The sequence below is a fragment of the Maridesulfovibrio salinus genome, from assembly GCF_055394525.1.
Genome location: NZ_AP042461.1, coordinates 4,306,886 through 4,363,812, shown reverse-complemented (window position 1 = coordinate 4,363,812; position 56,927 = coordinate 4,306,886). Strand labels below are relative to the sequence as shown.

Here is a 56,927-nt window from a genome sequence, read left to right as displayed (position 1 = left end):
GGGTGGGCGCTTATCAACTCTAGTCTGACCCATCTCTCTCCCTCAGTGGTCAATATTCTTCTGACTACAGAACCCATGATGACAGCTCTGGTCGCAATCCCTACGCTTGGGGAATATCTGACTGTTGAACAGTGGGCAGGGTGCTTCCTGATTGTCGGCGGGGTGATTGTGTTGAAAAAGCGTTAGCTCTCTATAAGAATAAAAGATTGCTGACTTTCAACAAGCCTTGATTACGCACAGCGAATAAAAAAGCCTCAATATCTTTGAAGATATTGAAGCTTTTCCTTTAGCACTCTTTTTAAACCGAAGCGGCGAAGCCCTGATAAAAAGTTTTGGAAGAGTCCAGAGAAACCTTTTTTAAAAGGTTTCTTTGACCCCCGGAGGGACCGTCGGTAGACCCCTCAGAGGTAAACTAAACGTTAAAGAGGAAGTGGATTACATCGCCGTCTTTAACAATGTATTCCTTTCCTTCAGAGCGCAGCACGCCGGCAGAGCGGCAGGCAGCTTCCGAACCGTGGGTGACGTAGTCGTCATAACCGATTACTTCGGCACGGATAAAACCGCGTTCAAAGTCGGTGTGGATTGCAGCCGCAGCACGGGGGGCCTTGTCCCCGTCATGGATGGTCCAGGCGCGTACTTCCTTTACCCCGGCGGTGAAGTAGCTGATCATGCCGAGAGTGTGGAAACCTGTTCGGATAATCTTGGCAAGACCGGATTCTGTCACACCGTAGGATTCCAGAAATTCATTGTATTCTTCTTCATCAAGCCCCACGAGTTCTTCTTCCATCTTGGCGGAAATCTTTACGAACTCGGCCCCGCGTTCTTCGGCAAGGGCTTTGACGCTTTTAACATAGTCGTTGTCTTCGGTCAGGCCGTCTTCATCAACATTGGCACAGTAGATGACGTTCTTGGCGGTGATCAGTCTGAGGTCACGGAGCATTTCGCTCATGTTGTCAGTATCAAGTTCCGCATAGGTGTTGACCGGGTTGCCTTCATTGAGATGCTCAAGGAGTTTTTCCGCTTCGGCAATTTTGGGACCGAGGGTCTTGTCGCCCTTGATTTTTTTCTTCATGCCTTCAATGCGGGTGTCCAGAGCCTGAACATCAGCGAGGATAAGTTCAGTTTCAATGACTTCAATGTCGCGCAGCGGGTCGACAGAGTTGGCCACGTGGATGACATCGTCATTATCAAAGCAGCGCACAACGTGCAGGATGGCCTGAGTCTCGCGGATGTTGCCAAGGAATTTGTTTCCAAGTCCTTCACCCTTGCTTGCTCCCTCAACCAGACCTGCAATATCAATGAAGTCTACAGTGGATTGCTGTACACGCTGCGGTTTGACCAGTTCGGCCAGTTTGTCGATGCGTTCATCGGGAACGGGAACAACAGCCTTGTTTGGTTCGATGGTGCAGAAAGCGTAGTTGGCGCTTTCGGCGTTCTGGGCCTTGGTCAGGGCATTGAAAAGTGTGGATTTGCCGACGTTGGGCAGCCCCACGATTCCGATACTGAGAGCCATAAGAATTTCTCCTTGAAAAATATGGATTCCTCTGCATGCCGCAAAAATACCCTGACATGAGGTGCTGGCCTCATGAAAAAGTTTATGATTCAGGATGATATGTAGCGCAGGTCCTGCGCGGTCCCTTTCAAGGCGGCATGAAAGGTGAATTTATCGTTTTAATTATCTATAAAGATAATATCACGTGTTGCGGCCCCTCAATACCCGTCTTTGCGGGGATGGGCAAGTGTTGATTGGGTGAATGACCTTTTAGCGCTTTACCCAACACTCAAAGCAGCCTACAACCTCCCCCATGAGCAACACCGAAAATACTTATGATGTAATAATTCTCGGCGCCGGGGCTTCCGGCCTTTACTGCGCAATGCATGCCGCGGCACGGGGCCGAAAGGTTCTGGTGCTTGACCACTCTGCAAAAGCCGGGCGCAAGATCCGTGTGGCTGGGGGCGGAAAATGTAATTTCACCAACATGGACTTATCCGCTGCGAATTACATCTCATCTAATCCGCATTTTGTGAAATCAGCCATAGCACGGCATAGCCAGTGGGATTTTATTTCCTTCGTGGCTGAGGCCGGGATTGCCTACGAGGAACGAGAAGACGGTCAGTTGTTCACTATTGATGGAGCCGGTCAGATTTCGGGGCTGCTGGTGAGTAAATGCCATCGTGCCGGAGTGGAGATTCTGCTGAACAGGAAAATAGAGTCCATCGCCGGTGAGGGACCGTTTGAGGTTGTTTCGGGAAATCAGGTCTTTTCATCTGAATCACTGGTTGTTGCTCTCGGATCTCCCGCATGGCCGCAGGTGGGAGCATCTTCCTTCGGGTACAAGGTTGCGGAGCAGTACGGAATTACTGTTATCCCGGCCCGTCCGGCTCTGGTTCCGTTTTCCATTGGCGGAAGGGATGGCAGATTCTGCAAGGAACTAAGTGGCAACGCTCTACCAGTAACGATCGAGTGCGAGGGAAAAGTTTTTGCCGGGGATATGCTGTTTACCCATAAAGGAATTTCCGGTCCCGCAGTGTTGCAGATTTCCAATTACTGGAGGCGCGGTTCCGCTCTGACCATTGATCTGCTGCCGGGTAAGAATATTTCTGACCTGCTTGAAGAAAACCGCGCTGAAAATGTTGCGCTGCGCAATTTTCTGGGACGTTTTTTCACCCGCAAAATGGTCGGGCTGCTGCTTGAAGGACAGGATGAGGATACAGCGGTCAGCCAGTTGACCAAGGTCCGCCGTCTTGAGCTGGCTGAAATAATTCACTCATGGACTGTCAGGCCGCAGGGAACCGAAGGTTTCAGCAAGGCTGAAGTTGCCTCGGGTGGAGTGGATACAAATGAGATTTCTTCGAAGACTATGGAAAGTAAAAAGGTGCCGGGACTTTATTTCATCGGTGAGGTGCTCGATGTCACAGGTTGGCTTGGCGGCTATAACCTGCAATGGGCATGGTCATCCGGATATGCTGCAGCACAGTTCGTCTAACCGTTAGTGGATTTAACTCTGCTTGAAATAACAGGCTCGGAGCATAGCAGTATAATCGATTTTTAAACTCGGTGAACTGTGAAGGGAGCTAATATTTGGCTGGATGTTTTTGAATACTGCTGAAACTATCTTACATAACTGTTCAGGAATGTTTATTTCAGCCCGGTTTCCGGTAACAGGGACAGGCGGAAACGCCGTCTCGGGATAAATTGAAAAGGTGTATGGATTGTTTTAGGTCGTAGCCTCTTCAATCACCCGCAGCAGTATATGCATATCAAACGGCTTTGCTACGTAGAATTCCAATCCGGCCTGTTCAAGGTCTTCTTTGGTGTCTTCATAGCTGTGACCGGTCATGGCTATTATAGGTGTGTCAGCCTTGTCGCCGAAGACTGAGCGGTCCCTTATTTTAGCGGTCGCTTCCAATCCGTCCATTCCGGGCATCATCAGGTCCATGAGAATGCAGTCAAAAGAGTTTTCATGCACCTTTTCAAGAGCCTGTTTTCCATTGGACGCAGTTAGAACTTCATGCCCGAGTTTTTCAAGTATTTTAGCTGCGGACAGTGAGTTTATCCGTTCATCGTCAACAATTAATATTCTCATTCTTACAAAATAATAAAAAAACGCCCCGCCTGTAAAGACGGGGCCTTCATATTATTAGGATTACATCTCATTCGGCAGTTGTTTCAACTGTTCGTAGGTGTAAACCGGACCGTCCTGACAGACGTAGCTGGTTCCTATGTTACAGCGTCCGCAGATGCCGATACCGCATTTCATGCGTTTTTCAAGGGTGGTCACAATCTGGTCGTCCTTGAATCCGAGCTTGGCAAGTGCCTGCACGGTGAACTTGATCATGATCGGCGGACCGCAGGTTACAGCCACTGCATTCTTCGGCTTGGGTGCGATGTCGAGAAGCACGTTGGGGATCAGTCCCACGTTGTGCTCCCAGCCCTCGTATTCCGCATCAATAGTCAGATGGGTGTCGAGGTCGTCGCGTTCAAGCCATTCGGGCAGTTCATACTGGTAAGCCATGTCCACGGGGCTCCTTGCTCCGTAGAGCAGGGTGATCTTTCCGTAGTCCTTGCGGTTATCCAGCATGTAGTAAAGCAGGGTTCTCAAGGGAGCCATGCCGATACCGCCGCCAACGAAGACGATATCTTTGCCCTTCATGTCTTCGTAAGGGAAGCAGTTGCCCAGAGGAGCACGCACGCCAACCTGATCGCCTACACCCAGAGTATGCAGCTTCTCAGTAACTTCCCCGGTGCGCATGACACTGAACTGCAGATAATCCATGCGGGTGGGAGAAGAGTTGATAACGAAGGTGGATTCACCTATGCCGAAGGCGGAAAGCTGTCCGACCTGACCGGGTTCAAAGGTGAATTTCTCTTTTATTTCCGGATTATTCAAGGTGACCCGAAAAGTCATAATATTCGGGGTCTCCTGAATGACCTCCTGAATGGTGGCCATTGCCGGAAGGTAAGGATTGCTAGTCATTTGCCTTCTCCTTTGCTTCATATGCAATAGCGTTCAGGACGATTTCCCTGATATCCACACCCACCGGACAGCTTTTGATACAGCGTCCGCAGCCGCAGCAGGAGATAACTCCGCCGTGCAGATCCGGATAGTAGCTGAACTTGTGGCCGACTCTGTTTTTAAGGCGGTGCGCCTTGGTGGGACGGGGGTTGTGTCCGCTCGCCTCAAGGGTGAACATGTTGGACATGCAGTTATCCCAGCTTCTGATGCGTTCGCCTTTAACACCGTCTGTTTCATCAGTGATGTTGAAGCAGTAGCAGGTGGGGCAGAGATAGGTGCATGCACCACAGCTGAGGCATTTTGCTGACTGCTCTTCCCAGAAGTTCATGTCATCAAATGCGGCAAGCAGCTTTTCAGGAGCCTTGGAAAGATCCTGTGCTTCTCCCATGGACTTGTCGGCTTCAGCGCGGACTTTATCCGCTTCGCCCTGTTTGGAGCCGCCGTCTTCGAGAAGAGAGCTGTCGAGCAGTGCTTCACCGCGATCGCTAACAGCTTCAAGGAAATAGCCGCCTTCAACGGGAACCATCAGCACATCAGAGCCAGCTGGATCGGAAGGACCGGAACCGACCCAGTTACAAAAACAGGTGGTTTCGCCTTTTTCACAGGCCAGAGTGATGAAGAAAGTGTTCTCGCGGCGGGCCTTGTAATATACATCCACGTGTTTGCCGTTCAGGTAGACACGGTCAAACATGGTGAAGCCTCGGGCATCGCAGGGGCGGCTGCCGAATACAACCCATGAAGATGAAGGAATGGTTTCCTCTACATCAAGGATCTGTTTCTCGGGATTATCGAGGTCCTTCAGATGGCTGAATTTCATCAGAGTTTCGCTCTGAGGGAAGATCGCCTTCTTGGGAGGGGCGGTTGCTTCACGCTCAATGTTGAAACCTTTTTTGGCATCATAGGGCTTGAATACTATTGAGTCGCCCTCGTTGCGCGGGGCCAGCACTTCGTGCTTGGAACCCAGTTCTTCCAGCCAATCTGCAACTTTGTCGGATTTTATGAATTTTACCATGGCCATTACCACTCCTTCTCCTTGATAGTAGGTTCATCAATTTTGAAGGTCTGCAGCGGCGGTGTCGCCTGCGGATCAATTCCGGCTTCGTAATCGAAGGTATCCTTGATCTCTTTGTTGAATTTCTTCTTGAAGAGCAGGATGGGAATATCAACCGGGCATGCGCGCTGGCATTCTCCGCACTCGGTGCAGCGTCCGGCCAGATGGTATGCGTGAATAACCTGGAACATCCACTTGTCACGAACGTGGGCCTCCTGGCTGAGCCAGTGAGGATCACGGGACTGGGCTACACAGTGGTCGCGGCATACACACATGGGGCATGCGTTACGGCAGGCGTAGCAGCGGATGCAGCGGTCCATTTCACCGAGCCAGAAGGAAAATTTTTCTTCTTCGGACTTGGCTTCGAACTCTTCCAGATCCTTGTAGCCGTCTTCAAAGGAAGCGGTAGGCTTTACTTCGTCCCCCACGAAGTTGTCGGAAACAACAGCGTTGGGATAGCGGCAGGTTTTGCACTTGTCTGAAAGGACTTCGTCCAGAGACAATTTGTGCTCAGCACCGGAAACGGTGAGCTTAATCTCAGCATCACCAAGTTCACAGGCTTCAACCATGCCTACATCACCAACCGCGCGGCGGATCTTGGTCTGGTCCACAACACCGTTGCAGCCGAAACCGAAGATGGTCACATCGTCACGGTTGATGAGGTTTTCCTGCAGCAGTTCCACAACGGAGCGGCTGTCGCAGCCTTTGACCACGATACCGACCTTCTTTCCCTTAAGCGAGGGCAGGTAGGTGGCGAGGTTGTGAACGCTGAGCGCGTCCACTTTCAATTTATCTATATCTTCTTCCCTGCGTATGAAGTGGGGAGTGGCATGCAGCGGATCGAAACTGTCCGACCAGCCGATGACCACATCCAGCTCAGGCAGGGCATCCCTGATTTGCTTTTTGAGATCTTCGAGATGTTTCACCCTGTTTCTCCTTGCAGAAACTCTCCCTTAAAGGGAGGCTTCCATCAATTTGAGTGTCTCCTCGGCTTCGGGACCCTCGATTTTCTGGGCCGGGCCGAGCTTGTGAACCTGATCGGTAAACTTGGTCACAACTTCCTGCCAACGCTGGCCTTCCGAAGCGGAAACCCAGGTGTAATCAAAGCGGTCCGGGTGTATTCCCAGCATGGGAACGAACCGTTTGAGCATTTCCAAACGACGGCGGGCATAGAAGTTGCCCTCGGCGTAGTGGCAGTCGTTGGGGTGGCAACCGGATACAAGCACTCCGTCCGCTCCGGACATGAGTGTTTTCACAATGAACAGGGGATCTATACGTCCTGAACAGGGGACTTTAATAATTCTCAGGTCGGTGGGCTGGTTGAAGCGTCCTACACCGGCGGTATCAGCTCCGCCGTAGGAGCACCAGTTGCAGAGAAAACCGACGATTCTGAGCTCTTTACCTTCTAGAACCGGCATACTGCGTTAACCTCCGCGAGAATCTGGTTGTCGGTGAAGTGCTGGAGCTGGATTGCACCCTGCGGACAGGTGGATGTGCAGATACCGCAGCCCTGACATACTGTTTCAATAACCTCAGCCTTGGGCATGCCGCGGAAATCAACCTCTTTGATAGCTCCGAACGGGCATGTGCTGATGCATTTACCGCAGCCGATGCAGCGTTTGATATCAACAACGGAAACCGCGGGGTCACTCGCAAGCTGGTCCTTGGAGAACATGGCCAGGACTTTTGCCGCAGCCGCGCTGCCCTGGGCAACCGAGGACGGGATGTCTTTGGGACCCTGGCAGGAACCGGCGAGGAATACCCCGGCAGTGTTGGTTTCAACAGGCTTGAGTTTGGGGTGGCCTTCCATGAAGAAACCGTAGGCGTCATAAGATATGCGCAGTCTCTTTGCGAGGTCGGTGGCGCCGTGGGCGGCTTCAGCACCTACAGCGAGAACCACGAGGTCGGCTTCCACTTCCACCTGATCACCCATCAGGGTGTCGGCGCCGCGGACAATGAGTTTATCATCCTGCGGGTAAACCATGGATACGCGGCCGCGGATGTAGCGTGCTTCGTATTCTTCCATGGCTCGGCGGGTAAACTCGTCATACATTTTACCCGGGGAACGGATATCCATGTAGAAGACATAGGACTGTGAATCCGGGCAGTGATCCTTGGTGAGGATAGCCTGCTTTGCGGTGTACATGCAGCAGAATCCGGAGCAGTAGGGGCGTCCCACTGATTTGTCTCGGGAGCCTACGCACTGGATGAAAACAACATTCTTCGGTTCCTTTCCATCGGAAGGGCGTTTGATGTGTCCTTCAGTGGGGCCGGAAGCGGAGAGCATGCGTTCGTACTGCAGGGAGGTGATTACGTCAGGGTATTTACCGCCGCCGTATTCGCCGTAAACGGTCCAGTCAAAGAGGTCGAAACCGGTGGCGGCAATAACTGCTCCCACTTCTTCGACAACGAACTCGTCAACCTGATCGTAAACAATGGCTTCGGAGGGGCAGACCTTGGCGCACACGCCGCATTTATCGCGTTTGATTTTGATGCAGAAGTTCGGATCGATAACCGCTTTCTTGGGGATTGCCTGCGGAAAGGGGATATTGATCGCTGTGGTTTTACCCAGATCTTCGTCAAAGGGGTTGTCAGCCTTTTTGCTGGGACATTTTTCCATACATATACCGCAGCCGGTACATTTCTCCCAGTCTACATAGGTGGCTTTTCTTTTTACCTTGACGGAGAAGTTGCCCACATAACCGTTCACTTCTTCAACCTCGGAACAGGCGTAAAGAGTGATGTTGGGGTGCTGGGCAACGTCAACCATACGGGGGCCTAGGATACAGCTGGAGCAGTCCACTGTGGGGAAAGTCTTATCCAGCTTGGCCATCTTGCCGCCGATGGAAGAGGTCTTTTCAACCAGAATAACCTCGAGGCCGCCGTCTGCGCAGTCCAGTGCGGCCTGAATTCCGGCTACACCGCCGCCCACAATCATTACCCTTTTGTTCATATCAAAAGATTTTGAGAACAGGGGCTTGTTGTTGAGCAGTTTGGCCGCCGCCATGCGGACGAGGTCTACGGATTTGTTGGTGTTGGCCTCACGGTCCTTACCGATCCAGGAAACATGTTCCCTGATGTTGGCCATCTCGAAGAGGTAGCGGTTCAGACCGGCTCTTTCCAGAGTTCTGCGGAAAGTCGGCTCGTGCATTCTGGGGGTACAGGACGCAACTACCACACCGTCGAGTTTATGTTCTTTAATTGCTTCTATTATTTCATCCTGTCCGGGTTCGGAGCAGGCGTACATTGTATCTGTTGCGAAAACAACACCGGGGAATTCCCGTGCGGCCTCTGCTACTTTGGCAGTGTCCACGGTCCCATCGATGTTTGTCCCGCAGTGGCAGACAAAGACTCCTATCTTCATTTAAGTCTTCTCCTTAGCAGGGTTTCCGCTATTTTTTCTCTTCACTGCCAATGGCATTGATCGCGTTGCGGGGACTTACGCAGAGCTTATCCATTCCCAGAGTCTTCTCATCCAGTCCAAGGGCTAGGCCCATAAGCTGGGTGTAGTAGAAGATAGGCATTTTATGCCTTGCTCCGGTAGCGGAGTTGACCTGGCTCTGACGCAGGTCGAGGTTCATCTGGCAAAGGGGGCAGGCTGTCACCAGCGCATCGACTCCGAGTGAATCGGCAGCGTCGAGCAGTTTGCCGGAAAGCCTCATAACCACATCCTTGCGCGGGATACCGAAGGAAGCACCGCAGCATTCCACCTTGAGGGGGAAAGGCAGTACCGTGGCTCCCATGGCTTTCATGATGTCGTCCATGGCCATGGGATGTTCGGGATCATCAAAGTTCATCACTTCCGGGGGACGGTTCATGATGCAGCCGTAATAGGCGGCAACTTTCAGACCCTTCAGAGGTTTAACGGTTTTGTCTTTGATGGCTTTCAGCCCCAGATCCTCGACCATAACCTGCAGAATGGACTTGGTGGTGACTCCCCCGTTGTAGGGATTGTCCAGAAGCTTGTTGACCTTCTCGCGCATTTCATCTTTCTGCATACGATGTTCTGCGGTCTTGAGGTTGGTCAGACAACTTGGACAGGGAGTAGCCGCTGTGTCCATGCTCATTTTTTCCACCAGCTGCAGATTGCGGGCGGAGAGAGCACTGGAGAGAGAGTGGTCTACCGTATGGGCCGGGGTGGAGCCGCAGCAGCTCCAGTCCGGGATATCCATAAGTGTGATGCCCAGCTCCGAGCAGACAGCACGGGTGGACATGTCATATTCCATGGAGGTTCCGGAACCGGAACATCCGGGATAGTAGGCAATTTTCAAGGAATCACTCATTTTCCGGACTCCTCTTTGAACCGTTTGAATATTTTTGCAATTTCATCTTTGCCCTGAATTTCGTGGGGCTTGAAGTGCATCTTGCCCTTGGGCAGGACTTTCGGTCCAAGATCAAGGTCAGTCCAGAATCTTCCTGTTTTGGCAACATAGGCTGCAAGAAGACCTACTTCAAATACACGGCCGTTGTTTTCAACAGAGTCGAGGAAGCTGTCCCAGAATGTTTTGACGGTCGGCACGGGGGCATAGCCCTCTCTGCGAGCCATATGGCGCAGCACATCCATGATGTGTGCTACATCAATCTCGTTTGGACAACGGGTGGTACAGGATTCACAGGTGGCGCAAAGCCAGAGAGACTTGCACTTCAGTACGGTTTCTTTCTGTCCCGCCTGAACAAGCCGCATGATCCTGCTGACCGGGATGTCGTACGCGAATGTGTACGGACATCCGGCGGTACAGTTGCCGCACTGATAGCACAGCTCCATGTTCTGCCCGCTTTCTTTTTCGACTTGTCTTACAAATTCGGCATCATAAGACTTAGTAATGTTAACTATTCCCATAAATGAGTAGCCGCCTTTCCGCTTTAAAGCCTGGTGGAGCAGGCTTTCGTGTCTAGATTGGCTTAAAGATTATTACAGAGGATGGATTCTTAAGATGCCGTATACTGCCAGAAGATGTATCTCATCTGCAAGCCATATTAATCGATAAAATTGTGCGGTTGGTTTTTGTTGCCCGATATGCATATTATTGTAACCAGTTAAGCAGCTATTTGTGGTCCTTGTACTGAGTTGATTCATTGGCGAGAGGCAGTTTTGATACTGGAAAAAAATAGAAATTCACACTAAAAGTGTGAGCGGTTACTAAAAGTTATACAGGTATTGTTTTAAGATATTTATATGTCTTATTCTGTTTTTATAGGAGATGTATTTAAGGACTGGTAAGTAGTCTCTGATCGAGGTGTTTGGTGTATTTGTTTCAAAATTGTAATAATTCTACTTCACATGCATAGTGAAAGGGGTTAGTTAGGGCTATGTATGGGGATACAGGACTGCTGAGCTTGCAGTGTTTTCGGGTGCAGTACCGGAGACGGTATTGATTTCACTGCGGCATATCAGGCAGTCCATACGAGTTGTTACATTTAGCAACGGGGTTAGTCTTATGCGAGGAAACGGGGTTACCGTTAAAGCTATGCTTTTTCTAGCGGTATTATTAGTGCTCAGCTGTTCTCTGGCTGAATACGGGATTTCAAACTCTGCTACTTATGTCGGTTCCGAGGCCTGTAAAGATTGTCATGAAGAGGAATACGATAATTTCAGCAGGTATTCGAAGAAGGCACACTCAAGCGATAGCGTGAAGATTATGGCTTCGGATCTTGATCCGGATGAGCTGAACGAGTGTTTCGCCTGTCACGCCACCGGTTACGGCAAACCCGGTGGTTTTACTTCTTTTACCGAAACTCCGCATCTGGCCAACGCGGGATGCGAAGTCTGTCATGGTCCGGGCTCGCTCCATGTAGAGGATGGTGATCCTGAGCTGATCAAGAGAAAGATGACAGTTGAAGAATGTGAGACCTGCCACAACGCCGATCGGGTTGAGAATTTCAACTTCAAGCCGCTGATTTTCGGCGGAGCACACTAAGGGGAGTATTATGAAATTTATCAGAAATTCCCTCGGCAACAAGGTTATGGTGCTGACCACATTGCTCACTGCCACAGTTTTTATCCTGCTCTTTCTGGCAAATTCTTTCTGGCAGCGCAATTCAATGATGGAGGAAATCGAAAAGACCGCACACCGTTATGCTGACATGCTTCAGCTTGCCATCAGGGAACCCATGGCTAAAGGTGACAATGACGGGACAACGGATAAATTCGATTCCATCGCAGCAAATTATAAAGATGTTGAAATTCATCTTACCAACTTCAAAGGCAACATTACCTACTCAACTTCTCCCGGTGAAATCCGTTCTGATTTGAAGTCAAAGTTTGATAATCCAGAGATTGTCGGCCTTTTTCAGCAAAGTCTCAAGAATCCCATAAAAAAAGGGATGCTTACGGAGCTCGCAGGGAAGGATGTCTTTGTTGAAGTTGAGACTATCAAGAATGAGAAACGCTGTTACCACTGCCATGGTCGCCGCCAGCCCATTCTCGGATCTTTGATGATGATTCAGGATGTATCGCCTCAGTTTGCCGCCCTGCATGAGTCCCAGTACAAAGGCGCGGCCCTGTCTTTTGCCGGTCTGGTCTCGCTTCTGGCGGCGCTGCTTTTCTTTATGCGCAGATCTATCGTCAACCGTATCAAGGTTATTTCCAATGCGACTGATGAGTTTATCGAGGGCAACCTTGATGCCAGATTTGAGGTGGATAGTTCCGATGAACTGGGCTCTCTGGGTGAGCATCTGGCTGAGATGGCCCGACAGATCAAAGATCAGCTAGTTTACAACAGAGGAGTCCTTAACGGTATTACCGTGCCCATGTTTGTAACCGATAATGACCAGAAAATTGATTTCGCCAATGCGCCCATGATGGAAATCATGGGTAAGAATGAAGCGCAGGTACTAGGAAGGCCGGTCGCTGACTATTTTGTGAAGGACGGTGCTCCGCTGACCTCCCAGGCTGTGAACGCCAATGAATGCCCTGAGGGGCTGCTCCGCTTCAAAAGAGATGACGGTGTTGAATTCCCGCTTCGCTATCAGGTCTGCCCTTTGCTCAATGCGGAAAATGAAACTGTCGGAGCTATTGCGGTTATGGTCGACCTTACTGAAGAGGAGGCGAGCCGCAAGCATATCGAGCAGCAGCAGGAGGCTCTTCTGGAAGTAGCCAACGAGGTTACTGAAGTTTCCAGATCACTTCTGAGTTATTCCGAGGATCTCTCACAGCAGATGAACGAGTTGACTGCCGGTGTTGACACAACCGCAATGCAGACCGGGCAGGTTGCCACTGCCATGGAGCAGATGAATGCGACCGTTCTTGAAGTTGCCCAGAATACCGGAGAAACTGCCGAAGCTTCCGAGCGTGCCAATACTGTCGCCCGCGATGGCGGTGGAGTAGTTTCAAACACGGTTGAAGAGATTCACAAGGTGACTGAGACAACCGATAAACTATCCGATATGCTTGCTGATCTTTCGGTTCGGGCGGAGAATATCGGTGAAGTAATGTCTGTAATCAATGACATTGCCGACCAGACCAACCTGCTGGCGCTGAACGCTGCCATTGAGGCTGCCCGGGCCGGTGAGGCCGGGCGTGGTTTTGCTGTCGTTGCGGATGAAGTTCGCAAACTGGCCGAAAAAACCATGAACGCAACCAATGAGGTTGAAAGCGCTATCAGGCTTATTCAGCAGGGAACTAATGAGGTCGTATCTGAAATGGATGGTGTGCGCGGACGTGTTGATAACACTGTCCAGATGGCTGAAGGAGCCGGCGGCGTTCTTGATGAGATTGTTACCGAGTCTGACAAGATTGCGGATATGGTCCGTGCCATTGCAACTGCGGCCGAAGAGCAGTCTTCAACCAGTGACGAGGTTAATAACAGCGTGACCGAAATCAACAGCCTTTCGCAGGCCCTATCCGAAGGTATTCAGAATGCCAACGCCGGTATTCAGGATGTGGCGGATATGGCCAGAAAGCTGAGTCAGCTTGTTGAACGTTTTAAATAAACAGAATCTCTGAACGAGATAATAATATGTTTTGATGACAGAGTTAAAATCATCAGCAGTCTGAGTCCCCTGCCGCTTAAGCGGCGGGGGACTTTTTCTTATGGCAACCGGATTTTTCTGAGGATCAAAAGAGAAATATTCAGGGCATTCTGACGTTGGTCAGCTTATCAGCAGATTTATTGAAATGCAGTCGTATTTGGAGGCTGGAGATTCTATTGGGGTGAGTTCGTCTGCTGACTTTCTTGATTATACATGTCTTTTTATATCCATGAAGTTGGAAAAGGAATAGGGGAAAGGCTTTTGGTTCTAGCAAAGTTTCCCCTTTTCCGGTGATACAGGAATTGGAGTACGGGGTTAGCGCCAGCCTTTTCCCGAATTACTGAAAATTTCAGTAATGCGAATGCTTTTTACCGGCTTAAAGGGGTTGGCCCGTGCTTGTTGTGGTGTTGCCCCGTCACTTTCATATATTGTCTCGATGTATTTGAGCAGACCTACCATGCCTTTTTTTCTTGAGCTGGTCTTTTTCACCTTGCACTTAATGCTTGCCGGGTCGATGTGATGGTATCTGGCAAGGTATTTTCCATTTGGTTTGAGCAGAATTTCCATGTTGTGAAAGCCTTTAATATGGCTCCGGTTAAGTTTTGTTACCCATGTTGCAGCGAAGGTAACGAACTCGTTCTGCTCATTCTGAGAAGCCGTATTGAGGTTGGCTGCAAACGCCGACCCGCCGAGCAGTATCGTAAGTATCAGCGGTGCAAATATTCTGTATGCTAAATTCATAAGTTTCTCCGTATTAAAAATCGGGTGGAAAGGCACCCTTTCCACCCGATTATTACTCTCGATTGATCTTTTGACAAGACCGCGATTGGAGATTTCAGAGGTTTGTCTTAGCTTAGTCCTGCACGTCTATTTCAACACGGCGGTTAAGTTTGCGTCCTTCCTTGGTATTGTTGTCATACTTGGGATTGGACTCACCGTAACCTTTAACGACGAGACGCTCTTCAGGGACGCCGTTTTCTGCCAGCCAGTCGGCTACAGCCTTGGCGCGACGCTCGGAAAGTCCCTGGTTGTATGCTTCAGGTCCAGTTGAATCAGTGTGGCCGCCTACAAGAACCTTAAGATTGGGGTAATCTTCGAGAAGTGCAGCGGCTTCGGTAAGAGCAGGGATCATTTCGTCAGTAATTTTGTACTTGTCGAAACCGAAGTTGAAGTTACGGAATACGATTTTCTCCTGTACCGGAACCGGTGCGGGAATAATGACTTCTTCAACTTCCTCAACCACTTCAACGATGAGTTCCTCTTCCTGAGTGTAGAATACATCCTGAGCAAATTGCTCAAGTACTGCCTGATCAGCGAGATCGGATGCGTCTACATAAATACCGCAGGGGGTGAGCGCGGCGAGACGCTTGAGGGTGGCAACGCCTTCAGGGGTATCCGCAACACTGATAATGTGCAGGCAGAAACGGTCGCCATATTTCTTAGCCATATCGGAAACGGCTACTGCCGGATTGCGTCCGGAGTTGGAAAGTCCGTCGGAAACAAACAGTACTGCAAATTTTCCGTTCCATGAATTAAGAACGTTGTCCAGGTTGTTGAAACCTCTGGCCATGGGAGTAGCCTGGAAGAAAGCCAGATCGGTAGGCACAGAGGAAATTCCTCTGGCCATATTGCCCCGGTCGAAAGTTGCTTTGGGGGAGTAGGTTGCGAAATCGGGCATCGCGTAAAGAGCGGATTTATAACCCAGTTCAGGCACAACGTTGTTGAGTTTTTTCAGAGCGTTGAGTCCGGAAATAATTTTTGGGTTTCCGGTGGATTTGTAGGACTGCGCCATTGATGGAGAGGTGTCCACAAAATATGCAAAAGCATCAACTTTGGGTTTGAGCACTATTCTGGTTTCAGCGGATGCCATGGAGCCCATAGCCATGAAAGCGACCAGGGTGAGAGCCAGAACAGAAATCATTTTTTTCCGAAACATATGATAATTCCTCCGGTCTGTAAGGTTAGTGGTTACAATAAAAATATTAGCTTCCCATGAAAATAAGGTATTAATACCTTGTTATCAACAATTTTATATTATTTTTTGGTCTCTTCAGCAGTCAACCTTGCCTGCAAAATGCTTTTCCAACATTATTTTTAAAATTGTGCGGTCTGTATCAATCATTCCCTGAGTGCTCAGTGTGCCTATGTTCTGCATGGTTTTTTCCGGCGAGATTCCTATAATTCCATCGGTGGAATGTACATTTACTCCATGCACGGCAAAAAGTGCGGCCTGCACGGCCGTTCCGGCCGCCGTGGCGAGTTTCAGAGCACATCCGGATTTTGCCCCGTCACATATAATTCCTGCCAGATCTTCGGTGAGGTTGGTTATGGCTCCGGCCATCTGGGCGGTAGTACCTCCCATAAGGCAGGTTATTCCTGCTGTAGCTCCTGCTCCGGCGGCTACTGAACAGCCACAGACTGCAGACAGCCGACCGGTCTGGGCTTTTACGTAAGCAGTGACAAGATGGCTTAAAGCAATAGCTTCAAGCAGGTCTTGTTCATTGCAGTCCAGAAATTCATTGACGGCATATATGGGGAGAATTGCCGTTAAGCCATGGTTTCCGGAGCCGCCTGAGCTCATGGCCGGAAGTTTGATCCCGCCCATTCTGGCATCCGAAGCTGCCGAGGTGACAATTCTGGCTGCAAGGATCATGTCTCTGCTGAGGATCTTCATCCGGGCAAGCCTTTCCAGAGTCATTCCTACTCCTAAGCCTGGACCATGTTTCAGTCCGTATTCGGCAAGCCTCATATTGTAGGTTATTCCCTCTTTTAAAAAAGCAAAGTCCTCTTCGTCCAGATCGTCGAGCATTTCAACCAACTGCTCAAGTGATAGTCCTTTAATATACTCTTCAAGCTTTGAAACATCCGCCTGGTGAGCCTGTTCTCTTTTTACCAGAGAAGATTCCACGACGGGCTTCCCGTCCAGAGTGAGGCTGATGATGTTGTCATGGACATTTTCGATTACACATTCAACGTGGTGTTTGCCATAAGTCAGCAGTGCACGGACATAGATTCCATGACGGTTATCGAGCAGGTTAACCTGAACTGGGTGGGCATCTTTATAGTCGCAAGCCTTTTCCACTCCTGTCTGGTCAAGAGGTTCAAGGACTTCAAGTCCAAGTGCAGGGTCCCCGCAAAGTGCTCCTAGCGCGGCTGCTGTATCCAGACCGTTCAGGCCGCCTGTGCCCGGTATTATTACCGCCAGTCCGTTTTTGTAGATGTTAGGGTCGACCCATACTTCTATCCTGTCGGGTTCCTGTCTTTCCATGACTGATGCTGCGGCAGCTGTGGCAAGGGCAATGGCTACAGGTTCAGTGCATCCAAGGGCCGGAGATACTTCCAGGCGGAGGATTTCTTTTACGGAATAACTCATTTTTACTCTCGAGTCCTTTTAAAAAAATGTTTCAAGGAGGGTGCTGCCCCCGGCATAAGCGATTTTTGTAAAAAAAGTCTAGATAAAATCACAACAGGAAATGTCAGGAATAAAATATAGCATGCTGTTAGAATGAAGCAAGGCTAAAAATGAAGAGTTTCTGAGTTTTAAAGCTTGTCTGTACTCTGTTTGGGGTCGCTTTTGTGTATCGAAGTTATTTATTTTGATTTTGTTCTGTTGTTGTAACTAATGTACTGCGTGGTAATTTGAGTCCTGCGGTATGTATGTGTTGTTAAGTGGATGGTTTTTGTTTGCAGTACAATAGTTGAACATGGTTTTATGATGAATCATGAGGATATGCTTCGGGATGTGTCAGATCCACAATTTCAATGTCTGAATTGTTTGAAGTTGTGCTTTTCATGGTAAATAGTTGACCGTGGTATACTAGTCGGACCCTAAGGATGTGTTCTTGTCTGTAGTGTCTTTTGTGAAAAACATCAGTTGAAATATGTTTATGTGGGTAATTGCAGTTGAAAAGTGTCTGAAAAATAAGTAAGATCCGGCAACTTGAATTGTGTGATTGTATAAATAGATTTGTTATCTGCCCAAAAAAGCAGGAGATTTTATATATGTATATCGTGACAGGCGGAGCCGGGTTCATCGGCAGTGCCATGGTCTGGAAGTTGAACCAGATGGGGATCGACAATATCCTGATCGTTGATAATCTTGCTTCCACAGACAAGTGGAAGAATCTGGTCAACCTCCGCTATGAGGATTATGTCCACAGAAACCAGTTTTATAAGCTGATTCTTGAGGGTGACGATCCTTTTGAAACTGACGCAGTCATCCACATGGGTGCATGTTCTTCAACAACCGAGCTTGATGCCGATTTTCTCATGGAGAACAACTACCGTTACACCCAGATGCTGTGCCGCTTTTGTCTGAATCATGATGTCCGCTTTATAAACGCATCCAGTGCGGCTACCTATGGTGACGGTCGGTTCGGTTTTGATGATGACCATGAAGGGATTGACCGTCTCAAACCTATGAATATGTACGGCTACTCCAAACAGCTTTTCGATCTGTGGGCCAAGCGCGGCGGTGTTCTGGACCGTCTGGTCAGCCTTAAGTTCTTCAATGTTTTTGGCCCCAACGAGTACCACAAAGGCGATATGAAGAGCGTTATCTGCAAGGCCTTCAAGCAGATCGGTGAAACCGGGGAAATGAAGCTTTTCAAGTCTTACAAGCCCGAATTCCCCCATGGCGGACAGAAACGTGACTTTGTTTATATCAAGGATTGCGTAGATGTTATGTGGTGGTTCCTTGAAAATCCGGACAAAAACGGCATCTTCAATATTGGAACCGGTCAGGCTCGGGAATGGAACGAACTCGCCCGGGCCGTTTTCGCGGCAATGGGTGTAGAGCCTGATATCAGCTACATTGAAATGCCGGAATCCATTCGTGACAAATATCAGTATTTTACCCAGGCCAACATGGACAAACTTGTTGCCGCGGGATACGACAGGCCGTTCACCTCTCTGGAGGATGCGGCCAAGGATTATGTGCAGAATTATCTGGCTCAGGATGATCCTTTTCTGCAGAGCTAGTTCCTGATTGTAATTTGTTTTGAATTTTAAAAGGCGGGTTGTTTTGAAATCCAGGTTTGCCATATTCGTAGTTTTGCTTTTTCTCTGTCTTCCCTGCATGGCTTTGGCTCAGCAGCAGGTCAGTGTGCCCATGACCAACGGTCAGGGTGAAGAGCAGAAAGGGGAAGAGTGGAAATTTTCCGCAGATAAGCTTGTGGTTGAAAACGACAGTGAATACCTGCAGGCCTACGGCAACGTGACTCTGCGCAGCGGAGACAACTACATCAAGGCGGATTTCGCCCGTTTTTATCAGGCGACCAAATGGATTTACCTGCGCGGAAATGTGAAGGCCCAGATGAAAGGGGACTTCTATGACGCGGCTGAAGCTGAATTCGATCTCAACAACATGGTCGGGTGGCTTAAAAAAGGCCGCGTTTTTGTTGCCAAACCCCATGTCTATTTTGAAAGTGAGTTCATAGAAAAACATAACGGGGCGACCTACAGCTTTAAAGACGCGAAAGTGACTGCCTGCAGCGGCAAAGATCCGCTGTGGTCATTCGAATCCGGAGAAGGGGACATTACCATCAACGGGTATGCCCGTTTGTGGCATTCCAAGTTCAACGTAAAAGGCGTTCCGGTAATGTACACCCCCTACATGGAACTTCCGGTAGCCCGTGAGCGTCAGTCCGGACTGCTGACACCTGAGGTTGGAACTTCGGACCGCCTCGGTGGTAAGATCAACATTCCCTATTACTGGGCCATCAACGATGAGATGGATGTTACTTTCTACGGTCAGTATCTGACTAAGCGCGGTTTCAGGCCCGGAGTTGATTTCAGGCACGCCGAGGACACCAATTCCAAAGGGCAGTGGCGGGCTGACTGGCTTTATGACGGAAAGGCCTATGACAACACCGCTGATGCTGATGATGCATTTCAGGATGACGGGCTGATCCGTCCCAACCATAACAGATGGTGGGTCCGGTCCAAATATAACGGTTATGTTGGAAATCCTGACTGGCAGACCATTTTTGACCTCGACCTTGTCTCGGATCAGGACTACCTGCGCGAGTACAGGACCGGCCTGAACGGTTACGAAAAGACCAGAGATGCTTTCCTTGAAGAGTTCGGACGTGATATTGCGACTGTTGACGCCACTACCCGCACAAGTACAGCCCTCATAGCCCGCAGCTGGGAAAACTACTCTGTATCGGGTCTTGCGGAGTACAATGAGAACCTTCTTTACCGTAACGACAACAAACCATCATCCGAAGATCCTACTCTCCAGAAACTGCCGCAGGTAAACGCCTATGCGTTCAAGAGCAGTTTCTTCGGAACGCCTCTGGAGTGGAAAGGAGAATTTCAGGGTAACTATTTCTGGCGCGAATACGGAACCACGGGCGGACGGTTTGACATCCGTCCCGAACTTTCCATGCCGGTACGGGCCGCGGGAATCACTTTTATTCCGAGGGCCGGATTTCGTGCCACTTCATATCTGGTCGATTCATTCCAGAATGCAAGTGAGGATGTAAGCCGCGATTCAACCCAGGCTCGTTTTCTGGCTGATGCCGGAATAAGCGCTGTGACCGATTTTTACCGTGTTTTCGAGCTCGGTTCCGCGCCTGCGCTGAGCAAGGAGAATGTCGGTGAAAGCAGTTGGACCCGTATGAAGCACAATGTCATACCCCGCCTTGAATATTCATGGGTGCAGGATGATTCAAGTGCTCAGACCAAGCTGCCTTACTTTGACTCAAGGGACCGTATTTCGGAGCAGAATGATATTGTCTTTTCACTGACCAACGTGTTTGACCGCAGTAAAGGAACCGTGGTCATGGGAGATAACGGCAATCCTTATATGGATGAGAGTTATCTTGAATTTCTGCGAGTCCGCCTTGAACAGGGATATGACATTGATGAAGCCAACCGTTCGACAGAGCTGAGCGAGTACGAGCGCAGACCTTTCTCGGATTTCATGGGAGAAGTTCTTATTACCCCCCATGACTATGTTGCCCTTTCTTCAAGAACATGGATTTCCCCATATCTCGGCGATGTGACCGAGCATGAAAATATACTGAAATTTTTCCATGATGATTACGGTGAGATTAAGTTCGGTTATGACTATCTCAGAAAAATAAATGAATACAAGCGTCAGCAGGATTCTGATATGCAGATTCTGGAATATGCCCTAAAGGCAAAACTGCCGTACGGCTTTGAATTGGGCGGCAGATACCGCAATGATATCAATGCTGACAAGGATCTTGAGAAGACCGTTTCTCTCGGATGGAATCACCAGTGCTTCTTCCTTGAATTCGTCGGTTCAAAGACTACAGTTGATGAAAGATACAGTGTAAACTTCAACTTGATCAACATGGGAATGTTTTAGACTCGATTAATAATAAATCTGAAAGAAGCCCCTTTCCGGCATGCCGGGGAGGGGCTTTTGTTATTGTCTGGAAAATAGGATGTTTTTAATGCATAAAGGGAAAGCAATTCCTTCAAATTATGACAATGGAGACTCATGTGCCGTACGTAAATATAAGAATCACTGATGAAAATGTGACAAAAGATCAAAAAGAGCAGTTAATTAAAGGAGCAACACAGCTTCTTGTGGATGTTCTGGGTAAAAATCCGGCCACAACAGTTGTGGTTATAGATGAAGTAGCTACTGACAACTGGGGAATAGGCGGGGAGTGTGTAACTGATATCAGAAAAAAGGCGAAGGTATAGCCCTGTTTTTAGACCGCTGAAACCTTGTGGACGGCATTTCTGGCTTATTGTAGGCTATCTGTAAAGTCAGGTTTAATAAACAGTGCGGAGGCTTCGGTTTATCTGCATGTGAAGAATACAAAGTACGGAAAATCAGTATATAATGAGCATTTCTAAAATTCAGGTTCTCCCTGCCTCATTGCGGAACCAGATTGCAGCTGGTGAGGTTGTGGAGCGTCCTTCGAGCGTGGTCAAGGAGCTGGTGGAGAATTCCATTGATGCCGGAAGCACGCAGGTAGACGTTATTATTGAACGGGGCGGTCAGGGCTTGATTTCTGTGAAGGATAACGGAGCCGGGGTTGCCGCTGAAGAACTAAGGCTGGCGGTGACCAGACACGCGACAAGCAAAATTTCCAATGTTGATGATCTTTCAGCCATCACAAGTTTTGGATTCCGCGGCGAAGCTCTACCCAGTATAGGTTCTGTTTCCCGGTTTAAAATGACTTCATGCAGAAAAGGCAGCCCTGAAGGATGGTTTATTCATGTTGAAGGCGGGCAGGTGGTTGAGGAGGGCCCTGCGGCCATACCCGGCGGTACAGCTGTGGAGGTGAAGGATCTGTTTTACAGTGTCCCCGCGCGGCTCAAGTTTCTGAAAACTGAATCCACTGAGGCCAGACGCTGCCATCAGGTGCTTTTCAAAATCAGTCTGGCTAATCTGGAAACCGGATTTTCACTTACTTCTAATGGCCGGGAACAGTTCCGCCTTCCGCCAGGACAGTCACTTCCGGAGAGGCTTGCCACTTTCTGGCCCCGGAATATAAGTGAATCCCTGCTTGAATTTGAGCACGAGGCCGGAGATTACAAAGTGTATGGTTGCACTGGCATTCCCGGTATGGCTCAGTCGCGGGGAGACCGCATTGTAATGTTTGTAAACGGGCGCCCTGTTCAGGATAAGCTTCTGATCAGCGCCATTCGTGGAGCATACAAGGGCAGGCTCATTTCCCGTGAATATCCGCAGGCGGTATTGTTTCTGGAGCTGGACCCGCATCTGGTGGACGTAAACGTCCACCCTGCCAAAATGGAAGTCCGTTTTCAGGACGAAAGCAGAGTCTTCAGCATTATTCGAAATGGTATCGGGCAGGCTCTTTCCCGTTATGAACTGGGGATCGTCGAGGGGCCTTCCACAGGGGTAGGTTCTTTCAGTTCAGAGCCCAGATCCCTCGCAGAAAAGGCTGTAAAATCCGAGATCAGTTCGCTTCCGATTGAGCCGGCTTCTCCAAATGAGTCGTCCGCGAAATTTTCAAGCTGGAATGAATTTAAAAATACCGATTTCACGGCAATTGATGATATCGGAGAGGATTTGCGAACCGCTTCACAAGAACAGGCGAAGACGGATTTTACTGCTTTTCAGCCTCCGGAATCAAGCTATGGAACTGAAGCCCTGCATGAGGAGTCAAGGTCATACCAGTCCGACTATCCGGCATCACGCCCGGAAGAACAATCTTTCAACTCCGGAAACAGTTCCAGATACATTATTAAAGGTACGTCCATAGAGTACCTGGGGCAGGTGGCGGACACATATCTTGTACTCAAGTTGCCGAACGGTTCGCTGGGGCTGCTGGATCAGCATGCGGCCCATGAGCGGGTGATTTATGAAAATATGCGCAGCCTGCGTACCCGGGGTGAATCCCGTCCCTTGGCGATCCCTGTGGAATTGGCTTTGCACCCCAGTGAAGCGGGGCGGGTTCAGGAAATGTGGGAGGACCTTCAGGCTGCCGGATTTATGCTTGAACTTGATGCCGGACAGAATTTATCCATGCGGGGAATTCCTCCGGGGCTTGAAACCGGCGAAGCAAGAGAGTATCTCAAAGCAGCACTGGACGGTCAGGCCAAGACTCTTGAAGATCTCTGGATAATGCTATCCTGCAAATCAGCTATCAAGGCCAACCAGCCTCTGGCGCTGGATGAAGCTTTGGCCCTTCTTGAAACATGGGTCAAGTGTCCGCAGCGTGAATACTGCCCCCACGGGCGCCCGGTGTTGGTCAGTTGGTCTGCGCTTGAAATGGAGAAACTTTTCAAACGCAAATGATATCAATCTAAAACGGAAGAAGCTGCTTATGTCTATAGGGTACAATGCTGTTGAAGTTGAAGTTGATTTGAATGCCATCCGCCACAACTACCGTGTTTTAAGTTCAAAAGGTTCTAATGTTTACGGTGTGGTAAAAGCTGATGCATACGGGCATGGATTGGTGGAGGTTTCTCGGGCTCTTGAAAAAGAGGGGGCTGATACTTTTGCCGTGGGAACTGTGGGAGAAGCTGTTGATCTGCGTAAGAGCGGTTGTGATAAAAGAATAATCGCGTTGCTGGGACCTCTTAATGAAACTGATTGTTTCAACTCGGTGCAGTACGATGTAATTCCCTTTGTCGGGGAATTTGAACAGCTTGAGATGCTGTCCAGAGTTGTCGGGGCACAGGGAAAGAAGGTCCGTATAAGTCTGAAATTCGATACCGGAATGTCCAGACTTGGCTTCTGCCCGGACGAGTTGGAAGAGCTTATCCGCTGGCTGAAAGCTCACCCGGAAATCGTACCGGAACTGGCCAGTTCACACCTTGCAACCTCGGATGATCCGGCTTACGAAGATTATGTGAACGGGCAGAGTGATAAATTTTCTTACATTCTGGAAACCCTTGCTAAAGCCGGATATGAGCTTGAAGCTTCACTGGCCAACTCAGCCGGAATCCTTGTTCACGACAATGTTCATTTTTCCGCTCAGCGTGGAGGGATAGCCCTCTACGGCGGAAATCCCCTTGAAGGGACCAGATGGGGTGATGCTGGAAGCAGTCTTAAACCCGCAATGCAGGTAAGTACGAAGATTGCTGCCGTGCGTGAGCTTAAAAAGGGTCAGGCTGTAAGTTACGGATGCACATATAAAGCGGAGCGGGATATGACCGTGGCTATTGTCTGCGCAGGTTATGCCGACGGATACAGCAGGCACTTGTCAAGCTCCGGCGAAGTGTGCATCAAAGGGCAGAGGGCTCCGATTCTGGGCCGGGTATGCATGCAGTTGTGTGTGGTCGATATAAGCCACATCCCGGATGTTGGGTTTGCCGATCGCGCGTATCTGCTTGGCGGTGACGGTCCCGGGCGTATCTGTCCTGATGATCTCGCTGGCTGGTGGGGGACCATCACATATGAAGTCTTCTGCCTGCTTGGTCTGAATCCGAGAACGTATATCGGACAGGAGTAAATAATCCCCGGCAACCACCGGAGAAAAATATAAAGGGAGATATAAAACAATGGGTTGGAAAGTAGCAGAAAGTCATCCGCTCAAGGATGTGGACCCCGCTGAGCTCAGAGATAAATGGGCTTGCGTGGCAATGGATATGGCTCTCATTCCTGAAAACAACATTCGGGTGTATATTGAGGACGGCATTGTTCGTATAGAGGTTAGTGAAGAATTGTATGACTGCATGGCAGGCATCTAGTTCTTTCAAGGGCGTTCCTTCAGTGGGAACGCCCTTTGTTTATTTCCTTCCGTTCTTTTCCGCAGTGAGGGGGCTCCCATGAAATTATTAAGCAGAATTGCGATGTGGTGTCTTGTTCTTCCGGGTTTTATCCTGATGGGCTGTACGGGGGGAACGGAGTCTTCAACGGATGAGCTCAGGGTGGGAGTTGTCGCTGTCACCAGTGGAGAACTGTTTCGCAAAGGGAATTATCTCATCACCGCGGCACGTTTTTCAGCTGAACAAGTCAATAAGAATGGCGGTATAAAGTCGAACGGTAAAATATATAAAGTCAAGCTGTTCCCGGCAGATAGCGGAGGCTCAGCTGAGGTGGCCGCAAAAGTTGCGGAGCGTCTTATAAAAAAGGATGATGTCTCAGTAATAGTTGGTGGCGTAAGCAGCGAGGTTGCCCTTGCCGTTGCGGAGGTGTGTGAGCAGTACAGGGTCCCTTTCATAACGCCAATTGCGGGGACGAACAGACTCACAGCCTTGAAATTTTCTTTCCGTGTCTCGTATACAAATAAGGTGCAGGGGCGTGCCCTTGCGAGTTTTGCCGTTAAGGATTTAGGAAGTGCGCCAGTGGGAATCCTTTATTCGGCTGGCAGCCCTTACAGTGCCGAGCTGGCCCGGTATTTCAAACAGTATTATGAGAAAAAAGGCGGAACTGTCTCTGCAATGGAAAGCTATACCCCCGGAGACAGAGAATACAAAAAACAGCTAAAAACAATTGTTGACTCAGGGGCTGATATTTTGTTTCTCCCAAACAATACAAAGAAGATTCAGCTGCAGGCGGCGCAGGCCCGCAAGCTCGGATTTGAAGGAACTTTGCTGGGGGGCGATTCCTGGGATCCTGTTGATCTGGTGCGCAACAAACTTTTTCTGAACAGCTACTATGCTGACCACTGGATTCCCGGTCTGCCGCTCGAGGGAGAGGTTGAGTTTGAGAGGGAGTTCAGGAAACAGACCGGAGCCGAGGCTACGGAGCTTGAAGCTCTGACCCGCGATGCAATGATGAGTTTGTTTGCCGCTGTCAGAATCGGGAATTCAGTTGATCCTCAGAATATTCATGATGTTCTGGTGGATATGCCGCCCTTTCACGGAGTCACCGGGAATTTTGATTACAATAATGACGGGGACCCGGATAAGGACGTAATAATATCCACCATTCGTGACGGGAAGGCGGAAGTTAAGGATATCATCCCTGTTGAATAGCTCTTGCCAGATCGGTTCCCGCTTGCCTGACTTCGTCCATGATTGACTGGTGTTCAGCGATGATGCCTTTGTCGAAAAGACGCAGAACGGGGAGTTCGGCTACTATTTCAAAGCCGAGTGCCTGAAGGGGCATGCGCATGGCTTCAAGAGTGAATCCCATATCTTTTCTGTCATTCTGTTCAGCAATGGCCCCGATCACGGCTTTCCGTCCCTGTCCGGCCAGTCTGCTGGACCAGTTCCGTGGGCGGGTGTCTTCAAAGTCGTAGTAACAGTACATGCGGTCGATAAATGCTTTCATCCATGCTGTTACGTTGTAGTTATGCACTGGGGAAATGAGCACGAGTCCTTTAGATTCTTCAATCAGAGGATAAAGTGTTGTCATATCATCTTCGAACCGCAGGCACGCTTTTTCCTTTCTGCATATTTCGCATCCTACGCAGGGCTTGTACTCCAAGTCCCGCAGGTGTACCGCGTTTGCCTTCAGGTCGTGGTTACGAACCTCATCAAGTATTTCTCCCAGCATTTTATGCGAATTGCCTTTTTTTCTGGGGCTGCCTTCAATTCCAAGTATCATTTTTACTCCTTTGGGGGCGCACAGTTAATCCATAAAATTATCATGGGGCAGATAAGATATGGCTCATAACTTTCAGAAGAGAAATGTGGTTATAAAGCTTAGCGCTCATCAAATAATTAAGTGGCATATCTGTGAAGTAAAAGCAAAATCGCCCGCATAGAAGACATGCGGGCGATTTTGGTAATCGAGGCTATGTAAAGGTAGGTTTACATGTTCAAAATTTAGTGGTCACAGGTATTGGAACCTGTCTGCAGTGTTCCTGCAAGGTAGCTGGAAACTACGTTTTCCGGTGCTTCGGCAGGGGAACCTACGATGACTTTAACTCCCGCATCGGTGAACAGGGACTGTGCACGTGAGCCCATTCCGCCGGCCAGTACGAGCTGTACGCCCTGATCAGCAATCCATTTGGGCAGAACACCCGGTTCGTGGGGCGGAGGTGTTTCCATATTGGTTGCCACAATTCCTTTGGTTGCAACGTCTATGTCCATGAGTGCGAATTGTTCGCAATGGCCGAAATGCATGCAGAGTTTACCTGCCGCAACCGGAACTGCTATTCTTACCATACCGTTCTTTGCGGATAGATCATCAACTTTAACCATTTCGTTGTTCTCCTGAAGAGTATCAGTGAGGTTGAGCATGGGTTTAATGATGGTGTTCAGGGCCTTACCGGTGGGACTGTCGTGGTCGACCCGAACCAGAGGATATCCTTCATCACCGGATCTTCCCACTTCGGGATCAAGGGGAATGCGTCCAAGGAAATTCACCCCGGTTTCACGGGCGAGCTCTTCACCGCCGCCGGAATTGAAAATATTGTGCACGTTACCGCAGTCGGGGCAGACGAAACCGCTCATGTTCTCAACGATTCCGAGAACAGGGTTGCCAACCTGCTTGCAGAAGTTGACGGAACGGCGGACATCGTCAACAGCAACGCCCTGAGGTGTTGTAACGATTACGGCGTGGGCGTCGTTTCCAAGGGTCTGCAGAGCGGAAAGGGGCTCGTCTCCTGTTCCGGGAGGGCAGTCCACAACTAGGAAATCAAGGTCGTTCCAGGCAACATCCTGAACGAACTGTTTGATCATGCCGATTTTAACGGGACCACGCCAGATAACCGGATCATCTTTACTGGGCAGCATGAACCCGAGTGACATAACCCAGAGGTTGCTGGACCAGGAAATCGGCTCAATGATGTCGTGCCCGATATGCGGCTTTTCATCTTCAAGGCTCAGCAGGCGGGGAACGCTGGGGCCGTGGACATCCACATCCAGAAGACCTACCTGCTTGCCTGCAAGTGAAAGGGCTACTGCAATGTTGGTTGCAACGGTACTTTTACCAACTCCACCTTTACCGGAAATAACAACAATTTTATGTTTGATTCTGGAAAGGGCCTTTTTCAGTTTCATATCCTCGGGGCTGCAGCCCTGAGAGGAGCATCCGGAACCGGAAGAAGAACAGCTTCCGCAAGCATGATCACTCATATATAAATCTCCTGCCCCTCTGGATTGTGAGGGGGTTTCGTTTGGTGGGCAGCATTATCGGCGGACCCATAAGAGTCCGCCTTGCTGAAAACATTCAGGATAATCTAAGGACTGACACGTCCTTGTCAATGCCTGAAACACGAACATGGAATGTTCAGTCATGCCCGCACACAAGGGAGAGGAGAAATAGGCATGACTGAACAGAAGTGAAAAGTCTTACCAGTGTCCCGGTTTATCTGCTTCACTGGCAGTTTCCAGCTTGCCCTCACGGAAGGCTGCAACGGCATCACCGACTGTTCCGCCGCTGACGAGATGGACTTTGATTTTGCCTTTTTCGAGAGCGGTGAAAGCCTTGGGGCCGACATGACCGGTAATGACGGCTTTGGCTCCGGTTGCAGCTACATTCTGGGCGGACTGGATTCCGGCTCCCTGTGCAGCGTTCAGGTTCTGGTCATTATCTACAAATTCGTATTCATCCGAATCCGTGTCGCAGATGAGGAATCCTTTTGCGCGACCGAAACGGGGGTCTATTTCACTGTTTAAATCATTTCCCTGACAACTGATTGCGATTTTCATATTAGTATCTCCTTGGTCCGGAACTTAAGGATGGTTCAGCCATTCGGCCTCTTCCCTGTCCGGTTCGCTGGTTCCTGAAAGCACGGCCACCCTGACCGCATCTGCCGGGCCTTCCGACTCTTCCGCCGCAGCCGGGCATGATATAGTTTTCAAGGCGGTTCTGTTGATAAGCTTCCAGAATTTCATCAACCACTCCCCTTATCCAGGGAATGACTCTGACGCCTGACTGTTCCAGTTCATTTACGGTACAGCCGCAGATGGCGCCGCATATTAAAAACGTTGCCCCGCAGGTCATAATGGCGGATGTCCTGTCCTTTGGGTCTTTTGAGGGAAGGGATAGGTAACCTGCGGGGCAAATTTTATTGTCTTCCACACGAAACATTTTCAGTTCCGATGCATTGTCAAAAACTGAGGCAAGCCTGTCTTTGTAACAAGCTAAACAAAGCAGCTTCGAGTTGTTATTGCTTTCTTCGTTTCCTCTCATGGAAAGCAATAGAGCATAGGGCGTGCCTTTTAAACTTTTGTCATTTGTTTCAGTGTCTTATAGGATAGAGAAGGCGGAGGAAGGATGTTCTTTGGGCTTAAAATTAGCCACGCAGGAGCATGTAAGGCGAGTTATGCGCCCTTGTCGGCGCAGCGGGATAAAATGCGGCGAAGAGTATCTTTTGAGATATCCAGCTCGCGGCAGGTGACCATTTTTTTACCGTTATTGCGTTCCAGAGCTCTCTTGGCTGCAAGGCATTTTATTTCTTCCATTGTTCTAGGGATATCGTCAGAACTTGCAGTGGGCTGTTCTTGCGGTTGCAGATATTCAGGAAGATGCTCTACCTGAATAAAACCTGAAGGACAGAGGATAAATGAAAATTCGAGGATGTTCTCCAACTCCCGGACGTTACCGGGGAAGGGGTGGCGCATCAGTATCTGTAATGCATCTTCGGAAACACCATCTATTTCCTTGCCCTGCAGGGCGTTCAAACGGCTGATGAAATGGTTGATCAAAAGCGGGATGTCCTCAACCCGGTCTTTGAGTGGAGGGAGGGTGAGGGTAACAACATTAAGGCGGTAGTACAGGTCTTGTCTGAAGGCGCCCTGTTCAACCAGTTCGGAGAGGTTCTTGTTTGTGGCGGCAACAACCCGGACGTTTGTTTTTACGCTTTCCACGGCCCCAAGTGGTTCGAAAGTCTTTTCCTGTAATACCCGCAGGAGCTTTACTTGGAGTTTGGCTGGCATGTCTCCGATTTCATCAAGGAAGATAGTTCCGCCTGCTGCCAGCTCGAAGCGTCCGGCTTTGTCCTTGCGGGCATCGGTAAAGGCTCCCTCTTTATAGCCGAAAAGCTCGGATTCAAGAAGATTGTCGGGCAGAGCTCCGCAGTTAACGGCCACGAAAGGCCCGTCTTTACGTTCACTCAGGTTGTGGATTGCCCGGGCGAAGAGTTCTTTACCTGTGCCGGATTCACCAAGCAGCAGTACGGTGGCTTCGCTTTTGCTGACCTGCGGGAGGATGGAAAAAACCTTTGCCAGCGGTTCGCTTTTTCCAATGATGTCTTCAAAGCGCCATGATTCCTCGACTTCCCGGCGAATGATCTGGATATCTGTCAGGTCGCGGAAGCTTTCAACACCTCCGAGAAGATTCCCTGTTGCATCAACAAGCGGAGATGCGCTGATGGAAACGGGAACTTTGCGCCCATCTGCGTGGATGAAAAAAATTGATTTATTACTGATGCGCCCGCAGTCTTTCATGCAGGACCGCAGAGCGCAGTCGCCATCGCAGAGGCTGGAGTGAAAAACCTCCCAGCATTTGGAACCCACCGCTTCTTCAGCAGGTATGCCTGTTATGCGGCTGGCTGCTTCATTGAAAAAAGTGATGTTCCAATCCAGGTCAACCGTGAAAACTCCGTCAGCCAAAGAGTCAAGAACTGCGGAACACGGTAGGTTGCTGGGGAATTTCATAATAATATCTCCGAGGCTCAAGCCTTTTTTCTAACCACTTGCGGTTTGGTATTTAATATTCTTCAGCCCGTTTTTAGGTTTTTTCCGGGCGTTGGCGGAGCTGATAGAAGTAACAACCGGAAATAGCTTTCAATACTTGAAATATGGACCGAACGAACAGTCAACAGGATTCCAGTTTTGATGTCTGTCGGAAGCGTTTAATATTAAAAGACTTCAGGTATTGATCTAAGATCAAAAAAGTCTGAGTCAATGAGGAAAGCATCCGCATGTTGATCGCAGACCAAAAGAAAAGGCCTCCGGCACGGCTCACGGAGAGCCGCCGGAAGCCTTGGATGCACTGTAAAGTATGGCTAGGCTTTCTCTGCGCGGGCCTTACGGAGCCATTCGTACCATGATTCAAGGCCTTCCCTTGTACGGCAGGAAAGGGGAAACAGCTCAATGTCCTTGTTGAGCTTGCGGGCATGGTCCTTGGCCTTGTCCAGATCAAAGTCAACGTAAGGAAGAAGGTCCACCTTGTTGAGGATCATTACTGAAGAAATATGGAACATGAGGGGGTATTTTTCCGGCTTGTCGTCTCCTTCGGTGACGGTGAGGAGGGTTATCTTGTGATCCTCGCCCACATTGAATTCGGCGGGACATACAAGGTTACCGACATTCTCCACAAAAAGGATATCAAGACCTTCAAGGTCAAGCAGGGAAAGAGCTTCCTTGACCTGACTGGAGTTGAGATGGCAGCCTCCCTCAGTATTGATCTGAACAGCCTGCGCACCGGTCGCGGCAACTCTGCGGGCATCGTTATCAGTCTGAAGGTCGCCTTCAATAACGGCCATTTTGAACTCGTCCTTAAGGTCGGCGAGAGTTTTTTCCAGAAGGCTGGTTTTGCCGGAACCCGGAGAACTCATAAGATTGAGGCAGAGTATATTGTTTTCGTCAAAGAACTGTTTCAGTTCATCTGCAATTCTGTCATTCGCTTCCAGAATATTGCGTACCACGGGTATTTCGCCCATTTTGATCTCCTTTCCTTAAAGACATGAAAGTTCAGGTTGCTGAAAAATATCACGCAATGAAATGCGGTTACGGGCAGCCTGCTATTCAACCTCAATGCTTTCGATTTGCAGTTCCTTTCCCTGAAGGACCTCATGACCAATTTCCAGACCGCATTCCGGGCAGGCCATATATAGTTTGTCTTCAGGGATGAATTCCTTTTTGCAGCCTCCGCAGCGGACCTTGATGGGAATTTCGTTCACCACCAGCACTGATCCTTCAAGCGGGGTGCCGATAGTGACAGCCTCCCACCCGAAAACCAGCGCGTCGGAAACAACTCCCGCAAGAGCTCCGTTGCCTACAGTGACCTTTTTCAGTTCGGCACCGGGCTGTTTTCCCATTTCCTCTTCGATGATTGCTAATATGCTTTGCGCAATTGACATTTCGTGCATGAATTTGGACTAACTCAAAAAATAAACTGGGGCAAGGTGCATGAGCGTATAATTCCGTAAGGTTTTCCGGGAGAAATTTTATAAGAGTATTTGCCTGTTATCCCGGCAATTTTATGTATGAATAACGATTATGCCACTGGGATTGATTTAATCAGATGTCCTGACGCTATACCTTGCAAGAGTTTTAAAGCTTGAGTATGTGGAGAGAGTGTTTTATCCATGTGCCGTTTTTAGGAGCGGTATTTCAGGAAAAAGGGATTTGATAATGATTCGGTTGCTGACTGTTGTGACCGGATTTTTGTTTGATCCGGCCTGAAGAATAACTTTTTACGCACCCGGTTTTTCCGGACTCTGGAGGACGTGTAGATGTATGTGGGACTGAAAATGCTCAAGGACTTTGTCACCGTTACACCTGATACTCTTGTGAAGGATGCGGACAAAATTCTGGAAGACAATCAGTTGTGGATGCTTCTGGTCAAGGAGGGAGATGAACTCGTTGGCTATGTCACCAAGGAAGATGTCCGGGCTGCACTGCCTTCCGTGATCAATTCTCTGGATAAGCATGAATTGAGCTACCTGCTCAGCAAAATCACTGTCCGGGAGGTTGTACGCAAAAGCATTACGACTATTCCTCCTGAGACCGAGATTGAGGCCGCCGCGGATCTCATGTTTGAAATGAATCTTTCCGGTCTGGCTGTTGTTGACGAGAACAAAAAGCTTATCGGTTATATCAACCGCAACAAGATGCTTGAGCTTCTGGTAGAGGAAATGGGGCTCAAGCAGGGTGGTAGTCGCATCGTAGTTGATGTTGAAGAGCGGACCGGTGTCCTTTATGAAATGGCGGGAATTATTTCGAACATGAAATACAGCATTACCAGTACCGGGGTTTTTCACTACAAGAACCGCAGAATGGTTGTAGTCCGTGTGGCGACCGAGGATGCCCGGCCCATAGTTGATGCTATCCGTGAGCGCGGGTATAAAGTTGTAGGCCCGGAAGATTTTATGGACGAATGGAAGCAGTAACTTTTTTCTGATTGATCATGTCAGCCCCGGAGTCTTTGGCTTCGGGGCTTTTTTTTGAATTGTATTTTTGCTGGCTTTGTTGTTTTTATCTTGTTGAAAGTATATAATGAAGTTCCGAGAATCTTTTTATGGAGTACATCAGATACTTTCCCTGCTGTCTTCTGATTTTGTCAGCAGAACTAATTGAGAACTTATGAAGTATTTATTTGCGAAACTGATGATTTATGCAGTTCTTTTGCTGCTTCCGCTTGATGGACATTCTCATGAGAGCGGAGTCAGAATTTTTACGGAGATTTCTCCCCCGGCAGCCATGTATCTCAGCAACGGCTCACTGGGAGGGTTCGGGGTTGATATTGTCAGAGCTCTTCAAAAGGAAATCGGGGATGAAACAGCCATCGAGGTTGTGCCCTGGGCCAGAGGATACAAATTTTTAAATGAAAAACCGGGGGTGGCTTTGATGCCTACAACCCGTACTCCCGACCGGGAAGCTTTATTCCAGTGGGTGGGCCCTCTGATGACAATAAACTGGACTATGTACGGGCTGTCAGGCAGTGATCTGAATATAGAAAATCTCGATGATGCCAGATCTGCAGCAGGAATAGGGGTTTACCGTGAAGATATAAGAGCCCGTTTCCTCAAAGAAAGTGGATTTACCAATCTTCAGACAGTTGAATCTCAGGATATCAATTTAAAGAAATTGCTGAGGCATCGAATCGCCCTGATAGTATCATCGGATATAGGTATGAAGGCCTATTATGACAGGGATAAAAATTTGCGTGGAAAAATAAAGCCGGTACTGTCTTTTCGCACTGTGGACCTCTATCTTGCCTTTTCAAAAGATACAAACCCTAAGATAGTGGAAAAATGGAATAATGCTTATGAAAAGCTCGCCCGTACCGGAGTTATTTCTGAAATTCAGGGCAGGTGGAAGTAGTTTTTTGAGGCTAGCAGGCTTTTTCTTTCTGCATTTCCAGCAAATCTGCGACAGAACACGCATCCACCAGCCCCCTGCCGTGCAGGAAGTCAAGAAATATACAGGCTTCTTCGAGTCTGTCATTCAGGCAGAGTGCTTTTCTCAGGTAGGCTACACATTTTTTTAGATCACCCATTTCATAATGCACCCTTGCAATGTTCAGGCACAGGTGCTCATCTTCCTCAACGAGTTTCTCTGCTCTTCCGTAGTATTCCAGAGCCTGTTCGTGCATACCGTGCTTGCGTAGCGAAATTCCGAATTCATTGAACAGGTGCTTATGCTGCTGCTCATAGCTTGCTTCAATACATACCAACCTTCTGAAAACATCGTCTGCCCTGCTTATTTCGCCCCGGTCCAGATATATCAGGCCAAGCCCGAAATTGACCCTGACATTGATTTCGTCCAGGCTGAGTGCTTTGGAAAATTCATGTTCAGCGCTGTATAGTTCCTGGTTTCGGCGGTGTCTTTCTCCCAGCATTATGCTTTGCTCAAGCTTGTGCATCTGGGGGATTACCTTTTGTGAAAAAAGTTCAGGTTCCGGGCTGTAATTGTCAAGAAAAGCATCCATTTCAACAGCCACACGTGGTCCTGAGGGAATATATTTATCGTTAATGGGCTGAACCTGGAGAACTCCGTTTTCCTGCTCTTCCGCATACCAGTATGTAGTGTTTTCCGTGCGCCTTTTTGTCGTTCCAGTCCCTATCACCGACAAGGTCTTTGCTGAAAATACGCCCTGTATTCTTTCTTTACCCCTCACCTTAAACTCCATAAAAGAAAATTTGTATCAGAATGAATTATACTCTTTCAGTGAGAGAGGGCAAACATCTTTGTGTAAAAATAATATGTATACAAAAAATAAGGCTGCCCCTATTAATAGAGACAGCCTTAAGCCACTGTAGTGGGCATAGAATACTGGTATGTAAACAACTCCTTAACGGAGTTACACAGCTTCGTAGTACTGCGTTCTAGCCGCAGCTTCCGGAGCAGGAGCCGCACTCTCCGCCACCAAGCTCCAGTTTGGAGTCGATGACAAATCCTGTGTAGCTCAGGTCTACCCTGAATGGGCTTCCCTGTTCGTTGAGTTCTTTGTCGATAAGGAAGGCAAAGCCTTCTGATTCGAGTTTTTCATCAGATTCTTTTGGCTCATCCAGAGCCAATGCCAGCCTGGGGCCAGCTCAACCGCCAGTGGCGAGATAAATACGGATAGGGGTCCTATCTTTATCTGCAAAATAGTTTTCAAGCTGTTTTTTTGCAGCTTCGGTAAGTTCAACCATTTTTTCCTCCTCATAGGATTTGTCTATCCAAAATAAGTTTTATATCAGCTTTTGTCAATTGCAGCGAGTTGACCTAGTCCCTTCCTTCGGGTAGGAAATACAGTTTGGAAAGAGTATTAGATATTCTCAATTTTTTGATTTAAGATATTTCATCAACAGACTGACAACCAGGTGCTTTATGCGCCCATGGGAGACCTCAGCATGAAAACAAAGGATATCATCCTCGCAACCGCCAAGGAAATGATCTCAGAGGTTGGCTTTCACAAAGCCACCACGGCCAACCTAGCTAAAACCGCGAATATTTCTGAAGGAACAATCTACAGACATTTTGAAAGTAAGGAAGATATCCTTCTGCACATTCTGGCTGCTCTTGAAGAGCAGTTCTCCTATTACATTGAAGATATCCGTAAAAAGCTTGATGTAAATGAGTGCTCTCTTGAGCAGATCATGAATGATTATTTTGTCTTTGTTGAAAAGAATGAAATAGACATGAAGATCATGCTTTCCACTTATGGTCTTCTGGATTCTTCAAAGCGTCTTATGGCTGTATTCATGAAGAATCTCGAGCTGGTACTTGAAGAGTGTGTGAGACTTGGAGTGGAAAAAGGTGAACTTAAGCAGGTCAAGGTTGAAGATAATGCAACTGTTGTCATGACCATTATTTTCGGTCTGACCAGAATGCATCTCTACTGGCCTGATGAAAGGGATGTAAGAGCGGAAGCCGTTGAATTCTGTCGCCGCAGTCTCTGTAATTAAAAGTTGCAAGTCATAAATTCAAAAGAGCTGCTCCATAGGGTGCAGCTCTTTTTTTTGATTGGCAAGATTAAAAAATGCGCTGCCTCCGGTTTGGAGACAGCGCATTTCTTCGTTATTGATCATATCCAGGATTAGCTTTCCTGGGTCTGGGCTGAGCTGTCGCCCTTGAGGGCTGCAAAGTGTTTGCGGGTCTCTGCGGCTACTACCGGAGAGAGCATTAACAGCCCGATAAGGTTCGGGATGGCCATAAGTCCGTTAAGGGTGTCGGAGATGTTCCAGACAAGGCTGAGCTTGGCCATTGCGCCGATACCGACGAAGAGAATGAAAACCAAACGGAAAGGTAATATTGCTTTCACGCCCATCAGGTATTCCATGGATTTTTCACCATAGTAGCACCAGCCGAGGATGGTGGAGTAAGCAAAAAGAACCAGACCGATAGTTACGATATGGGCTCCACCGGGCATTCCTGCGGAAAAAGCCATGGTGGTCAGTTCCGCGCCGGTTTCACCGTTGGACCATACTCCGGTAAGGATGAGAACCAGTCCGGTCATGGTGCAGACAACCAGAGTGTCGATGAAAGTCTGGGTCATGGAGACAAGTGCCTGAGTTACAGGGCTCTTTGTCTGTGCGGCTGCAGCTGCGATAGGAGCACTGCCAAGTCCGGATTCGTTGGAGAAAACTCCGCGGGCAACACCCATTCTGATGGCAAGCATAACTGTCGCACCGGCGAATCCGCCTACAGCGGAGGTGGGGTTGAATGCCTGGCTCACGATCAGTTCGAGAGCTGCGGGGACACCTGAGAGGTTGCTCAGGATGATGTAGGTGGCGCCGCCCATGTAGAATACGATCATGATCGGCACGAGCATTCCGGTTACTTTACCGATTTTCTTGATACCGCCGAGAATAACGGCAGCGGTGAGCAGCATAAGGGTCAGCCCGGTAATCATCGGTGAAATTCCGTAGGTTGCCTGAACTGCGTCGGCAACGGAGTTGGACTGTACCATGTTACCGATTCCGAAGGCGGCAAAAGATGCGCAGATTGCGAAGATGGTTCCCAACCAGGGCATATTCAGGCCTTTGGAAATATAGTACATGGGTCCACCGCTCATTTCACCGTTTTCATCTACTTCCCTGTATTTAACGGCGAGAACTGCTTCAGCATATTTGGTGGCCATGCCGACAAGCCCGGTAATCCACATCCAGAACATTGCGCCGGGGCCACCGATAGCAACAGCGGTTGCAACACCTGCGATGTTACCGGTCCCAACGGTAGCTGAAAGCGCTGTCATAAGAGCCTGGAAGTGGGTGATGTCGCCGGGCTCATCTGTGTCTTCTTTTCTTTTGATCAAAGCAAGGTACAGGGCGTACCAGAGTTTTCTGAACTGAAGCCCGCGCAGAGTAAAAGTAAGCCAGAAGCCGGTTCCCACCAGCAGGACCAGCATGGGCGGGCCCCATGCGAAAGCACCGATCTTTCCGACTATTGCATCAAGTGAAGTTAAAAAATCCATAAATCATTCCCTTTGTTTTAGATAGCACCACAAACTCAGGTCGAGACTATTACAGTCTGCAGTCTGAACCCCTTACAAAATATTTGTCTGAGGTTTCTACCTAAGAGTGAAGATATGCGCAAGATTTTTATGTAATATTATTTTTTATTCAAAATAATATCGAGTCTCATGCGGATTGTTCAAATGAAATTGCGTTTGTGTTTTTCCAAAAAATGTAATTGATCATCAAATATGCATTGCTTTCTTTGGTACAACAGTTGCTTTGAAATGAGTGTTAATTTTCATTTTTCATTAGATAGATGGATTTTCATTGCGTTTTAAGTAAAATTACATGGTGTTATTTTGCTTAAAAGCAAAGAATTACACTTTTGTTGTGCGAAGGGTGCATGAAATTGCACTTTTGTGAATCTGCGCTCTGCACATAAATTCAAAGGAGAAGATAAAGTTGGCTAAAAAAAAGAGTAAGTCTGCAAAAAAAGCAGGGGCAGTAAACAGGAGCGGAAAGGGCGGAATGGTTGCAGCCGTAGTGGGTGCTTTACTGGTCGGGATTTATCTCGGTGGGGTTGTGGTCCCGGCATTCAAGGATTCCGCCGAGCCACATTCATCTTCCGGCAGTGCGCAGACTACAGGGCAGCAAATTGAACAGGCCCAAAAAATGGCTGAGAGTCAGCCCGATTCATGGAAGGTCTGGGCTAACCTTGGTAATCTTTATTATGATAACGATGAACATGCGAAAGCCATAGAAGCATATAAAAAGGCTCTGGCTATTGAGCCTCATGAGCCGCATGTATTGACTGACCTGGGGGTCATGTACAGACGTAACGGAAACCCCAAAAAGGCAGTTGAAACGTTTGATCTTGCGATCATTGCAGCTCCTGACCATGAAACAGCAAGGTTTAATAAAGGAATTGTTCTTTACTACGACATCAAAGACAAAGAAGGGGCGCTTAAGGCATGGAAAGGATTGGTTGATCTTAACCCTCAGGCAAAGACTCCCGGCGGTAAACTGGTCAGGGACATGATAAATGAATTGAGGTGATAGTATACCGGGGAAGGCCTTTCGCTTTCCCCGGAATGTCGGTCAATTAATTATACTAATGGAGTTAATTACGTCTTACCCCTATGGGTGTTGAAGGAAGTTGCAATGCTTCCACATAGTGATTCGCTATTTTAATAGTACGATATGCATTAAATTGGTTGAAGTGTATTGTCCTCATTCATAATTGTTGCGGAAATCTGCTTGGATAATTTTTGCTTATTGTCTTGCAGTTACAGATTTATTTCTGCTATTCCTCTAAAAGATTTATACCCTTGATTAAATCTGGCAGCGCTGTCTTGATGATCTGTCGTGCCTTGTTTATTCCTCTTTCGTTTCCGGGGTGGAATTCAGTTATGCCAAGACCTGAAATTTCCAATCTGGAGTGAAGTTCTTTAATAATTTTGAGAAGATTTCCCAGGAGCAGCCCATCCGGAGGACTTTTCTTGGAATGTGGAAAGCCCATGGGGTTGATCGCATCAACATCTAGGTGGATGTATACTCTGGTGAATCCCGCTCTTTTTATCTGCCCGGCCAGCCATGACGGATCGCGTTCCAGTTCTCCGGGACCGAAAAAGGGTACTTTGTTGACCACAATATATTCAAGTTCATGTGGGTCAAAAACACGGGGGCCGGCACAGAATACCTGTTCCGGTTTAAGGGGGGCAAATATGGAGTTGTTTATCTCTGCTCCTGCCAGTCCCAGTATGGCTGAGAGGGCCATGCCCTGAAAACGTCCTGACTTTGAAGAGAGCGGGGTATTGAGATCTGGGTGGGCGTCAAACCATATCAGGGCAAGATTCTCTTCATGCTTGCGGTTCAGCCATGTAACGGGAACCGCATCCGTTGAGCAGTCTCCGCCAATCAGCAGGACCCGGTCAGGATCCTCTTTCTGTAAAATTGAGCCTGCTAGGCGAAACTGTTCGATAATGTCTTTTTTACCGACGATTGAATCGTTATGTTTCAGTTCATAAAAAGGGGCTACCTTCACCTCTTTGGGAGAAGGCAGCCCTTGAATATTATCGGCCAGCTCATATGCTCCTTTAAACAAAGCTTCATTGTCTATGGAACCTTGCCATTGCGGATAAATGAGAGTCAGGTCTTTCAAATCGTATCGTCCGGTTTAAAAAGTTTAAGCCTAAGAGCATTGGTTACTACAGTAACAGAGCTCAGAGACATGGCTGCCGCTGCAAACATCGGGGAAAGAGTGGGGCCGCCGAACACATGCAAGGCTCCGGCAGCAACAGGAATTCCCAATACATTGAAAGCGAATGCCCAGAACAGGTTCTGTTTGATATTGCGTACTGTAGCTCTGCTGAGTGCCAGTGCAGTAAGAGCTCCGTTCAAATCTCCTTTCATCAGTACAACGTCTCCCGACTCAATTGCAACATCAATTCCTGTACCCATTGCAATGCCCAGATCCGCGGAAGCAAGTGCAGGGGCATCATTGATACCGTCTCCAACCATGGCAACTCTGTTGCCTTTTTCTTTTTCACGGTTGACGACTTCGGCTTTGCGGTCCGGCATAACCTGTGCGATGACCTCGTCAATTCCTGCTTTTGCAGCGATTGCTTTTGCAACCCTTTCATTATCCCCGGTGAGCATTACGGTTTTAATACCCAGTTCATGAAGTTTTTTTACCGTGGCCTGTGTTTCGTCCTTTATGCGGTCGGCAACAGCCAGAATTCCGGCAAGTCTGCCGTTCTTGGCAATATACAGCGGGCTTTGCCCGGCTTCAGCGAAAAGGGATGCGGCCTTTTTTGCCTCTTCATTTTCCAGATCGGCAATGGAGTTCTGTTCAAGGTAACGGATATTGCCCAGATGCAGGGAATGTCCGCCGGTGTCTGTGGATATTCCCAGACCGGAAACCGCATGGAAAGAAGTTGTTTCCGGGAGTGTTATATCAAGTTCTTCCACCGCCCTGACTACAGCTCTGGCCAGAGGGTGTTCCGATTGCTGCTCAGCAGAAGCGGCGAGAGCAATCAGGGTGTTCCTATCCTCTCCCGGCATAGTGAAAATATCCACAACTTCAGGCCTTCCATAGGTAAGGGTCCCGGTTTTGTCGAAGATCATTGTGTCAATTTTCCCGGCTGTTTCAAGCGCTTCTCCTGACTTGACAAGCACTCCGAGCTGAGCACCGCGTCCGGTTCCGACCATGATTGCCGTGGGAGTGGCTAGCCCCATGGCACAGGGGCATGCAATGACCATTACACTGATGAAGATGCGCAGTGCAAAAGTGAAAGGTTCTGCGCTGAAGAAAAACCAGCTCAGTCCCGATAAGATACCCACAGCCATAACTGCGGGGACAAAGTAGTAGCTGACAGTGTCTGCAAGGCTGGATATGGGGGCTTTGGACCCTTGAGCTTCCTGTACCAGTTTAATTATGCGCGCGAGTACTGTGTTTTCGCCTACTTTCGTCACTCTGACCTTAAGTGCTCCTCCGCCCGTGTTTACCGTACCACCGGCAACATCGTGCCCTTTGGATTTGGTTACGGGCATGCTTTCACCGGTCAGCATGGATTCATCCACATCAGAGTGGCCTTCATAGACCTTGCCGTCAGCGGCAATCCTGTCTCCCGGACGGATAAGTATCGAGTCTCCGGGACCGATCTCTTCCACCGGGATAGTTGTTTGTTCTCCATTCTGGAGCAGAATAGCCTTGGCAGGAGTAAGGTCCATGAGTTTTTCAATTGCTTCTGATGTGCGTGAACGGGCCCGGACTTCCTGATATTTACCAAGTGAAATGAGGGTAAGGATTGTGGCGGCGGACTCAAAGTACAGGTCCATTGCCTTGGCATGTGCGTCTATGCCGATCATTATCTCTACAAGATTCCATAACGAATAAACAAAAGCCGCAGAGGTTCCGACCGCAATAAGGGAGTCCATGTTGGGGGCGCCGCGAAACAGGTTCGGAAATCCGTGCAGGTAGAAATCTTTTCCAAACCAGAGCACCGGAGTGGTAAGCACAAGCTGAATAAGCGCAAAGCCGAGGGGGGATACTCCCGGATCGATTGCATCAGGCAGAGGCATGCCTACCATGTGTCCCATGGTTATGATCAGAAGCGGAATGGTGAAAGCAAGGGCATAAATCAGATTGTTTTTCATTCTGCCGAGTTTGGCCTCGTTTTCTGCCTTGCGCTCATCAAATGATTTTTTAGCGTCATGGGAAGATTGCACTTCACCTGAATCAAATCCCGCATCACTGATTACCTGCCTTATATCTCTAAGCGAGATCAGGGATGGATCGAACTTCAGGGATGCTGTTTCCGTAGCGAGGCTTACCTGTGCCAGTTGCATTCCGTCCTGAGCATTCAGAACCCTTTCAAGGCGTGAAGAGCAGGCAGAGCAGGTCATGCCTGTAATTGGTAATGTTAATTCAGATCCTTCAACTTTTTCTTCCGCTCCGAATCCGGACATCTGCACCGAGGCAATAATCTCTTTTGTGGAAATCATGTCCGGGTTATAGTCGACAGTCATGGTTTCCGAAGCTAGGTTAACTGTGGCTTTATGAACACCTTCCATATTGGAGACAACCCTTTCAAGTCTTGATGAGCAGGCAGAGCAGGTCATCCCGTTTATGTCGAATTTTGCTTCCATTTCTGAAATCCTTATTTGCCGGGCAGCTTGCATTGCCCGGTTACATTTTTTATAGCTACACCCGTCAGGGAGTTTTGATGTGATTTGAACAGTTTTGAAAATAAGAATCAACTTCTTTCAGGAGCGCTTTACATGACAGAACAAAAGATCATCCTTTCGGAAAAGGCTATGGCCCGCACTTTGGACAGGCTGGCTTCTGAGATAACTGAACGCAGGGGGGATGATGATAATCTGGCCATCATCGGTATCCAGCGTCGTGGAGCGGACCTTGCCGAGCGTCTGAAAGAACTTCTTGATGAGCGTCTTGGCAGAAAGATACCTCTTGGGAAGCTTGATATCAATCTATACCGGGATGATTGGACCAATTTAACCAGACAGCCGAGTATCAACTGCACGGAAATCCCGTTTGATATTGAAAAGGCCTCAGTTATTCTGGTTGATGACGTATTATTTTCCGGCAGGACCGTTCGGGCTGCCCTTGAAGCTGTCCTTGATTTCGGACGTCCGAAGCGTGTAGAGCTTCTGGTGCTGGTTGACCGTGGTCACCGTGAATTGCCGATTCGCGCAGACTATGTCGGTAAGGAAGTAAAGACTTTTGAAAATCAGCATGTGAACGTACTTGTCCGGGAAAGAGATGAGGAAGACAGGGTCGTTCTGATTCAGTCTTGAGAAATGGTTAACTAGTCAGGACCGCTGACTGATCTGCTCTCCGGGTGAAAGAAAAAAGCTTGTGATACCGTGAAGGGTATGGAAGCAGGCAGAGCAGGACCTTTGGCGTAGTCTGATTTGAATATTAAATTATAAATCGCGCTAAACGCATTGTTATATAATGGAAGAATGGAATTCAAAATTTTCTGAGGACTGTTCAGTCAGTCTTATCGGCATGGCCGGGGCGGGAAAGTCTACTCTTGCCCCTCTGCTGGCGGGCAGGCTCGGCTGGGAACATATAGATACTGACAGCGTGATTGAGGCCTATTACGGCCGTTCCCTTCAGGATATAGTCGATCATTTGGGGGTGCCTGAATTTCGCAAGGCGGAAGAGTATATTCTTTCGAGTCTCGGAGTTGTACGCACAGTTGTTTCAACCGGGGGAAGTGTTGTGTACGGCCCTTTGGCAATGCAGAGGCTGAAGGGGCTTGGCCCTGTGGTGTATCTGCGTATTGGCCTCGATGTCTGCCTGCAGAGGGTCGGAGGCGGGGAGGGGCGTGGCCTTGCCAGAATGCCCGGCCAGAATCTGGAAGATCTTTATGCTGAAAGAATGCCCCTTTATGAGCAGTACGCCGATTTCATCGTGGATACTGATAAATGTTCTCCGACTGAGTGCACTGAGCAGGTTCTCCAGTGGCTCAAATCAAAAGAAAATAGCATTTAAGGATAGATAATGAAAAAAATGACCAGACAGGCTGTGTTCCGCAAGCTTGATGCGCTATATGGCCGGATGGCTTCTGTATATTCTGATACCGCTGAAAAAATAGGTCTTTCCTGTGAAGGGTGTGAAGAAAACTGCTGTACCAGTTATTTTCAGCACCATACTTATGTGGAATGGATTTATCTCTGGCACGGCTTGAACAAGTTGCCTGAAGCCAAGCGTCAGGAATATATACAACGTTCCGAAGATTATGTGCGCAATGCCAGAGCCATGCTGGAGAACGGTATGCGTCCTAAAATAATGTGTCCTTTGAACGATGAAGGACTCTGCGGAGTTTACAAGCACCGGTTGATGATCTGCCGTATGCACGGGGTGGTCAACACTCTTCGCCAGCCTAACGGTCGTCAGCTTTCCTTTCCCGGATGCTTCAAGTGTCAGGATCTTACTGCAGATATGGAGAATGTCCCGGTTGTTGACCGGACTCCGTTGTACAAGGAACTGGTAGGTCTTGAAATGGGACTTCTTGGAAATAAAATACGCAGCATGCCCAAAGTCGACCTTACTCTGGCTGAAATGATCGTGATGGGGCCGCCTGATTTGAACGGTTGATGTAAGGCTTTTGCAGACAGCAGTAATATCACCTTTATGGGGTTCTGGCTGAAGTCAGTAGCTGATAGGGAGTCTAGAGACTTGCCGTTGCGTGCAGGAAGCCTATGAAGTCTGAGATGCCGCTTTTGCGGCATTTGATGTAGCGGATTATGTATTCTTCAAAAGTAATAATCGCTCCGTAGACATAGTACTTTTCTTCCGGGCCCCCGAAGTTGAGATCAAGCTTCTCAGCCACCTGCGGATGTATGGGCAATTCAATCTCCGGAAATGTTTCCGGGTATTCTCTTATAGCCTTGTCCGTGAGAGGGGCCATTCCCAGTTGATTCAGAATCTTGTCTGCTGTACGGATCATCAGTTCTTTTCCGGGATGGTTGACCGTATTGAAAAGCCTTCTCTCTCTGTAGTTCTCTTTGATATAGTCTACATATTTGATTGGCGTGCGGTTTTCTTTGGCCAGTTCATGCTTTTCTGACCCGGACGTGAGAGTGGTGAAGTCGTAGATTCTGTCCAGCCGGGAATTCAGGTACAGGTGCAGAATCTGCGATTCTGTCAGCTCTCTCTCCAGAAGAGATTCCAGAAAAATGTCCGGGTAGTCGAAGCCGGGAGTATTCGTCCACAGGGGCCAGTAGTTTTTATAGAACATGGACGGAATAGCCAGCGAAACACTTCGTGGCTTAAGTTTTGAACATAGGTGATCAGAGCCGAGTTTCCCCCAGTCTTTACCTACATACTGGTAAAGAAACAGGTCACAGCCTTCAATCAGTCTGTCCGGTATGGGCTCACGCAGATAATTGGTAAAATGCCGGGTTTCGTACTGATCGCTGAAGTCAGGGTTGAGGTTTAAAAGCTCCTCTAGCGGTTCTCCCTGACAGTTGGCGTGGATAAGGCAAAGTTTCTTTTTCATTGTGCTTAGCACGATAGCACAGCATACAGTGGTTTCTCAATACATTCCAAGGCCTATGGCTGTTAAGGATACTTTAATGAACAAGTTTACAAGGGAAAGTCTGCAACGGCTTACAGCTGAAGCTAAGGCGGTTGATCCCGGGCTTGAGTTGGAGGCCCGTTCTCATCTCGATAATCTTACCAAGCCACTGGGCAGCCTTGGCAGACTGGAGGATCTGGCCGTTAAAATGTACATGGCCTCCGGTGGCAATCCGCCACAGGCGGACCCGTCCAGAATTTATACCATAGCCGGTGACCATGGGGTGAATGAGGAGGATGTAAGCTACTTTCCGCAGGAAGTGACACGCCAGATGGTGGAAAATTTTCTCAAGGGCGGAGCAGGCATAAACGTACTGGCTCGGACTTCAGGGGTTGAACTCAAGGTTGTTGATGCCGGCTGTGTCGGCGGTTACTTTACAGAGCACCCTGACCTTATACAGCGCAGAATCGGCTGCGGGACAGCAAATATTGCCAAAGGTCCTGCCATGAGTGAGGAGCAGTGCCTCAGGTCTCTGTTTCTCGGTATTGAACTTGCTGATGAATCTTTTGAACATGGAATAAAAGTTCTCGGCACGGGTGAGATGGGTGTATCCAACACTACCCCCTCCACAGCTCTTTATTGTGCTTTTTTTAATCTTGATGCAGCTGAAATAACAGGTCCTGGCGGCGGTATTGATGCTGACGGGGTAAAGCGCAAAACAGGAGTCGTCCGGCGTGCTCTTGAAGTTAATGCGGAAGCCGTTAAATCCAGAGACTCGCTAAGGATTCTCGCTTCTCTCGGCGGATATGAAATCTCCGCCTTGGCGGGACTGATTATCGGCGGAGCCAGAAATCGCCAGATGATCTGTATCGATGGTTTCATTTCAACTGCCGCCTATGCTGCCGCATCCTTGATTTGTCCTGCTGTAAGTGGATATTGTGTTCTTTCCCATGCTTCAGCGGAGCCGGGATACTCCAAAGTGATAAAAGCATTGGGACGGAGGCCGCTTCTGCATCTCGATATGCGGCTAGGGGAAGGCTCCGGAGCTGCATTGTCAATGTTCATGCTTCGGGCTGCAGCAAATATTTACAATGAAATGGCGACATTTAGCGATTCCGGAGTGGATGCGGGAGGGTGATCTGATTGCATGTGTTATTTTTCCACGTTAATATCTTGAATGTATTTATCCGGCTAACGGACTGAACGATTGGTTTTGAAAGGTATCAATTGTCCTGCAATAGGGCGAATCCTCCTGATTGCTTTAAGGAACGATTGATAACAGTGCGAAATCTTTCAAATATAAGGAGAAGACCATGCCCAAAGAGCTGGTAAAGACAGTAAAAGCAGCCGGTTGAGCTGCGAAAATAGCTCCGGGGGACCTGGAGCAGGTACTGCATGGTCTGGCAGTTGAAGATAAGCGTCTCCTGACTGGAATCGGCGGAAATGAGGATTCGGCAATTGTCTCTTTTCCTGCAGGCAAGGCGTTGGTTCAGACCGTGGATTTTTTTACACCGGTTGTCAATAATCCCTATTGGTTCGGCCAGATAGCCGCGGCCAACTCCCTTTCTGACGTTTATGCTATGGGTGGTGAGCCGTGGACCGCAATGAATATAGTATGTTATCCCATGAAAGAGATGGGTCCGGATATTCTGCGTGAGATTCTTCAGGGCGGCATGGATAAAATCCGTGAAGCCGGGGCGGTTCTTGCCGGGGGGCATAGTGTTGAGGATGATGAGATCAAGTACGGGCTGTCAGTGACCGGAGCTGTTGATCCTGACGGATTTTCGTCCAATAAAGGATTAAGAAACGGAGATCATCTTCTGCTGACCAAGCCTATCGGTACTGGAGTGCTGGCAACAGCTCTCAAGGCTGAATGGGAGGGTTCTGAGCGCTTTGAGAAGGATGTATACAAATGGTCATCCAGACTCAACAGCGGCGGAGGAAAGGTTATACGTGAACTGGGCCTGAAAGGCGCGACTGATGTTACCGGATTCGGTTTGGGCGGACACGTGCTCGAAATGGCCGATGCTTCCAATGTTTCAGTGGAATTGTGGCTCGATAAAGTCCCGTTCATGGATGATGCGCTTGAACTTGCTTCCATGGGACTGATTCCGGCAGGAAGTTTTGCCAACCGCAATTTCTGCAGCAAACAGGTTTACGCCGCCGACAGTGTTGACGCAATAAAGACTGATCTTGTCTTTGATGCCCAGACTTCAGGAGGTCTGGTTCTGGCGGTTCCGGAAAGCAAGCTGCAGCAGGCTGTGGATATGCTTTTGGAGGCGGGGGATCTGGCCGCTCATATCGGGCAGGTTTCAAATCACGAAAGTGGAAAATCCCGCTTAAGGATTTTATAGAGCATCTGCTTATAATGTTTTCTCAATAAAAAAGCGCAGGGCTGAAAAGTCCTGCGCTTTCTTGTTTATGGAGGAGGAACTGTATGTCAGCCCTTGAAAATTTGTCCCTATGCAGATCCATGACTGGTTGTGACAGCCTGAATCAGTTGCGCGTTGGCATTGTAAATAGGTGAAGATTGAATCCGCACCAGTTCGCGGTGCATTTCGGGGTCTCCATAAGCCTTGCGCTGCAATCTCTTGCGCCTGAGCGCCTTCATGGAGTTTGCCAGATCGTTGTCTTCCCTTGCGGGGGGGGCCTGGGCCACCTTGTGGAGTTCGTGTCCGTTAGTCATCTTATACCTCCGTCCCTGGAAGTTATAATTTGAATTTAAATCTGTTAAAAGATCCTGTTTAATTACCCTATCGGACAACAGGAGAGAAAACTTTAGGTTTCTTTATGGTCTATTTTAAAGTTTAGTTAAATCTAGCAGAACTCTGAAAAGGAGAACGATGTCAGTCACAAAAAAACAGGAACTCTCGTATCAGACATACGTGAGTCCCTGTTATTTAACTGCCTACCACTGGAGCAGGATTCTTCAGGCTTAAAATCTAGCCAGCAATCTACCTAACTGCGCAGAGGTTATTTATCTGTAGTCTGAAACCTTAATCAAGGCGTTGCAGGTTTCAGAGTGGTTATCGGTTTTGGCTTATCCTCAGCATTTATCGTAAACGCGGTCGAGAATTTCTTTGGCTCCTGCAGCTAGAACATCCTCAGCGAGGGCCTGACCGATATTCCATGCGTCATCAGCAGGGCCGGACTTTTCCATTCGGATAGGGCTGGAACCGTCAATGTCTGCTACAAATCCGGTCAGCTTGACCTGATCTCCTTCCAGTTCGGACCATGCAGCAATAGGAACCTGACAGCCACCGTCAAGGCCGGTGAGGAAGCCGCGTTCGGCACGGACCTGACGTGCAGTGAGTTCATCATGGATGAATTTCAGGATATCCTGAATCTCGGTGTCTTCAATACGGTACTCAATTCCGAGAGCTCCCTGAGCTACAGCTGGAAGGAAAGTCGGAGGACCGAGGATTTCACTTTTCGGAGCGGAAAGTCCCAGTCTGTTCAGGCCTGCGGTGGCAACAACAATTGCGTCGAATTCACCGTCAAGAAGCTTTCGGACACGGGTGTCCAGATTGCCGCGCAGTGATTCTATCTTGAGGTCATCACGCAGGGCCAGAAGCTGAGACTGGCGGCGCAGACTGCTTGTCCCGACCACTGCTCCAGCAGGAAGATCTGCCAGAGAGTCATATTTAACGGAAAGCAGGGTGTCGGTTTCAGCTTCTCTTGGAGGGATGATTCCCACCTCAAGTCCTTCAGGAAGTTCGGTCGGAACATCTTTCATGCTGTGGACAGCCAGATCCGCTCTACCGTCAAGGAGGGCTTCTTCGATTTCTTTGACGAAAAGCCCTTTACCGCCGACTTTCGCCAACGGGACATCCAGAATCTTGTCACCTTTGGTCTTGATTTTCAGCAATTGGACTTCAATGCCGGGGTATTCTTCCCTCAGAAGATCGGAAATATGGTCTGCCTGCCAGAGGGCAAGCTTGCTGCCGCGGGTTGCGATGGTAATTTTTCTCATTATTCCGCCGTTTAGATTTAAAATTTAAATATGGCTAACTTCCGCAGGAGGAGCAGTCGCCACCACTGCAGCCAGAGCAGGAACTGCCGGAAGATGCGGCAGGAGCAGCCGCTCCCATGTCTCCGAAATCAGGCATGTCGCCGCCGGTCTTAAACTTACAGGCAGACATGAGTTTGCCGGTTTTATCTGATTTACACTTTGGGCATGGAGGGCACTCATCGCGGTTGAAGACAAGCTCCTCGAACTCGGCGCCGCAGTCAGCGCATTTATATTCAAAAATGGGCATCTTTATATTCTCCGTGCTTTGAAAAACTGTTTGCGAAAGATTGCATAGCTCAAAATATCAGGCTGGGCAATGTCTGGGCTACATATAAGTACGGTTGGGAATATTGCAAGAAATCAGCAAGCTTTAATACGCATTTTCAGAAAGGATAAAAAAGCGGCAGCCTTTAAAAAGCTGCCGCTTTAATTTATTTATTGAATCAGGCTATTTACTTTTTGCGATAGGCCAGATCTCGTCAATTCTCTCAATGGGAGTGATTTCAATCTTGTCCTGAAGTTCCTGAGGGATATCCTCAAGGTCTTTCACGTTCTGGGCAGGAATGAGTACACGCTTCATACCCATGGAAACGGCAGCGAGGATTTTTTCCTTGATACCGCCGACAGGAAGTACCCGTCCGCGCAGTGAGATCTCTCCGGTCATGGCCAGTTCCGGGTTTGCCGGAATTCCGGTCAGCGCGGAGACAAGAGCTGTTACCAGAGTAACACCCGCAGATGGGCCGTCTTTAGGTGTCGCACCGTCCGGCACGTGGATATGAAGGTCCTGTTCCTCGTGGAATTTGGGACTGATTCCATACTCATCAGCATGCTGGCGGGCAAAGGATACCGCAGCCTGAGCTGATTCCTTCATTACATCGCCAAGCTGTCCTGTGAGTTGCTGTTTACCCTTGCCAGGCATGGCGGAAACTTCAACATGCAGTACTGAACCACCAACAGGAGTCCATGCAAGTCCCAGAGCAACACCTGCGGGAAGTTCGCTTTCCTTTTCATCTTCAAGATGTTTGGGAATTCCGAGATACTTATGCAGGTTGTCCGCGTTCACCTCAAAGGGGCCTTTTTCGCCTTCAGCTTTCTTGCGAGCGAGTTTGCGGCATACAGAGCCTACTTCCCTTTCAAGGTTACGCAGACCTGCTTCACGGGTGTATTCCTTGATGATCTTGCCGATGATTGTATCGGACATGATCATCTCATCTTCTTTGAGCCCGTTTTCCTTGCACTGACGGCCAAGGATGTAACGCTTGGCAATGTTGATTTTATCATGCTCTGTGTAACCGGGAATCCTGATAACCTCCATACGGTCCAACAGGGGACGGGGAATGGAATCAAGGACGTTGGCTGTGCAGATGAACATTACCTTAGAGAGGTCAAACGGGACATTAAGGTAATGGTCGGTAAAAGAGTTGTTCTGTTCCGGGTCAAGAACCTCAAGCAGAGCAGAGGAGGGGTCACCGCGAAAATCGGAGCCGAGCTTATCAATTTCATCCAGCATGATTACCGGATTGCGTGTTCCGCACTGTTTGATGCCCTGTATGATGCGTCCGGGCATGGAGCCGATGTAGGTTCTCCTGTGACCGCGTATTTCGGCCTCGTCACGCATACCACCCAGAGACATGCGGTGGAATTTACGTTTCAGGCTGCGTGCAATTGAACGGCCAAGTGATGTCTTACCAACTCCGGGAGGGCCCACAAAGCAGAGAATAGGGCCTTTCATGGATGGGTTGAGTTTGCGCACACTCAGGTATTCAAGGATGCGTTCCTTGACTTTTTCGAGGTCGTAGTGGTCTTCATCAAGGATTTTTTTGGCATCGATGATATCCAATCTGTCCCGGGACTGTTTAGTCCAGGGCAGTTCCACCATCCAGTCCAGATAGGTACGGATAACAGTTGCTTCAGATGCCTCCGGATGCATTGCTTCAAGCCGGCGGAGCTGTTTTTCCGCTTCCTTGCGCACTTCCTTGGGCATCTTGGCTTTTTTAATTGCCTGACGGATCTCTTCAGCTTCTTCAGCTTCGTCAGTTGATTCCCCAAGCTCTTTCTTGATGGCTTTGAGCTGTTCACGCAGGTAAAAATCCTTCTGAGCCTTGTCCATACCCTCTTTGGCCATGGACTGGATTTTGTTCTGCATGGAAGCCACTTCAACTTCCTGCGTCAACTGGGTGTTCACCAGAGTCAGCCGTTCCACCGGATGTTCGCATTCAAGAATGGACTGGGCCACGGGCACTTTCATACGCAGGTTGGAGGCGATAAGGTCAGCCAGTCGACCCGGATCATCAACGTTGTTCAGAACGCTCATAATGTCCGCGGAAGAAATTCCCCGCAGCGAGAGAATCTTTTCACTCTGCTCACGGGAAGATCTGACCAGCGCTTCCTGAGTGGAGTCCAGTTCCTGTTCGGGCGGTTCGTGGATTGGTTCAATCTCAGCAATATGGAAAGGCTCAGATCCTATAAATCTTTTTACCTTTGCCCTGGATACACCCTGTACAAGGACTTTGAGGCGTCCATCAGGCATTTTCAGCATACGCATGATCATGCAGACGGTTCCGGTCTGATAGAGTTCGTCCTGCTCCGGATTTTCTATACTTTCGTCCTTCTGGGTCAGGACCATGACATAGCGTTCACCGGTCATTGCCGCTTCCACAGCGTTGACGGATTTCTCGCGGCCAACGAAAAGCGGCAGGATCATATAGTTGAAGACCACTATGTCGCGCACCGCAAGAACCGGAAGAGTTGAAGGAACTTCAACCGGACCGTCTTCATGTAGCTGAGCCGCGTCTTCAAGAAGATCGGCTGTATCGTGAAGGACATTGAGCGGAGAAACAGGAGGCTTGTTCAGGCCCTGATCGTTACCTGTATCTTTCTGGCTTTTCCGCTCTCTGGGCTTCTCGGCCTTGTTGTTATTTTTTTTGCTGAGTTTCAGCGGTTTGATTGGTGATTTTTTTTTCTTCAAGGCAATAGTCCTTTGGGTCAGAATGGTTTCAGTTCCAGTATATAAAAATCAAAACGACCCTGTCCCCGACTTCTGAAGACGGGGAAGGGAGGGTAGAGTCTAGCTGATGTCAACCGTTTCGAGCGGTTAACGGATTTCAAATTCCTTGTGCTCGGTTTCGTAGTCGATCCACTCGCACTTGAGGTCGTCAACCTTAGAAAGGGGTGGCCCGACCAGGAGTCTGGTGCGCATTTCGGCAATGTTGACTTCATCACCCTGTAGCAGAACTTCAACTTTTTCCTGATTGAGGTTGCGGACCCAGCCGCCGAGTTTCAATGCAACTGCCTGGTCATTAACCCATGCACGGAAAAAAACGCCCTGAACTTTACCGGTAACAACACAATGATAGCTTCTGATCATGGGATTCTCCTTGTTCGGTTGAGGTGTTATAAACGTCCCTTTTCCTTGAAGCTGTAAAAACCTTCAGCTGTCACTATAACGTGATCCAGAAGGCGGATGCCCATGTCCTGGCAGAGGGTGGCAATGTCCATGGTCAAAGTCATATCCTCGGGGGAGGGGTTAGTGCTTCCTCCCGGATGATTGTGGGCCAGAACAATTCCCGCGGCATGATGGCGAAGGGCCAGAGCCACTATTTCGCGGGGGTAGACAGCGGTTTTGTCCACTGTGCCTTCTGACATCCTATCCCAATATATCACCTTGTTGCCGTTGTTGACCAGTGCAATCCAGAATTCTTCCTTGGACAGATTCCCTATGCGGGCCATTGCTGCTTTCCATACCGCCTCCGGCGATGAAAGAACCTCTCTTTCAAGCATGGGTTCTTCCGCAATTCTGGTCCAGAATTCATTGATCAGGGTGAAAAAAGACAATACACCCGGGCCAATGCCGTTTACTTCTTCCAACTGTTCTTTAGGAGCCCGGAAAACACCGCCGAGGGTTTCAAATTTAAACAGAAGTTCCTTGGCTATAGGTTTCGTGTCTCGCCTTGGCAGTACCTGTCCCAGTAAAAGTTCAAGAATTTCATAATCAGCCATCCCAGCGGAATCCTTGCACAGCCTTTCTTTCAAGCGTTGTCGATGTCCGTGGTAATGGGGTTTGTTTTTCATGATGATTGTCTGCCTAGACAGCTTTGGGAGTCCTAGTATGTCACAGGTTAATTGTCGTGTGTCAGAAAACTTATCTTTGATTACTGACTGTCGTCAGTTTGAAATAAACACTATGTATCCGCAAAGCAACCTTGTGATACAAAAAAAGATGCTTTCTGGAGCAAAAAAACATGATTTTCATGAAAAAAAGGTTTTTTTGCACGAAAAAGGATAAATGAGATGGGGGTAGTTAAGGATGTTTGCGGACTGGTTTAGAGGGCGCAAAAAGATTTGTCAGTGATGCGACAAGGAGTTCCAGAGCCTGCTCAGGCTTGCGCTGGCCGGTTTTAATTCCCAGTTCGGCTTCAAGAACCATGTCGAATATGCGGGCTATTCTGGCGGGGCCGATGCGTTGGGCAAGAGCCTTTTTCTGTTTTTTCACGAATGGAGGGAGTCGTACTGCGGATTCCTCGCCATGTAGTATCATCCAAAGGGCCCGTGCCTCTCTGGTCAGTGAGGCGGTGAGCATAAAGATCATGGAATCTTTTTCGCTATGATTCGTAAGGACTCTACGCCAAATCTCAACCGGGTCTCCGCCCTCGGACATGGATCTCATGAATTGGAAAAAGTCCATTTCCTCACTGTGCGCTATGAAGGCGATATGCTCCATGAACAGTGTGCGCTCCGGACCGGCTGCAAGTTCAAGCTTGTCCAGTTCCAGCCGGGCGGCCCGGGCATCACGGGGCAAGGCTTTGGTCAGTGCAGTCATAACCGGACGGTCAATGGAGATCCCGTTCTTCTTGGCCCATTTGCCTACGAAACCGGAAATGGTTTTTTCATCAAGTCCGGCAGACTGCCATGTCCATTTCTGTTTGTCGGCAAATTTCCAGCATTTGCGTTTCTTCAATACTGCCGGCACGGGAGGGCCTTTGCGCTCCCATTTGCCTTCAAGACACATAAAAAGAAAAGAGGAGTTGGAGAGAGAGCCGACGGTCTTGTCGATATTATCCCATACTGCGGCTTTAAGCTTATGGGCTCGGCGCAGTATGACAATCTTGCTTGAGCCGAAAAGGGTCTGCAGGGTCAGGTCATCCCAGAACTGCTGAGGCAGCTCTTCGTCAGCCCAATATACTTTTTTCTCGTAGTCTCCGGCATTATACTGCTCCTGCAGTTCTCCAATGCGTGCATGAAGGAGCTCTGCATCCGGGCAGATGAGAAACATGTAACCGGGTCTGGACATTTGATACCTTTTGGAAACCTTCGGCAGCCTTCACTGGCTAAAATCTGTAAATTATATTCATCTTGTGCTCATCAGTCCTGAGCAGTCAAAATGGTTTATGACGTCCATGTTTATCCTTCAGGCTTCATCGTGGAAGACGGAGAGGATTGTGCGTTCTGTAAAAAGATTTTTTACTTAAGATAAAACTAGTAAGCCTGATTCATTTTATCCACGATTCTGCGTACGAGAAGTTCTGTTACAAGTGCATTTGTCTCATCTTCCTGTCCGGAGTAGTAGGATTCAGTCACTTCTACGGGGCCTGAGTTCCAGAGCAGTTTGCCGTCTGCGGCACTGACTATACGCATCTGAATTTTGAGGGTCTTGTCATATTTGAGGGTAACGTCTTTGTTTCCGAGAATGCGGCTGCCGGATGAAAGGCTGATTATTCTTATATTGATCAGGGCTTCGGCTTTGGATTTATCTACCCATGCAAGCTGGCCTCTGCGGGTGATTTCATCGCGGAGCATGGAGCGCAGTTCAGGTTCAAGCCAGCGTTCCAGAGTGGGGTTCTCTACTTTGTTGATCGCAATTTCACGGAATTTATCTCCGATCCTGTTCGGCTCAGTGGCGGAGTTGTGGTATCCGCAAGCGGTAACGGCAAAAACAAGACAAAGCAGTACAACCAGATTTTTAACAGATTTCATAATAGCCATTGTTCTCACTCCTAACGACTTGCGGCATTAAGTTCAGGAAAGTTGCAGCAAAAGAATGCACACCCATCCATTACAGGAAATTTCTAAAAGTCACGGACGCGTAGCCCTCTAAAATATTTTGAAAAGCTTGGGTCCGGGTAAGGGGAACTTTTCTCAAAAGTTCCCCTTACCCGGACTCCGGAGGCTAACCTAGTTAGCAACAATATTTATAAGCTTACCGGGGACAACAATGACTTTTCTTACAGTCTTGCCGTCTGTGTGCTTGGTCACGTTCTCGTGGGCAAGCGCAGTAGCTTCGATTTCTTCTTTGGTGGCTGCGGCAGGTACGGAAAGCTTTCCGCGCATTTTACCGTTAACCTGAATGATGATCAGGATTTCATCGGTAACCATTGCGGATTCATCGTACTCGGGCCATGCCACATCTGCCATGCTGCTTTCGTACCCGACAGTTTTCCATATTTCTTCACAGATGTGAGGAGCTATGGGGGAGAGAACGGTCAGAACCGTGCTGAAAGCTGAAGACACCTCGAAACGGCCTTCTTCGGATTCAAGGAGGTTGTCCTTGAGCGAATAGATTTCGTTCACCAGTTCCATGGTCGCGGCGATAACAGTGTTGAACTGGAATTTGTTTTCCATGTCACGGCTGGCGCGCTGTACAGTCTCGTGCTCCTTGAGGCGAAGCTTTTTAGCATCGGAAGGGAGGTCGCCCGCAGGTTTGGCGCATGCACCGACCGGGCTGATTTTACCGTCCAGTTCCTCAGCGAGTCTCCAGATTCTGTTCAGAAAACGGAAAGCACCTTCGATACCCTGATCAGACCACTCAAGATCTTTTTCAGGCGGAGAAGCGAAAAGGATGAACAGGCGGGTAGCGTCCGCACCGTATTTGCCGATCATGGCATTGGGGTCGACAACGTTGCCCTTGGATTTGGACATCTTTGCGCCGTCTTTGAGGACCATCCCCTGAGTGAGCAGGTTTTTAAACGGCTCACTGAGCTTGGTATAGCCTTCATCACGCAGCAGCTTGGTAAAGAAGCGGGCATAAAGCAGGTGCAGAATAGCGTGTTCAATGCCGCCGATATACTGGTCAACCGGAGACCAGTATTCAAGGGATTTGCTGTCGAATGCTTCGTCATCCTTGCGGGCATCGGTGTAGCGCATGAAGTACCATGAAGATTCCACAAAGGTATCCATGGTATCGGTTTCACGCTCGGCCATTTTGCCGCACTTGGGGCAGACTACATTAACGAAACTTTCCATCTGGGGCAGCGGAGAGCGGCCGTCTTCATTCATGACCGCATCTTCGGGCAGAATAACCGGCAGGTCTTCTTCGGGGACGGGGACAGTTCCGCACTGGTCGCAGTAAATTACCGGGATGGGAGCACCCCAGAAACGCTGGCGGGAGATGTTCCAGTCACGCAGACGGTAATTGATGGATTTTTTGCCCTTGCCGGACTTGCCGAGATACTCAACTATTGCGGCTTTTGCCTCTTCGTTGGGCATTCCGTCGAATTCACCGGAGTTAACCAGAACACCGGGATCGGAATATGCCTCGGTCATTTCGGCAACATTGAGAGTCTCACCCTCCGGCTGAATTACAACCTGTTTGGGGAGATCGTATTTGGTAGCAAATTCGAAGTCGCGCTGGTCGTGGGCGGGAACGGCCATGACTGCACCGGTTCCGTAGCCCATGAGAACAAAGTTTGCCACGTAGATGGGCATCTTCATTCCATTGAGCGGGTTGATGCAGTAAGCTCCGGTGAAGATGCCTTCTTTTTCAAGATCATCTGCGGAACGCTGGAATTTATCCATGTTGGTACATTTGTGTACGAATTCACGGACTTTTTCAGCTTCTGGTTTGCCGTCAATGAGTTTTTCCACCATAGGATGCTCAGCAGCAAGAGACATGAAAGTTGCACCGTAAAGAGTGTCGGGACGGGT

Annotated in this window: 55 protein-coding genes (2 of these 55 running past the window's edge); 21 read left to right on the top strand and 34 right to left on the bottom strand. The window is 48.9% G+C overall.

The features are described from left to right. A protein-coding gene (locus ACZ5PW_RS19950; RefSeq protein WP_464556785.1) for a DMT family transporter crosses the window boundary here: on the top strand, positions 1-186 show its final stretch. Its footprint begins 738 nt before the window's first position; 186 of the gene's 924 nt are visible here — the last part of the coding sequence; the start codon falls outside the window, past its left edge; its stop codon occupies positions 184-186. 226 nt (positions 187-412) lie between these two features. Here the strand turns inward: ACZ5PW_RS19950 and ychF are convergent, their stop codons facing one another. Then, a complete protein-coding gene (ychF, locus tag ACZ5PW_RS19945; RefSeq protein ID WP_464556783.1) occupies positions 413-1,513 on the bottom strand; it encodes a redox-regulated ATPase YchF in 1,101 nt (366 codons plus the stop codon). Between the two features lie 292 nt (positions 1,514-1,805). Here ychF and ACZ5PW_RS19940 point away from each other — a divergent pair, with 292 nt between their 5' ends. Then, positions 1,806-2,987 (top strand): BaiN/RdsA family NAD(P)/FAD-dependent oxidoreductase, encoded by a 1,182-nt coding sequence (locus tag ACZ5PW_RS19940; protein WP_464556782.1) that lies wholly within the window; start codon positions 1,806-1,808, stop codon positions 2,985-2,987. A 231-nt stretch (positions 2,988-3,218) separates the two neighbouring features. Here the strand turns inward: ACZ5PW_RS19940 and ACZ5PW_RS19935 are convergent, their stop codons facing one another. From ACZ5PW_RS19935 to ACZ5PW_RS19900, 8 genes are read right to left on the bottom strand one after another with little or no spacing between them, the layout of a single operon-like run. Continuing rightward, the gene (locus tag ACZ5PW_RS19935) at positions 3,219-3,587 is read right to left on the bottom strand and encodes a response regulator (protein ID WP_464556781.1); all 369 of its coding nucleotides are present in this window, start codon (positions 3,585-3,587) and stop codon (positions 3,219-3,221) included. A gap of 60 nt (positions 3,588-3,647) precedes the next feature. Next, on the bottom strand, positions 3,648-4,478 hold the full coding sequence (locus ACZ5PW_RS19930) for an FAD/NAD(P)-binding protein (protein ID WP_464556778.1): 831 nt from the start codon (positions 4,476-4,478) through the stop codon (positions 3,648-3,650). Next, positions 4,471-5,535 carry a 4Fe-4S dicluster domain-containing protein gene (locus ACZ5PW_RS19925; RefSeq protein ID WP_464556776.1) on the bottom strand — a complete coding sequence of 355 codons (1,065 nt, stop codon included), beginning with the start codon at positions 5,533-5,535 and terminating at the stop codon, positions 4,471-4,473. The genes ACZ5PW_RS19930 and ACZ5PW_RS19925 overlap by 8 nt, the downstream gene beginning before the upstream one ends. Beyond that, positions 5,535-6,494, bottom strand: coding sequence for a 4Fe-4S dicluster domain-containing protein (locus ACZ5PW_RS19920; protein WP_464556774.1), 960 nt, complete (start codon positions 6,492-6,494; stop codon positions 5,535-5,537). The genes ACZ5PW_RS19925 and ACZ5PW_RS19920 overlap by 1 nt, the downstream gene beginning before the upstream one ends. A 27-nt stretch (positions 6,495-6,521) precedes the next feature. Continuing rightward, complete coding sequence (locus ACZ5PW_RS19915) at positions 6,522-6,986, bottom strand: hydrogenase iron-sulfur subunit (protein ID WP_464556772.1); 465 nt, start codon at positions 6,984-6,986, stop codon at positions 6,522-6,524. Further along, on the bottom strand, positions 6,974-8,932 hold the full coding sequence (locus ACZ5PW_RS19910) for a 4Fe-4S binding protein (RefSeq protein WP_464556770.1): 1,959 nt from the start codon (positions 8,930-8,932) through the stop codon (positions 6,974-6,976). The genes ACZ5PW_RS19915 and ACZ5PW_RS19910 overlap by 13 nt, the downstream gene beginning before the upstream one ends. Before the next feature lie 28 nt (positions 8,933-8,960). Beyond that, positions 8,961-9,851: a CoB--CoM heterodisulfide reductase iron-sulfur subunit B family protein gene (locus tag ACZ5PW_RS19905; protein ID WP_464556768.1), complete on the bottom strand. Its 891-nt coding sequence runs from the start codon at positions 9,849-9,851 to the stop codon at positions 8,961-8,963. After that, positions 9,848-10,408 (bottom strand): 4Fe-4S dicluster domain-containing protein, encoded by a 561-nt coding sequence (locus tag ACZ5PW_RS19900; RefSeq protein WP_464556765.1) that lies wholly within the window; start codon positions 10,406-10,408, stop codon positions 9,848-9,850. Before ACZ5PW_RS19900 ends, ACZ5PW_RS19905 begins: the two co-directional genes overlap by 4 nt. A 598-nt stretch (positions 10,409-11,006) precedes the next feature. On the opposite strand from ACZ5PW_RS19900, the gene ACZ5PW_RS19895 reads away from it, so the two are divergent. Beyond that, positions 11,007-11,486 (top strand): cytochrome c family protein, encoded by a 480-nt coding sequence (locus tag ACZ5PW_RS19895; RefSeq protein ID WP_464556763.1) that lies wholly within the window; start codon positions 11,007-11,009, stop codon positions 11,484-11,486. A gap of 10 nt (positions 11,487-11,496) precedes the next feature. Then, a complete protein-coding gene (locus ACZ5PW_RS19890; RefSeq protein WP_464556762.1) occupies positions 11,497-13,500 on the top strand; it encodes a methyl-accepting chemotaxis protein in 2,004 nt (667 codons plus the stop codon). Between the two features lie 354 nt (positions 13,501-13,854). On the opposite strand, the gene ACZ5PW_RS19885 is transcribed toward ACZ5PW_RS19890, so the two are convergent. The 3 genes from ACZ5PW_RS19885 to ACZ5PW_RS19875 all read right to left on the bottom strand — a co-directional run bounded on the left by ACZ5PW_RS19885 (position 13,855) and on the right by ACZ5PW_RS19875 (position 16,912). Then, complete coding sequence (locus tag ACZ5PW_RS19885; protein ID WP_464556761.1) at positions 13,855-14,280, bottom strand: hypothetical protein; 426 nt, start codon at positions 14,278-14,280, stop codon at positions 13,855-13,857. A gap of 112 nt (positions 14,281-14,392) precedes the next feature. After that, on the bottom strand, positions 14,393-15,475 hold the full coding sequence (locus ACZ5PW_RS19880) for an OmpA family protein (RefSeq protein ID WP_464556760.1): 1,083 nt from the start codon (positions 15,473-15,475) through the stop codon (positions 14,393-14,395). A 114-nt stretch (positions 15,476-15,589) separates the two neighbouring features. After that, positions 15,590-16,912, bottom strand: a complete 1,323-nt coding sequence (locus ACZ5PW_RS19875; protein ID WP_464556759.1) for an L-cysteine desulfidase family protein — start codon at positions 16,910-16,912, stop codon at positions 15,590-15,592. 629 nt (positions 16,913-17,541) lie between these two features. Between ACZ5PW_RS19875 and rfaD the strand changes: the two genes are divergently transcribed. The 7 genes from rfaD to ACZ5PW_RS19840 all read left to right on the top strand — a co-directional run bounded on the left by rfaD (position 17,542) and on the right by ACZ5PW_RS19840 (position 25,917). Then, the gene (gene rfaD, locus ACZ5PW_RS19870; RefSeq protein WP_464556758.1) at positions 17,542-18,519 is read left to right on the top strand and encodes an ADP-glyceromanno-heptose 6-epimerase; all 978 of its coding nucleotides are present in this window, start codon (positions 17,542-17,544) and stop codon (positions 18,517-18,519) included. A 43-nt stretch (positions 18,520-18,562) separates the two neighbouring features. Next, positions 18,563-20,878, top strand: coding sequence for an LPS-assembly protein LptD (locus tag ACZ5PW_RS19865; protein ID WP_464556757.1), 2,316 nt, complete (start codon positions 18,563-18,565; stop codon positions 20,876-20,878). A gap of 137 nt (positions 20,879-21,015) precedes the next feature. After that, a complete protein-coding gene (locus ACZ5PW_RS19860; protein WP_464556756.1) occupies positions 21,016-21,222 on the top strand; it encodes a 2-hydroxymuconate tautomerase family protein in 207 nt (68 codons plus the stop codon). A gap of 142 nt (positions 21,223-21,364) precedes the next feature. Next, positions 21,365-23,290 (top strand): DNA mismatch repair endonuclease MutL, encoded by a 1,926-nt coding sequence (gene mutL / locus ACZ5PW_RS19855; protein ID WP_464556755.1) that lies wholly within the window; start codon positions 21,365-21,367, stop codon positions 23,288-23,290. A 28-nt stretch (positions 23,291-23,318) separates the two neighbouring features. Continuing rightward, a complete protein-coding gene (gene alr / locus ACZ5PW_RS19850; RefSeq protein WP_464556754.1) occupies positions 23,319-24,449 on the top strand; it encodes an alanine racemase in 1,131 nt (376 codons plus the stop codon). A 49-nt stretch (positions 24,450-24,498) separates the two neighbouring features. Next, complete coding sequence (locus tag ACZ5PW_RS19845; protein WP_464556753.1) at positions 24,499-24,687, top strand: hypothetical protein; 189 nt, start codon at positions 24,499-24,501, stop codon at positions 24,685-24,687. Between the two features lie 78 nt (positions 24,688-24,765). Beyond that, entirely contained in the window at positions 24,766-25,917 is a 1,152-nt protein-coding gene (locus ACZ5PW_RS19840) for an ABC transporter substrate-binding protein (RefSeq protein ID WP_464556752.1), read from the top strand. Here ACZ5PW_RS19840 and ACZ5PW_RS19835 read toward each other — a convergent pair. The 7 genes from ACZ5PW_RS19835 to ACZ5PW_RS19805 all read right to left on the bottom strand — a co-directional run bounded on the left by ACZ5PW_RS19835 (position 25,901) and on the right by ACZ5PW_RS19805 (position 31,928). Continuing rightward, the gene (locus ACZ5PW_RS19835; protein WP_464556751.1) at positions 25,901-26,491 is read right to left on the bottom strand and encodes a flavodoxin family protein; all 591 of its coding nucleotides are present in this window, start codon (positions 26,489-26,491) and stop codon (positions 25,901-25,903) included. The two genes, ACZ5PW_RS19840 and ACZ5PW_RS19835, sit on opposite strands and share 17 nt — an antisense overlap. A 221-nt stretch (positions 26,492-26,712) precedes the next feature. After that, positions 26,713-27,966, bottom strand: a complete 1,254-nt coding sequence (locus ACZ5PW_RS19830; RefSeq protein WP_464556749.1) for an iron-sulfur cluster carrier protein MrpORP — start codon at positions 27,964-27,966, stop codon at positions 26,713-26,715. A gap of 216 nt (positions 27,967-28,182) precedes the next feature. Next, positions 28,183-28,542: a NifB/NifX family molybdenum-iron cluster-binding protein gene (locus ACZ5PW_RS19825; protein ID WP_464556747.1), complete on the bottom strand. Its 360-nt coding sequence runs from the start codon at positions 28,540-28,542 to the stop codon at positions 28,183-28,185. A 24-nt stretch (positions 28,543-28,566) separates the two neighbouring features. Further along, positions 28,567-28,728, bottom strand: a complete 162-nt coding sequence (locus tag ACZ5PW_RS19820; protein WP_464556745.1) for a hypothetical protein — start codon at positions 28,726-28,728, stop codon at positions 28,567-28,569. Between the two features lie 429 nt (positions 28,729-29,157). Next, positions 29,158-30,492, bottom strand: coding sequence for a sigma-54 interaction domain-containing protein (locus ACZ5PW_RS19815; protein WP_464556743.1), 1,335 nt, complete (start codon positions 30,490-30,492; stop codon positions 29,158-29,160). Between the two features lie 350 nt (positions 30,493-30,842). Next, positions 30,843-31,499 (bottom strand): hydrogenase nickel incorporation protein HypB, encoded by a 657-nt coding sequence (gene hypB / locus ACZ5PW_RS19810; protein WP_464556742.1) that lies wholly within the window; start codon positions 31,497-31,499, stop codon positions 30,843-30,845. Between the two features lie 81 nt (positions 31,500-31,580). Next, positions 31,581-31,928 carry a hydrogenase maturation nickel metallochaperone HypA/HybF gene (locus ACZ5PW_RS19805; RefSeq protein WP_464556741.1) on the bottom strand — a complete coding sequence of 116 codons (348 nt, stop codon included), beginning with the start codon at positions 31,926-31,928 and terminating at the stop codon, positions 31,581-31,583. A gap of 366 nt (positions 31,929-32,294) precedes the next feature. Between ACZ5PW_RS19805 and ACZ5PW_RS19800 the strand changes: the two genes are divergently transcribed. Both ACZ5PW_RS19800 and ACZ5PW_RS19795 read left to right on the top strand, forming a co-directional pair. Next, complete coding sequence (locus ACZ5PW_RS19800) at positions 32,295-32,951, top strand: CBS domain-containing protein (protein ID WP_464556740.1); 657 nt, start codon at positions 32,295-32,297, stop codon at positions 32,949-32,951. A 193-nt stretch (positions 32,952-33,144) separates the two neighbouring features. Further along, positions 33,145-33,885: a substrate-binding periplasmic protein gene (locus ACZ5PW_RS19795; RefSeq protein WP_464556739.1), complete on the top strand. Its 741-nt coding sequence runs from the start codon at positions 33,145-33,147 to the stop codon at positions 33,883-33,885. Between the two features lie 10 nt (positions 33,886-33,895). Here the strand turns inward: ACZ5PW_RS19795 and ACZ5PW_RS19790 are convergent, their stop codons facing one another. Continuing rightward, positions 33,896-34,681, bottom strand: a complete 786-nt coding sequence (locus ACZ5PW_RS19790; RefSeq protein ID WP_464556738.1) for a tetratricopeptide repeat protein — start codon at positions 34,679-34,681, stop codon at positions 33,896-33,898. A 208-nt stretch (positions 34,682-34,889) separates the two neighbouring features. Further along, a complete protein-coding gene (locus ACZ5PW_RS19785; protein ID WP_464556737.1) occupies positions 34,890-35,198 on the bottom strand; it encodes an IscA/HesB family protein in 309 nt (102 codons plus the stop codon). 201 nt (positions 35,199-35,399) lie between these two features. Here ACZ5PW_RS19785 and ACZ5PW_RS19780 point away from each other — a divergent pair, with 201 nt between their 5' ends. Beyond that, positions 35,400-35,954: a TetR/AcrR family transcriptional regulator gene (locus ACZ5PW_RS19780; RefSeq protein ID WP_464556736.1), complete on the top strand. Its 555-nt coding sequence runs from the start codon at positions 35,400-35,402 to the stop codon at positions 35,952-35,954. A gap of 131 nt (positions 35,955-36,085) precedes the next feature. Here the strand turns inward: ACZ5PW_RS19780 and ACZ5PW_RS19775 are convergent, their stop codons facing one another. Further along, positions 36,086-37,462 carry an alanine/glycine:cation symporter family protein gene (locus ACZ5PW_RS19775; protein WP_464556735.1) on the bottom strand — a complete coding sequence of 459 codons (1,377 nt, stop codon included), beginning with the start codon at positions 37,460-37,462 and terminating at the stop codon, positions 36,086-36,088. A gap of 445 nt (positions 37,463-37,907) precedes the next feature. Here ACZ5PW_RS19775 and ACZ5PW_RS19770 point away from each other — a divergent pair, with 445 nt between their 5' ends. Beyond that, positions 37,908-38,501 (top strand): tetratricopeptide repeat protein, encoded by a 594-nt coding sequence (locus ACZ5PW_RS19770; protein ID WP_464556734.1) that lies wholly within the window; start codon positions 37,908-37,910, stop codon positions 38,499-38,501. A 247-nt stretch (positions 38,502-38,748) separates the two neighbouring features. Here ACZ5PW_RS19770 and ACZ5PW_RS19765 read toward each other — a convergent pair whose 3' ends face one another. Both ACZ5PW_RS19765 and ACZ5PW_RS19760 read right to left on the bottom strand, forming a co-directional pair. Then, positions 38,749-39,606, bottom strand: coding sequence for an arginase family protein (locus ACZ5PW_RS19765; protein WP_464556733.1), 858 nt, complete (start codon positions 39,604-39,606; stop codon positions 38,749-38,751). Next, positions 39,603-42,095 carry a heavy metal translocating P-type ATPase gene (locus ACZ5PW_RS19760; RefSeq protein ID WP_464556732.1) on the bottom strand — a complete coding sequence of 831 codons (2,493 nt, stop codon included), beginning with the start codon at positions 42,093-42,095 and terminating at the stop codon, positions 39,603-39,605. The genes ACZ5PW_RS19765 and ACZ5PW_RS19760 overlap by 4 nt, the downstream gene beginning before the upstream one ends. Positions 42,096-42,227: 132 nt before the next feature. Between ACZ5PW_RS19760 and pyrR the strand changes: the two genes are divergently transcribed. The 3 genes from pyrR (at position 42,228) to ACZ5PW_RS19745 (ending at position 44,073) form a co-directional block, all read left to right on the top strand. After that, positions 42,228-42,764 carry a bifunctional pyr operon transcriptional regulator/uracil phosphoribosyltransferase PyrR gene (gene pyrR / locus ACZ5PW_RS19755; RefSeq protein WP_464556731.1) on the top strand — a complete coding sequence of 179 codons (537 nt, stop codon included), beginning with the start codon at positions 42,228-42,230 and terminating at the stop codon, positions 42,762-42,764. A 160-nt stretch (positions 42,765-42,924) separates the two neighbouring features. Beyond that, positions 42,925-43,467, top strand: coding sequence for a homoserine kinase (thrB, locus tag ACZ5PW_RS19750; RefSeq protein WP_464556730.1), 543 nt, complete (start codon positions 42,925-42,927; stop codon positions 43,465-43,467). A gap of 9 nt (positions 43,468-43,476) precedes the next feature. Next, entirely contained in the window at positions 43,477-44,073 is a 597-nt protein-coding gene (locus ACZ5PW_RS19745; RefSeq protein WP_464556729.1) for a hypothetical protein, read from the top strand. Positions 44,074-44,146: 73 nt separating this feature from the next. On the opposite strand, the gene ACZ5PW_RS19740 is transcribed toward ACZ5PW_RS19745, so the two are convergent. Continuing rightward, positions 44,147-44,977 (bottom strand): WcbI family polysaccharide biosynthesis putative acetyltransferase, encoded by an 831-nt coding sequence (locus ACZ5PW_RS19740; RefSeq protein ID WP_464556728.1) that lies wholly within the window; start codon positions 44,975-44,977, stop codon positions 44,147-44,149. Positions 44,978-45,053: 76 nt separating this feature from the next. Here ACZ5PW_RS19740 and cobT point away from each other — a divergent pair, with 76 nt between their 5' ends. Both cobT and selD read left to right on the top strand, forming a co-directional pair. Further along, entirely contained in the window at positions 45,054-46,133 is a 1,080-nt protein-coding gene (cobT, locus tag ACZ5PW_RS19735) for a nicotinate-nucleotide--dimethylbenzimidazole phosphoribosyltransferase (protein ID WP_464556727.1), read from the top strand. 175 nt (positions 46,134-46,308) lie between these two features. Further along, positions 46,309-47,349: a selenide, water dikinase SelD gene (selD, locus tag ACZ5PW_RS19730; protein WP_464556726.1), complete on the top strand. Its 1,041-nt coding sequence runs from the start codon at positions 46,309-46,311 to the stop codon at positions 47,347-47,349. A 107-nt stretch (positions 47,350-47,456) separates the two neighbouring features. Here selD and ACZ5PW_RS19725 read toward each other — a convergent pair whose 3' ends face one another. The 6 genes from ACZ5PW_RS19725 to radC form a co-directional block, all read right to left on the bottom strand. Further along, positions 47,457-47,681: a hypothetical protein gene (locus ACZ5PW_RS19725; RefSeq protein WP_464556725.1), complete on the bottom strand. Its 225-nt coding sequence runs from the start codon at positions 47,679-47,681 to the stop codon at positions 47,457-47,459. Between the two features lie 360 nt (positions 47,682-48,041). Continuing rightward, a complete protein-coding gene (gene hemC, locus ACZ5PW_RS19720) occupies positions 48,042-48,968 on the bottom strand; it encodes a hydroxymethylbilane synthase (protein WP_464556724.1) in 927 nt (308 codons plus the stop codon). Between the two features lie 34 nt (positions 48,969-49,002). Continuing rightward, on the bottom strand, positions 49,003-49,254 hold the full coding sequence (locus ACZ5PW_RS19715) for an FmdB family zinc ribbon protein (protein WP_464556723.1): 252 nt from the start codon (positions 49,252-49,254) through the stop codon (positions 49,003-49,005). 201 nt (positions 49,255-49,455) lie between these two features. Continuing rightward, positions 49,456-51,861 carry an endopeptidase La gene (lon, locus tag ACZ5PW_RS19710; RefSeq protein WP_464560463.1) on the bottom strand — a complete coding sequence of 802 codons (2,406 nt, stop codon included), beginning with the start codon at positions 51,859-51,861 and terminating at the stop codon, positions 49,456-49,458. 240 nt (positions 51,862-52,101) lie between these two features. Then, the gene (locus tag ACZ5PW_RS19705) at positions 52,102-52,374 is read right to left on the bottom strand and encodes an acylphosphatase (protein ID WP_464556722.1); all 273 of its coding nucleotides are present in this window, start codon (positions 52,372-52,374) and stop codon (positions 52,102-52,104) included. A gap of 26 nt (positions 52,375-52,400) precedes the next feature. Continuing rightward, positions 52,401-53,078, bottom strand: a complete 678-nt coding sequence (gene radC / locus ACZ5PW_RS19700; RefSeq protein ID WP_464556721.1) for a RadC family protein — start codon at positions 53,076-53,078, stop codon at positions 52,401-52,403. A gap of 37 nt (positions 53,079-53,115) precedes the next feature. Here radC and ACZ5PW_RS19695 point away from each other — a divergent pair, with 37 nt between their 5' ends. Further along, on the top strand, positions 53,116-53,292 hold the full coding sequence (locus ACZ5PW_RS19695) for a hypothetical protein (protein WP_464556720.1): 177 nt from the start codon (positions 53,116-53,118) through the stop codon (positions 53,290-53,292). A 15-nt stretch (positions 53,293-53,307) separates the two neighbouring features. On the opposite strand, the gene holA is transcribed toward ACZ5PW_RS19695, so the two are convergent. From holA to leuS, 3 genes are all read right to left on the bottom strand, one after another. Next, positions 53,308-54,297 carry a DNA polymerase III subunit delta gene (holA, locus tag ACZ5PW_RS19690; RefSeq protein ID WP_464556719.1) on the bottom strand — a complete coding sequence of 330 codons (990 nt, stop codon included), beginning with the start codon at positions 54,295-54,297 and terminating at the stop codon, positions 53,308-53,310. Between the two features lie 185 nt (positions 54,298-54,482). Beyond that, positions 54,483-54,989: an LPS assembly lipoprotein LptE gene (gene lptE, locus ACZ5PW_RS19685; protein WP_464556718.1), complete on the bottom strand. Its 507-nt coding sequence runs from the start codon at positions 54,987-54,989 to the stop codon at positions 54,483-54,485. 189 nt (positions 54,990-55,178) lie between these two features. Next, positions 55,179-56,927, bottom strand: the 3' portion of a protein-coding gene (gene leuS, locus ACZ5PW_RS19680) for a leucine--tRNA ligase (RefSeq protein WP_464556717.1). It continues 747 nt past the right edge of the window; only the last 1,749 of its 2,496 coding nucleotides appear in the window; its start codon lies beyond the right edge, outside the window — the gene reads right to left on this strand; its stop codon occupies positions 55,179-55,181.

Excerpts from the sequence above, each read along its gene's own strand:
- ychF (WP_464556783.1), bottom strand. The coding sequence starts at position 1,513 with ATGGCTCTCAGTATCGGAATCGTGGGGCTGCCCAACGTCGGCAAATCC.
- ACZ5PW_RS19940 (WP_464556782.1), top strand. The coding sequence starts at position 1,806 with ATGAGCAACACCGAAAATACTTATGATGTAATAATTCTCGGCGCCGGG.
- ACZ5PW_RS19935 (WP_464556781.1), bottom strand. The coding sequence starts at position 3,587 with ATGAGAATATTAATTGTTGACGATGAACGGATAAACTCACTGTCCGCA.
- ACZ5PW_RS19930 (WP_464556778.1), bottom strand. The coding sequence starts at position 4,478 with ATGACTAGCAATCCTTACCTTCCGGCAATGGCCACCATTCAGGAGGTC.
- ACZ5PW_RS19925 (WP_464556776.1), bottom strand. The coding sequence starts at position 5,535 with ATGGCCATGGTAAAATTCATAAAATCCGACAAAGTTGCAGATTGGCTG.
- ACZ5PW_RS19915 (WP_464556772.1), bottom strand. The coding sequence starts at position 6,986 with ATGCCGGTTCTAGAAGGTAAAGAGCTCAGAATCGTCGGTTTTCTCTGC.
- ACZ5PW_RS19910 (WP_464556770.1), bottom strand. The coding sequence starts at position 8,932 with ATGAAGATAGGAGTCTTTGTCTGCCACTGCGGGACAAACATCGATGGG.
- ACZ5PW_RS19905 (WP_464556768.1), bottom strand. The coding sequence starts at position 9,851 with ATGAGTGATTCCTTGAAAATTGCCTACTATCCCGGATGTTCCGGTTCC.
- ACZ5PW_RS19900 (WP_464556765.1), bottom strand. The coding sequence starts at position 10,408 with ATGGGAATAGTTAACATTACTAAGTCTTATGATGCCGAATTTGTAAGA.
- ACZ5PW_RS19895 (WP_464556763.1), top strand. The coding sequence starts at position 11,007 with ATGCGAGGAAACGGGGTTACCGTTAAAGCTATGCTTTTTCTAGCGGTA.
- ACZ5PW_RS19890 (WP_464556762.1), top strand. The coding sequence starts at position 11,497 with ATGAAATTTATCAGAAATTCCCTCGGCAACAAGGTTATGGTGCTGACC.
- ACZ5PW_RS19885 (WP_464556761.1), bottom strand. The coding sequence starts at position 14,280 with ATGAATTTAGCATACAGAATATTTGCACCGCTGATACTTACGATACTG.
- ACZ5PW_RS19880 (WP_464556760.1), bottom strand. The coding sequence starts at position 15,475 with ATGTTTCGGAAAAAAATGATTTCTGTTCTGGCTCTCACCCTGGTCGCT.
- ACZ5PW_RS19875 (WP_464556759.1), bottom strand. The coding sequence starts at position 16,912 with ATGAGTTATTCCGTAAAAGAAATCCTCCGCCTGGAAGTATCTCCGGCC.
- rfaD (WP_464556758.1), top strand. The coding sequence starts at position 17,542 with ATGTATATCGTGACAGGCGGAGCCGGGTTCATCGGCAGTGCCATGGTC.
- mutL (WP_464556755.1), top strand. The coding sequence starts at position 21,365 with ATGAGCATTTCTAAAATTCAGGTTCTCCCTGCCTCATTGCGGAACCAG.
- alr (WP_464556754.1), top strand. The coding sequence starts at position 23,319 with ATGTCTATAGGGTACAATGCTGTTGAAGTTGAAGTTGATTTGAATGCC.
- ACZ5PW_RS19845 (WP_464556753.1), top strand. The coding sequence starts at position 24,499 with ATGGGTTGGAAAGTAGCAGAAAGTCATCCGCTCAAGGATGTGGACCCC.
- ACZ5PW_RS19840 (WP_464556752.1), top strand. The coding sequence starts at position 24,766 with ATGAAATTATTAAGCAGAATTGCGATGTGGTGTCTTGTTCTTCCGGGT.
- ACZ5PW_RS19835 (WP_464556751.1), bottom strand. The coding sequence starts at position 26,491 with ATGATACTTGGAATTGAAGGCAGCCCCAGAAAAAAAGGCAATTCGCAT.
- ACZ5PW_RS19830 (WP_464556749.1), bottom strand. The coding sequence starts at position 27,966 with ATGAGTGATCATGCTTGCGGAAGCTGTTCTTCTTCCGGTTCCGGATGC.
- ACZ5PW_RS19825 (WP_464556747.1), bottom strand. The coding sequence starts at position 28,542 with ATGAAAATCGCAATCAGTTGTCAGGGAAATGATTTAAACAGTGAAATA.
- ACZ5PW_RS19820 (WP_464556745.1), bottom strand. The coding sequence starts at position 28,728 with ATGAAATTCTGGAAGCTTATCAACAGAACCGCCTTGAAAACTATATCA.
- ACZ5PW_RS19815 (WP_464556743.1), bottom strand. The coding sequence starts at position 30,492 with ATGAAATTCCCCAGCAACCTACCGTGTTCCGCAGTTCTTGACTCTTTG.
- hypB (WP_464556742.1), bottom strand. The coding sequence starts at position 31,499 with ATGGGCGAAATACCCGTGGTACGCAATATTCTGGAAGCGAATGACAGA.
- ACZ5PW_RS19805 (WP_464556741.1), bottom strand. The coding sequence starts at position 31,928 with ATGCACGAAATGTCAATTGCGCAAAGCATATTAGCAATCATCGAAGAG.
- ACZ5PW_RS19800 (WP_464556740.1), top strand. The coding sequence starts at position 32,295 with ATGTATGTGGGACTGAAAATGCTCAAGGACTTTGTCACCGTTACACCT.
- ACZ5PW_RS19795 (WP_464556739.1), top strand. The coding sequence starts at position 33,145 with ATGAAGTATTTATTTGCGAAACTGATGATTTATGCAGTTCTTTTGCTG.
- ACZ5PW_RS19780 (WP_464556736.1), top strand. The coding sequence starts at position 35,400 with ATGAAAACAAAGGATATCATCCTCGCAACCGCCAAGGAAATGATCTCA.
- ACZ5PW_RS19775 (WP_464556735.1), bottom strand. The coding sequence starts at position 37,462 with ATGGATTTTTTAACTTCACTTGATGCAATAGTCGGAAAGATCGGTGCT.
- ACZ5PW_RS19760 (WP_464556732.1), bottom strand. The coding sequence starts at position 42,095 with ATGGAAGCAAAATTCGACATAAACGGGATGACCTGCTCTGCCTGCTCA.
- pyrR (WP_464556731.1), top strand. The coding sequence starts at position 42,228 with ATGACAGAACAAAAGATCATCCTTTCGGAAAAGGCTATGGCCCGCACT.
- thrB (WP_464556730.1), top strand. The coding sequence starts at position 42,925 with ATGGAAGAATGGAATTCAAAATTTTCTGAGGACTGTTCAGTCAGTCTT.
- ACZ5PW_RS19745 (WP_464556729.1), top strand. The coding sequence starts at position 43,477 with ATGAAAAAAATGACCAGACAGGCTGTGTTCCGCAAGCTTGATGCGCTA.
- ACZ5PW_RS19740 (WP_464556728.1), bottom strand. The coding sequence starts at position 44,977 with ATGAAAAAGAAACTTTGCCTTATCCACGCCAACTGTCAGGGAGAACCG.
- cobT (WP_464556727.1), top strand. The coding sequence starts at position 45,054 with ATGAACAAGTTTACAAGGGAAAGTCTGCAACGGCTTACAGCTGAAGCT.
- ACZ5PW_RS19725 (WP_464556725.1), bottom strand. The coding sequence starts at position 47,681 with ATGACTAACGGACACGAACTCCACAAGGTGGCCCAGGCCCCCCCCGCA.
- hemC (WP_464556724.1), bottom strand. The coding sequence starts at position 48,968 with ATGAGAAAAATTACCATCGCAACCCGCGGCAGCAAGCTTGCCCTCTGG.
- ACZ5PW_RS19715 (WP_464556723.1), bottom strand. The coding sequence starts at position 49,254 with ATGCCCATTTTTGAATATAAATGCGCTGACTGCGGCGCCGAGTTCGAG.
- ACZ5PW_RS19705 (WP_464556722.1), bottom strand. The coding sequence starts at position 52,374 with ATGATCAGAAGCTATCATTGTGTTGTTACCGGTAAAGTTCAGGGCGTT.
- radC (WP_464556721.1), bottom strand. The coding sequence starts at position 53,078 with ATGAAAAACAAACCCCATTACCACGGACATCGACAACGCTTGAAAGAA.
- ACZ5PW_RS19695 (WP_464556720.1), top strand. The coding sequence starts at position 53,116 with ATGTCACAGGTTAATTGTCGTGTGTCAGAAAACTTATCTTTGATTACT.
- holA (WP_464556719.1), bottom strand. The coding sequence starts at position 54,297 with ATGTCCAGACCCGGTTACATGTTTCTCATCTGCCCGGATGCAGAGCTC.
- lptE (WP_464556718.1), bottom strand. The coding sequence starts at position 54,989 with ATGGCTATTATGAAATCTGTTAAAAATCTGGTTGTACTGCTTTGTCTT.